The organism is Sphingomonas sp. SORGH_AS_0438 (assembly GCF_031453475.1).
In the GTDB taxonomy this organism is placed as follows: Bacteria; Pseudomonadota; Alphaproteobacteria; order Sphingomonadales; family Sphingomonadaceae; genus Sphingomonas.
The window spans coordinates 3,288,654-3,342,748 of the sequence record NZ_JAVIZS010000001.1; the positions used below are offsets into that span (position 1 = coordinate 3,288,654).

The 54,095-nt window shown below is 68.2% G+C and carries 61 protein-coding genes and 1 tRNA gene (2 of these 62 cut by a window edge); 27 read left to right on the forward strand and 35 right to left on the reverse strand.

The genetic code is table 11. The features are described 5' to 3' along the window. A protein-coding gene (locus tag QE452_RS15450; protein WP_125994812.1) for an ABC transporter ATP-binding protein crosses the window boundary here: on the forward strand, nt 1-175 show its 3' portion. 500 nt of this gene lie to the left of the window's left edge; 175 of the gene's 675 nt are visible here — the last part of the coding sequence; its start codon lies beyond the left edge, outside the window; it ends in the stop codon at nt 173-175. Then, the gene (locus tag QE452_RS15455) at nt 172-2,670 is read left to right on the forward strand and encodes an FtsX-like permease family protein (protein ID WP_309659364.1); all 2,499 of its coding nucleotides are present in this window, start codon (nt 172-174) and stop codon (nt 2,668-2,670) included. The genes QE452_RS15450 and QE452_RS15455 overlap by 4 nt, the downstream gene beginning before the upstream one ends. Here QE452_RS15455 and QE452_RS15460 read toward each other — a convergent pair. The 7 genes from QE452_RS15460 to QE452_RS15490 all read right to left on the reverse strand — a co-directional run bounded on the left by QE452_RS15460 (nt 2,665) and on the right by QE452_RS15490 (nt 8,530). Then, nucleotides 2,665-3,333, reverse strand: a complete 669-nt coding sequence (locus tag QE452_RS15460) for a GAF domain-containing protein (protein ID WP_309659363.1) — start codon at nt 3,331-3,333, stop codon at nt 2,665-2,667. The two genes, QE452_RS15455 and QE452_RS15460, sit on opposite strands and share 6 nt — an antisense overlap. A 61-nt stretch (nt 3,334-3,394) precedes the next feature. Beyond that, complete coding sequence (locus QE452_RS15465) at nt 3,395-3,937, reverse strand: GNAT family N-acetyltransferase (RefSeq protein WP_309659362.1); 543 nt, start codon at nt 3,935-3,937, stop codon at nt 3,395-3,397. A gap of 7 nt (nt 3,938-3,944) precedes the next feature. Beyond that, nucleotides 3,945-4,910 (reverse strand): phytoene/squalene synthase family protein, encoded by a 966-nt coding sequence (locus tag QE452_RS15470; protein WP_405052807.1) that lies wholly within the window; start codon nt 4,908-4,910, stop codon nt 3,945-3,947. 5 nt (nt 4,911-4,915) lie between these two features. Continuing rightward, complete coding sequence (locus QE452_RS15475) at nt 4,916-5,497, reverse strand: TIGR00730 family Rossman fold protein (RefSeq protein WP_309659360.1); 582 nt, start codon at nt 5,495-5,497, stop codon at nt 4,916-4,918. Between the two features lie 42 nt (nt 5,498-5,539). Next, nucleotides 5,540-7,012 carry a phytoene desaturase gene (locus tag QE452_RS15480; RefSeq protein ID WP_309659359.1) on the reverse strand — a complete coding sequence of 491 codons (1,473 nt, stop codon included), beginning with the start codon at nt 7,010-7,012 and terminating at the stop codon, nt 5,540-5,542. Further along, on the reverse strand, nt 7,009-8,178 hold the full coding sequence (crtY, locus tag QE452_RS15485) for a lycopene beta-cyclase CrtY (RefSeq protein ID WP_309659358.1): 1,170 nt from the start codon (nt 8,176-8,178) through the stop codon (nt 7,009-7,011). The genes QE452_RS15480 and crtY overlap by 4 nt, the downstream gene beginning before the upstream one ends. A 121-nt stretch (nt 8,179-8,299) precedes the next feature. Then, nucleotides 8,300-8,530 carry a hypothetical protein gene (locus QE452_RS15490; RefSeq protein ID WP_309659357.1) on the reverse strand — a complete coding sequence of 77 codons (231 nt, stop codon included), beginning with the start codon at nt 8,528-8,530 and terminating at the stop codon, nt 8,300-8,302. Nucleotides 8,531-8,650: 120 nt separating this feature from the next. Here QE452_RS15490 and QE452_RS15495 point away from each other — a divergent pair, with 120 nt between their 5' ends. Then, nucleotides 8,651-10,465 carry an ABC transporter ATP-binding protein/permease gene (locus QE452_RS15495; RefSeq protein ID WP_309659356.1) on the forward strand — a complete coding sequence of 605 codons (1,815 nt, stop codon included), beginning with the start codon at nt 8,651-8,653 and terminating at the stop codon, nt 10,463-10,465. Nucleotides 10,466-10,529: 64 nt separating this feature from the next. Continuing rightward, on the forward strand, nt 10,530-12,029 hold the full coding sequence (gene zwf / locus QE452_RS15500; RefSeq protein WP_309659355.1) for a glucose-6-phosphate dehydrogenase: 1,500 nt from the start codon (nt 10,530-10,532) through the stop codon (nt 12,027-12,029). Between the two features lie 117 nt (nt 12,030-12,146). Here zwf and QE452_RS15505 read toward each other — a convergent pair whose 3' ends face one another. Genes QE452_RS15505 through QE452_RS15520 form a run of 4 tightly spaced genes read right to left on the reverse strand, consistent with a single transcriptional unit; the run spans nt 12,147 to nt 15,260 of the window. Further along, a complete protein-coding gene (locus QE452_RS15505) occupies nt 12,147-12,326 on the reverse strand; it encodes a Trm112 family protein (protein ID WP_309659354.1) in 180 nt (59 codons plus the stop codon). A 21-nt stretch (nt 12,327-12,347) separates the two neighbouring features. Then, entirely contained in the window at nt 12,348-12,959 is a 612-nt protein-coding gene (locus QE452_RS15510; protein WP_309659353.1) for an LON peptidase substrate-binding domain-containing protein, read from the reverse strand. Continuing rightward, nucleotides 12,956-13,849, reverse strand: a complete 894-nt coding sequence (locus QE452_RS15515) for a tetratricopeptide repeat protein (RefSeq protein WP_309659429.1) — start codon at nt 13,847-13,849, stop codon at nt 12,956-12,958. The genes QE452_RS15510 and QE452_RS15515 overlap by 4 nt, the downstream gene beginning before the upstream one ends. A 31-nt stretch (nt 13,850-13,880) precedes the next feature. Beyond that, nucleotides 13,881-15,260 carry a DNA polymerase Y family protein gene (locus QE452_RS15520; RefSeq protein WP_309659352.1) on the reverse strand — a complete coding sequence of 460 codons (1,380 nt, stop codon included), beginning with the start codon at nt 15,258-15,260 and terminating at the stop codon, nt 13,881-13,883. Between the two features lie 211 nt (nt 15,261-15,471). Here QE452_RS15520 and QE452_RS15525 point away from each other — a divergent pair. Then, nucleotides 15,472-15,546, forward strand: a tRNA-Gly gene (locus QE452_RS15525). A gap of 242 nt (nt 15,547-15,788) precedes the next feature. Here the strand turns inward: QE452_RS15525 and QE452_RS15530 are convergent. Beyond that, on the reverse strand, nt 15,789-16,505 hold the full coding sequence (locus QE452_RS15530; protein ID WP_309659351.1) for a S24 family peptidase: 717 nt from the start codon (nt 16,503-16,505) through the stop codon (nt 15,789-15,791). 142 nt (nt 16,506-16,647) lie between these two features. Here QE452_RS15530 and QE452_RS15535 point away from each other — a divergent pair, with 142 nt between their 5' ends. From QE452_RS15535 to QE452_RS15550, 4 genes are all read left to right on the forward strand, one after another. After that, nucleotides 16,648-16,890 carry a hypothetical protein gene (locus QE452_RS15535; RefSeq protein WP_309659350.1) on the forward strand — a complete coding sequence of 81 codons (243 nt, stop codon included), beginning with the start codon at nt 16,648-16,650 and terminating at the stop codon, nt 16,888-16,890. A 42-nt stretch (nt 16,891-16,932) separates the two neighbouring features. Then, nucleotides 16,933-17,223: a hypothetical protein gene (locus QE452_RS15540; protein ID WP_309659349.1), complete on the forward strand. Its 291-nt coding sequence runs from the start codon at nt 16,933-16,935 to the stop codon at nt 17,221-17,223. A 152-nt stretch (nt 17,224-17,375) separates the two neighbouring features. Continuing rightward, a complete protein-coding gene (locus tag QE452_RS15545) occupies nt 17,376-18,119 on the forward strand; it encodes a lysozyme (protein ID WP_309659348.1) in 744 nt (247 codons plus the stop codon). Nucleotides 18,120-18,352: 233 nt separating this feature from the next. Further along, nucleotides 18,353-18,544 (forward strand): hypothetical protein, encoded by a 192-nt coding sequence (locus QE452_RS15550; protein WP_309659347.1) that lies wholly within the window; start codon nt 18,353-18,355, stop codon nt 18,542-18,544. An 18-nt stretch (nt 18,545-18,562) separates the two neighbouring features. On the opposite strand, the gene QE452_RS15555 is transcribed toward QE452_RS15550, so the two are convergent. Continuing rightward, nucleotides 18,563-18,937 carry a winged helix DNA-binding protein gene (locus QE452_RS15555; RefSeq protein WP_309659346.1) on the reverse strand — a complete coding sequence of 125 codons (375 nt, stop codon included), beginning with the start codon at nt 18,935-18,937 and terminating at the stop codon, nt 18,563-18,565. 289 nt (nt 18,938-19,226) lie between these two features. Between QE452_RS15555 and QE452_RS15560 the strand changes: the two genes are divergently transcribed. Next, complete coding sequence (locus tag QE452_RS15560; protein ID WP_309659345.1) at nt 19,227-19,646, forward strand: HIRAN domain-containing protein; 420 nt, start codon at nt 19,227-19,229, stop codon at nt 19,644-19,646. Between the two features lie 50 nt (nt 19,647-19,696). Beyond that, entirely contained in the window at nt 19,697-21,019 is a 1,323-nt protein-coding gene (locus QE452_RS15565; RefSeq protein ID WP_309659344.1) for an Hsp70 family protein, read from the forward strand. 147 nt (nt 21,020-21,166) lie between these two features. On the opposite strand, the gene QE452_RS15570 is transcribed toward QE452_RS15565, so the two are convergent. Then, complete coding sequence (locus QE452_RS15570) at nt 21,167-21,712, reverse strand: response regulator transcription factor (RefSeq protein WP_125994792.1); 546 nt, start codon at nt 21,710-21,712, stop codon at nt 21,167-21,169. Then, nucleotides 21,709-23,010 carry an ATP-binding protein gene (locus QE452_RS15575; protein WP_309659343.1) on the reverse strand — a complete coding sequence of 434 codons (1,302 nt, stop codon included), beginning with the start codon at nt 23,008-23,010 and terminating at the stop codon, nt 21,709-21,711. Before QE452_RS15575 ends, QE452_RS15570 begins: the two co-directional genes overlap by 4 nt. 123 nt (nt 23,011-23,133) lie before the next feature. Between QE452_RS15575 and QE452_RS15580 the strand changes: the two genes are divergently transcribed. Next, nucleotides 23,134-23,898 carry a DNA alkylation repair protein gene (locus QE452_RS15580; protein ID WP_309659342.1) on the forward strand — a complete coding sequence of 255 codons (765 nt, stop codon included), beginning with the start codon at nt 23,134-23,136 and terminating at the stop codon, nt 23,896-23,898. On the opposite strand, the gene QE452_RS15585 is transcribed toward QE452_RS15580, so the two are convergent. The 6 genes from QE452_RS15585 to cyoA are packed head-to-tail and all read right to left on the reverse strand — an operon-like array spanning nt 23,888 to nt 29,289. Beyond that, nucleotides 23,888-24,382: a c-type cytochrome gene (locus QE452_RS15585; protein ID WP_309659341.1), complete on the reverse strand. Its 495-nt coding sequence runs from the start codon at nt 24,380-24,382 to the stop codon at nt 23,888-23,890. The two genes, QE452_RS15580 and QE452_RS15585, sit on opposite strands and share 11 nt — an antisense overlap. Continuing rightward, entirely contained in the window at nt 24,379-25,065 is a 687-nt protein-coding gene (locus QE452_RS15590) for an SURF1 family protein (RefSeq protein WP_309659340.1), read from the reverse strand. Before QE452_RS15590 ends, QE452_RS15585 begins: the two co-directional genes overlap by 4 nt. Further along, the gene (gene cyoD, locus QE452_RS15595; protein WP_309659339.1) at nt 25,062-25,511 is read right to left on the reverse strand and encodes a cytochrome o ubiquinol oxidase subunit IV; all 450 of its coding nucleotides are present in this window, start codon (nt 25,509-25,511) and stop codon (nt 25,062-25,064) included. The genes QE452_RS15590 and cyoD overlap by 4 nt, the downstream gene beginning before the upstream one ends. After that, a complete protein-coding gene (gene cyoC / locus QE452_RS15600; RefSeq protein WP_125994787.1) occupies nt 25,508-26,137 on the reverse strand; it encodes a cytochrome o ubiquinol oxidase subunit III in 630 nt (209 codons plus the stop codon). The genes cyoD and cyoC overlap by 4 nt, the downstream gene beginning before the upstream one ends. A 3-nt stretch (nt 26,138-26,140) precedes the next feature. Continuing rightward, nucleotides 26,141-28,138: a cytochrome o ubiquinol oxidase subunit I gene (gene cyoB / locus QE452_RS15605; protein WP_125994786.1), complete on the reverse strand. Its 1,998-nt coding sequence runs from the start codon at nt 28,136-28,138 to the stop codon at nt 26,141-26,143. 8 nt (nt 28,139-28,146) lie between these two features. After that, nucleotides 28,147-29,289: a ubiquinol oxidase subunit II gene (gene cyoA / locus QE452_RS15610; protein WP_309659338.1), complete on the reverse strand. Its 1,143-nt coding sequence runs from the start codon at nt 29,287-29,289 to the stop codon at nt 28,147-28,149. Nucleotides 29,290-29,405: 116 nt separating this feature from the next. Between cyoA and QE452_RS15615 the strand changes: the two genes are divergently transcribed. After that, entirely contained in the window at nt 29,406-30,746 is a 1,341-nt protein-coding gene (locus tag QE452_RS15615) for an MFS transporter (protein ID WP_125994784.1), read from the forward strand. 121 nt (nt 30,747-30,867) lie between these two features. Here QE452_RS15615 and QE452_RS15620 read toward each other — a convergent pair whose 3' ends face one another. From QE452_RS15620 to QE452_RS15660, 9 genes are all read right to left on the reverse strand, one after another. Then, nucleotides 30,868-31,602 (reverse strand): Crp/Fnr family transcriptional regulator, encoded by a 735-nt coding sequence (locus tag QE452_RS15620; RefSeq protein WP_125994783.1) that lies wholly within the window; start codon nt 31,600-31,602, stop codon nt 30,868-30,870. Further along, entirely contained in the window at nt 31,599-31,976 is a 378-nt protein-coding gene (locus tag QE452_RS15625; RefSeq protein WP_405052773.1) for a response regulator, read from the reverse strand. The genes QE452_RS15620 and QE452_RS15625 overlap by 4 nt, the downstream gene beginning before the upstream one ends. Then, entirely contained in the window at nt 31,967-34,219 is a 2,253-nt protein-coding gene (locus QE452_RS15630; protein WP_309730352.1) for a GAF domain-containing protein, read from the reverse strand. The genes QE452_RS15625 and QE452_RS15630 overlap by 10 nt, the downstream gene beginning before the upstream one ends. A gap of 330 nt (nt 34,220-34,549) precedes the next feature. Beyond that, nucleotides 34,550-35,446 (reverse strand): ParB/RepB/Spo0J family partition protein, encoded by an 897-nt coding sequence (locus QE452_RS15635; protein WP_309659336.1) that lies wholly within the window; start codon nt 35,444-35,446, stop codon nt 34,550-34,552. Beyond that, nucleotides 35,443-36,222 (reverse strand): ParA family protein, encoded by a 780-nt coding sequence (locus tag QE452_RS15640; protein ID WP_125994780.1) that lies wholly within the window; start codon nt 36,220-36,222, stop codon nt 35,443-35,445. The genes QE452_RS15635 and QE452_RS15640 overlap by 4 nt, the downstream gene beginning before the upstream one ends. Continuing rightward, a complete protein-coding gene (rsmG, locus tag QE452_RS15645) occupies nt 36,219-36,827 on the reverse strand; it encodes a 16S rRNA (guanine(527)-N(7))-methyltransferase RsmG (RefSeq protein WP_309659335.1) in 609 nt (202 codons plus the stop codon). The genes QE452_RS15640 and rsmG overlap by 4 nt, the downstream gene beginning before the upstream one ends. Continuing rightward, a complete protein-coding gene (gene mnmG / locus QE452_RS15650; RefSeq protein WP_309659334.1) occupies nt 36,824-38,659 on the reverse strand; it encodes a tRNA uridine-5-carboxymethylaminomethyl(34) synthesis enzyme MnmG in 1,836 nt (611 codons plus the stop codon). Before mnmG ends, rsmG begins: the two co-directional genes overlap by 4 nt. Nucleotides 38,660-38,710: 51 nt before the next feature. Then, nucleotides 38,711-39,982 (reverse strand): tRNA uridine-5-carboxymethylaminomethyl(34) synthesis GTPase MnmE, encoded by a 1,272-nt coding sequence (gene mnmE, locus QE452_RS15655; RefSeq protein WP_309659333.1) that lies wholly within the window; start codon nt 39,980-39,982, stop codon nt 38,711-38,713. Then, complete coding sequence (locus tag QE452_RS15660; protein ID WP_125994776.1) at nt 39,979-40,212, reverse strand: DUF6489 family protein; 234 nt, start codon at nt 40,210-40,212, stop codon at nt 39,979-39,981. The genes mnmE and QE452_RS15660 overlap by 4 nt, the downstream gene beginning before the upstream one ends. 83 nt (nt 40,213-40,295) lie before the next feature. On the opposite strand from QE452_RS15660, the gene QE452_RS15665 reads away from it, so the two are divergent. Beyond that, nucleotides 40,296-40,994, forward strand: coding sequence for a dienelactone hydrolase family protein (locus tag QE452_RS15665; protein WP_125994775.1), 699 nt, complete (start codon nt 40,296-40,298; stop codon nt 40,992-40,994). A 101-nt stretch (nt 40,995-41,095) separates the two neighbouring features. Here QE452_RS15665 and QE452_RS15670 read toward each other — a convergent pair whose 3' ends face one another. The 4 genes from QE452_RS15670 to hemE form a co-directional block, all read right to left on the reverse strand. Next, a complete protein-coding gene (locus QE452_RS15670; RefSeq protein WP_405052774.1) occupies nt 41,096-41,827 on the reverse strand; it encodes a YjbE family putative metal transport protein in 732 nt (243 codons plus the stop codon). A gap of 259 nt (nt 41,828-42,086) precedes the next feature. Beyond that, nucleotides 42,087-43,343, reverse strand: coding sequence for a transcription termination factor Rho (gene rho / locus QE452_RS15675; RefSeq protein WP_125994773.1), 1,257 nt, complete (start codon nt 43,341-43,343; stop codon nt 42,087-42,089). 220 nt (nt 43,344-43,563) lie between these two features. Beyond that, nucleotides 43,564-44,022 carry a CopD family protein gene (locus QE452_RS15680; RefSeq protein WP_309659332.1) on the reverse strand — a complete coding sequence of 153 codons (459 nt, stop codon included), beginning with the start codon at nt 44,020-44,022 and terminating at the stop codon, nt 43,564-43,566. Beyond that, nucleotides 44,019-45,038 carry a uroporphyrinogen decarboxylase gene (gene hemE, locus QE452_RS15685; protein ID WP_309730355.1) on the reverse strand — a complete coding sequence of 340 codons (1,020 nt, stop codon included), beginning with the start codon at nt 45,036-45,038 and terminating at the stop codon, nt 44,019-44,021. Before hemE ends, QE452_RS15680 begins: the two co-directional genes overlap by 4 nt. 336 nt (nt 45,039-45,374) lie before the next feature. Here hemE and QE452_RS15690 point away from each other — a divergent pair, with 336 nt between their 5' ends. The 11 genes from QE452_RS15690 (at nt 45,375) to QE452_RS15740 (ending at nt 52,245) form a co-directional block, all read left to right on the forward strand. Next, a complete protein-coding gene (locus tag QE452_RS15690) occupies nt 45,375-46,190 on the forward strand; it encodes a pyruvate, water dikinase regulatory protein (protein ID WP_309659425.1) in 816 nt (271 codons plus the stop codon). Between the two features lie 50 nt (nt 46,191-46,240). Beyond that, nucleotides 46,241-46,789, forward strand: a complete 549-nt coding sequence (locus QE452_RS15695) for a Maf family protein (protein ID WP_309659424.1) — start codon at nt 46,241-46,243, stop codon at nt 46,787-46,789. Beyond that, complete coding sequence (locus tag QE452_RS15700; protein WP_309659331.1) at nt 46,786-47,592, forward strand: shikimate dehydrogenase; 807 nt, start codon at nt 46,786-46,788, stop codon at nt 47,590-47,592. The genes QE452_RS15695 and QE452_RS15700 overlap by 4 nt, the downstream gene beginning before the upstream one ends. Nucleotides 47,593-47,597: 5 nt before the next feature. Further along, on the forward strand, nt 47,598-48,191 hold the full coding sequence (coaE, locus tag QE452_RS15705) for a dephospho-CoA kinase (protein ID WP_309659330.1): 594 nt from the start codon (nt 47,598-47,600) through the stop codon (nt 48,189-48,191). 8 nt (nt 48,192-48,199) lie between these two features. Further along, a complete protein-coding gene (gene dnaQ, locus QE452_RS15710) occupies nt 48,200-48,895 on the forward strand; it encodes a DNA polymerase III subunit epsilon (RefSeq protein ID WP_309659329.1) in 696 nt (231 codons plus the stop codon). A 59-nt stretch (nt 48,896-48,954) separates the two neighbouring features. Then, a complete protein-coding gene (gene hpf / locus QE452_RS15715; RefSeq protein WP_125994767.1) occupies nt 48,955-49,572 on the forward strand; it encodes a ribosome hibernation-promoting factor, HPF/YfiA family in 618 nt (205 codons plus the stop codon). A 59-nt stretch (nt 49,573-49,631) separates the two neighbouring features. Then, a complete protein-coding gene (locus QE452_RS15720) occupies nt 49,632-50,099 on the forward strand; it encodes a PTS sugar transporter subunit IIA (protein WP_309659328.1) in 468 nt (155 codons plus the stop codon). Between the two features lie 10 nt (nt 50,100-50,109). Beyond that, nucleotides 50,110-50,559 carry a PaaI family thioesterase gene (locus tag QE452_RS15725; RefSeq protein WP_309659423.1) on the forward strand — a complete coding sequence of 150 codons (450 nt, stop codon included), beginning with the start codon at nt 50,110-50,112 and terminating at the stop codon, nt 50,557-50,559. Beyond that, nucleotides 50,556-50,885 (forward strand): DUF1491 family protein, encoded by a 330-nt coding sequence (locus tag QE452_RS15730; protein WP_309659327.1) that lies wholly within the window; start codon nt 50,556-50,558, stop codon nt 50,883-50,885. The genes QE452_RS15725 and QE452_RS15730 overlap by 4 nt, the downstream gene beginning before the upstream one ends. 155 nt (nt 50,886-51,040) lie before the next feature. Then, nucleotides 51,041-51,694: a cell wall hydrolase gene (locus tag QE452_RS15735; protein ID WP_309659326.1), complete on the forward strand. Its 654-nt coding sequence runs from the start codon at nt 51,041-51,043 to the stop codon at nt 51,692-51,694. 56 nt (nt 51,695-51,750) lie between these two features. Further along, nucleotides 51,751-52,245, forward strand: a complete 495-nt coding sequence (locus QE452_RS15740) for an MmcB family DNA repair protein (RefSeq protein ID WP_309659325.1) — start codon at nt 51,751-51,753, stop codon at nt 52,243-52,245. A 164-nt stretch (nt 52,246-52,409) separates the two neighbouring features. Here the strand turns inward: QE452_RS15740 and QE452_RS15745 are convergent, their stop codons facing one another. Continuing rightward, a complete protein-coding gene (locus tag QE452_RS15745) occupies nt 52,410-53,024 on the reverse strand; it encodes an ankyrin repeat domain-containing protein (protein WP_309659324.1) in 615 nt (204 codons plus the stop codon). Between the two features lie 86 nt (nt 53,025-53,110). Here QE452_RS15745 and QE452_RS15750 point away from each other — a divergent pair, with 86 nt between their 5' ends. Together QE452_RS15750 and QE452_RS15755 are read left to right on the forward strand one after the other, a co-directional pair. After that, nucleotides 53,111-53,713, forward strand: a complete 603-nt coding sequence (locus QE452_RS15750; RefSeq protein WP_309659323.1) for an SCO family protein — start codon at nt 53,111-53,113, stop codon at nt 53,711-53,713. Beyond that, nucleotides 53,710-54,095, forward strand: partial view of a YcgN family cysteine cluster protein gene (locus QE452_RS15755; RefSeq protein ID WP_309659322.1) — the 5' portion only. It continues 49 nt past the right edge of the window; the window shows 386 of its 435 coding nt (coding positions 1-386); it begins with the start codon at nt 53,710-53,712; the stop codon falls past the right edge of the window. Before QE452_RS15750 ends, QE452_RS15755 begins: the two co-directional genes overlap by 4 nt.

The window sequence follows — 54,095 nt, forward strand, 5'->3', positions numbered from 1 at the left end:
CGCCGACGAGCCGACCGGCAATCTGGACGGCGCGACCGGACGGCGGATCATCGACCTGCTGTTCGAGCGCCAGCGGGCGAGCGGCGCCAGCCTGGTCATCATCACCCATGACCCGGCGCTGGGCCAGCGCTGCGACCGGACGCTGGAAATGGTCGACGGGCGGCTGGTCGCATGAGCACATGGCCGCTGGCCTGGCGGCTGGCCCGTCGCGAATTGTCGGCGCGGTTCCGGGGGTTGCGGCTGCTGCTGGTCTGCCTGGTGCTGGGCGTCGGCGCGCTGGCGGCGATCGGCAGCCTCTCCGCCGCCATCGCCGACGAACTGGGTGCGCGCGGGCGCGAGCTGCTGGGCGGCGATGTCGAACTCTCGGTCTCGCAACGCACCGCCGACCCGGCGGAACGCGCGGCGATGCAGGCGATGGGCACCGTGTCGGAGACGATCCGGATGCAGTCGATGGCGGTCGCCGCCGCCGATCGCACCGCACCCGTCCAGTTGAAGGCGGTGGACGCGGCCTATCCGCTCTATGGCCGGCTGACGCTGGCGGACGGGCGGAGCGTGCGTGCGCCCGGCCCCGACACCGCCTGGATCGCGCCGGCGCTGGCCGACCGGCTGCGGATCGGGCGCGGCGCGACGCTGCAGCTGGGCAGCGCGTCGTTCCGCGTCGGTGGCGTGCTGGCCGAGGAGCCGGACCGGCTGAGCGAGGGCTTCACGCTCGGACCGGTGGTGATGGTGTCGCGTGCCGGGCTGGACCGTACCGGACTGGTGCAGCCGGGCAGCCTCTACGACACGCGCTACCGGGTCGCGCTGGCCGGGCGCGACCCCGCCGCCGCGCTCCGGGCCTTTGAGCGCCGCTTCCCCGCCGCCGGCTGGGAGACGCGCACCCGCGACCGCGCCTCGCCGGGAGCCAGCCGCTTCGTGCTGCGGATGGGCGAGTTCCTGACCCTGGTCGGGCTGGCGGCGCTGGTGATCGCCGGGATCGGTGTCGGCAACGGCGTCTCCTCCTATCTCGACCAGCGCCGCCAGAGCATCGCCATGCTCAAGGTGCTGGGCGCGACCAGCCGCCTGGTGACGCGCATCTACCTGCTCCAGATTCTGGCGGTGTCGGTCGTCGGCATCGCCCTGGGTCTGGTGATCGGCTGGCTGGCGGTGCCGCTGATCGGGCATCTGGCCGGTGCGGTGCTGCCGGTCGCGCCGGGCTGGGCGGTGCAGCCGCTGCCCCTGGTGCTGGCCGCCGCCTATGGCCTGCTGATCGCGCTGGCCTTTTGCGCGCCCGCCCTGGTCGCGGCGGGCCGGGTACCGGCCGCGACCTTGCTGCGCGGCGTGACGGGCGCGGGCCGGGCGATCCCGCGCCGGGCCGCCGGCTGGATGGCGCTGGCCGGGGCGGCGATCGTCGCGCTGGCCCTGTCGACCAGCGAGCGGCCGGGCTTCGCCGCCGGCTTCCTGGGTGCGGCGGCGGGTACGCTGCTGCTGCTGACCGGTATCGGCTGGGCAATCCGGGCGCTGGCCGCCCGGCTGCCGCGCCCGCGCCAGCCCCTGTTGCGGCTGGCGCTAGGCGGGTTGCACCGGCCGGGCGCGCGCACCGTCGCGCTGGTCGTGGCGCTCGGCCTGGGGCTGACCCTGTTCGTGCTGCTGGCGACGATCCGCACCAGCCTGGACGGCAATATCCGCCGCACCATCCCCGATCGCGCCCCCGCCCTGTTCGCGCTCGACGTGCCGCCCGAGCAGGAGGCGCTGTTCCGCGCCACCGTCCGCCATGCCGCGCCCGGCGCGACCATCGCCACCGTGCCGCTGATGCGCGGCACCATCACCGGCTATGGCCGGACGCGCGTCGCCGATCTGAAGACGATTCCCGAGGCGGCCTGGGCGCTGCGCGGCGAGCGCGGCCTGACCTTCGCTGCCGCCCTGCCGCCCGGCAGCGAACTGACCGCCGGGCGCTGGTGGAATGCGGCGGAGGGGCGGCGGCCGCTGGTGTCGGTCGACGAACGCCTGGCCAAGGCGCTGGACCTGCATATCGGCGATCCCCTGACCATCTCGGTGCTGGGGCTGGAGCGTACCGCCAGGATCGCCTCGTTCCGGCGGATCGCCTGGGACACGCTGGGCTTCAACTTCGTGTTGGTCTTCTCGCCCGGCGCGCTGGCCGATGTGCCGCACAATCTGGCGGCGACGATCGACATGCCCCGCGCCCGCGTCCCCGCCGTCACCGCCGCGCTGCTGCCGCGCTTCCCCTCCACCTCGGTGATCGAGGTGGGCGGCGTGCTGGCGCAGGTGCAGACCGTGGTGCGCCAGATGGCGACCGCGATCGCGGCCGCCGCCGGGGTGGCAGTGCTCGCCGGCATCGCCGTGCTGGTCGGCGCGATCGCGGCGGCGCGAGCCAGCCGCACCTATGACGCGACGATCCTGAAGGTGCTGGGCGCGACGCGCGGTCAGGTGCTGGCGGTGCAGGCCGCCGAATATGCGATGCTCGCCGCGATCATGAGCCTGGTGGCGCTGGCGCTGGGTACGGCCGGCGGCTGGTATGTCGTGACCCGGCTGTTCGACTTCGCCTGGCTGCCCGACTGGCCCACGGTCGCGGCGACGCTGGCCATCGGAGCGGGGGCGACGGTGGCGATCGGCCTGGCCGGCAGCCTGCCGGTGTTGCGCGCGCGGCCGGCGGCGGCGTTGCGAGCGCTATAGCAGCGCGCGGCGCGTCTCGACCGTGACGATCGCCTGTTCCAGATGGGCGAGCGCCGCCGACGCTTCCACCCGGTCGAGCGCCGCCGAGGCGCGCGCCATCAGGCTCAGCGCCTGGTCCAGCCAGACGCGCTCGTCCACCGTCGCCGGGTCGGCGGGCAGCGTCGCGTCGCGGTGCATGTCGCGCGCCAGTTCGAAGGCGGCGACGGTGCGGCGCGCCAGCCGCTCCAGCAGGTCGCGCTCCTCCGCATCCAGTCCCTCGCGCCGCTCGGTATCGATGACGCACAGCGTGCCGAGCCGCGCGCCGTTCTTCATCGTCAGCGGCACGCCCGCATAGAAGCGGATGCCCCCCTCGCGCGCGACGGCGGGGAAATGGGCGAAGCGGGCGTCGGCGCTGGCATCCGGCACCTCGAACAGCGCATCGCTGCGGATCGCGTGCGCGCAGATCGACTGGTCGATCGGGTCCTCGCGATGGTCGACCCCCTGCGCCGCCTTGAACCATTGCCGCCGGTCGTCGATCAGCGTGATCAGCGCGATCGGGGCGTCCGCCCCGGAGGCCGCCTGGCGGACGATGGCGTCGAACATGGGTTCGCGCGGTGTGTCGAGGAGCCGGTAATCCTCCAGCGTCGCCAGCCGCTCGGCTTCGATCTTCCAGTCCGCTTCCATATTGGCTCGCCCCCAATCGGTCGGTCTTAGCCCCGAATGCGGCGAAACGCCATGATACCGATCAGCCGGCGGTGATCCGCTCGAAGCACAGGATCGCCCGGTCGTGATACCGGGCCTCGCCATGGCGGACATAGCCCAGCACCGTCGCCAGCCGGATCGAGGCGGCGTTGCCCGGATCGATGATGCACTGCGTCCGCGCCATTCCCTGGGCATCGGCCCAGCCGAGCACCGCCGTCATCGCCTCGCGCGCATAGCCCCGGCCATGCCGCTCGGGCGACAGCGTCCACCCCGTCTCCGTCGCGGTCAGCGGCGGGTCGATCGCGCGCTTCGCCTCGATCAGCCCGACCTCGCCCAGCGGCGGCCCGTCCACCGTCTCGCGCACCACCCAGGAGCCGTAGCCGAACGCCGTCCACGTCCCGATCGATCGCAACAGGCGAATCCACACCTCCTCGCGCGGGCGGGGCTGGCCACCGATCCCGGCATAGACGCGGGGGTCGCCCCACATCGCGGCCAGTCCGTCCAGATCGGCCGGACGATGGCCGGTCAGCACCAGCCGGTCGGTGCGGAGCAAGGGGGCGTGGGAGTTGGGCGACGGGTTGCGCATCGGTCGGTCAGCGCGGCCGGGTCCAGAGCGTCGGGTCGCGCGGCACGTCCGCATAGAGGCGCGTGCGCCGCTTCGCCCGGCTCCAGGATCGGGCGATGAAGCCGATCTTCTCCCATTTCGACGTGCCGACCCGCCGGTCCCAGGCCGCCCCGCCGGCGGCCGCGACCTTGCGGGCGATCGCGCCGTAGATGTCCGCCGCCGACAGCACCGCCCAGGCCGATCGAGTCGACAGGGCCGGGGTGCCGCCGCGCGCGCTCGCCTCGAACAGAGCGGCCCGGGTGGCGAGCCGGGTCGCCAGCGCCGCGACGGCGGCCCGGTTCGCCGGGTCGGATAGCGTGCCGGGCGCGATACCGGCCGCGTCCAGCCAGTCCTGCGGCAGGTAGCAGCGGCCGGCGCGGTCGTCCTCCGCCAGGTCGCGCGCGATATTGGCGAGCTGGAACGCCAGCCCCAGGTCGCAGGCCCGGTCGAGCGTCGCGTCGTCCGCCGGGTCGACGCCCATCACCACCGCCATCATGCAGCCGACGACGCCCGCGACATGATAGCAATAGCGATAGAGATCCTCCTCGCTCCGCGGCCGCCACTCCTCGGCATCGAGCGCGAAGCCCGCGACCAGCGCGCGCGGCCAGGCGGGCGGCATCGCCGTCTCCGCCGCGACGACGCGCAGCGCATCGAACGCCGGATCGCCCACCACCTCGCCCGCCAGCGCCGCCTCGGTCTTGGCGGTCAGTTCGGCGAGGCGGGCGGGCGCGTCGGCGACGCGGGTCATGCCATGGCCATGGTCCTGCCCGTCGGCGATATCGTCGCAGGCGCGGCACCAGGCATAGAGCAGCCAGGCCCGCTCGCGCGTGGCGGGATCGAACAGGCGCGACGCGGCGGCGAAGCTCTTCGATCCGCGCGCGATCGACAGCCGCGCCGCCTCGACCAGCGCCTCGCGGTCTTGTGTGCGATCCTGGCCGCGCTCCGGGGGCGGCAGGCCGGTCACAGGTCGGCGGCGTTCATCCGCACGATCGGCTGGGTCGGGCGATGCGCGGCCATCCGCTCCAGCAGCACGTCCAGCGTATCGGCGACGATCAGCAGATCGCGATGCTGCGGGCGCAGGAAGCCTACCTCGCCCATCCGGTCCCAGAACTGGATCAGCGGATCGTAATAGCCGGCGGTGTTAAGCAGCCCGACCGGATCGGCATGATAGCCGAGCTGTGCCCAGGACAGTGCCTCCCACAGTTCGTCCATCGTGCCGGTGCCGCCGGGGATGGTGACGAAGCCGTCGGCCAGGTCGGTGAACGCCTTCTTGCGCTCGTGCATCCCGGGGACGACGTGCAGTTCGGTCAGGTCGCGGTGCGCGACCTCGGCATCGACCAGCGCCTGGGGGATGATGCCGATCACCTCGCCCCCCGCCGCCAGCGCCGCATCGGCCACCGCCCCCATCAGGCCGAGCCGGCCGCCGCCATAGACGACGCCGATGCCGCGTTCGGCGAGCGTCCGGCCGACATCGCGCGCGGCCTCCAGGTACAAGGGATCGGCGGGGGTGGCGGAGCCGCAATAGATGGCGAGGCGTTTCATGCGCTTCGCGCTAGGATATGCGCGCGCGGCCGACAAGCCGGCTCATCCCTCCAGCATCAGCCGCGCCGTCGCCTTGGCGCTGCCGACCACGCCCGGAATCCCCGCGCCCGGATGCGTGCCCGCCCCCACGAAGTACAGGTTGGGGATGGCGTCGTCGCGGTTGTGGACGCGGAAATAGGCGCTCTGCGTCAGCACCGGCTCCAGGCTGAAGGCGCTGCCGAGATGCGCGTTCAGGTCCGTCTCGAAATCGGACGGGGCATAGGAGAATTTGGTGACGATCCGCTCATGGATGTCGGGGATCAGCCGCCGGCCGACCTCGTCCAGGATGCGCTTTTCCAGGATCGGGCCGACCTCCGCCCAGTCGACCGGGAACTTGCCCCGATGCGGCACGGGGGCCAGCGCATAGAAGGTCGAATGCCCCTCCGGCGCCAGCGCCGGGTCGGTGACGGTCGGGTGGTGGAGATAGAGCGAGAAATCCTCGCTCAGCACGCCATGGTCGTAGATGTCGGACAACAGGCCCTTATAGCGCGGGCCGAACAGGATCATGTGGTGCGGGATGCCCGGCCAGCTGCCCTTGATCCCGAAATGCACCACGAACAGCGAGGGCGAATAGCTTTTCCGCTCCAGCCGCGCGCGCGTCCGCTGCGCCGATCGCGAGGTGGACAGCAGGTCGCGATAGGTATGCATGATGTCGCTGTTCGCGGCGACCGCATCCACGTCCATCCGCCAGCCCGATTGGGTGGCCACGCCGGTCGCGCGGTCGCCCAGCGTCTCGATCGCGGTGACCGGGTCGCCCAGGCGCATTGTGCCGCCCAGCCGCTCGAAATGCGCGACCATGCCGGCGACCAGCCGGTTGGTGCCGCCGCGCGCGAACCAGACGCCGCCGTCCCGCTCCAGCTTGTGGATCAGCGCGTAGATGGCGCTGGTCGTCATCGGATTGCCGCCGACCAGCAGCGTGTGGAAGCTCAGCGCCTCGCGCAGCTTCTCCGACTTCACGAAGCCCGACACGATCGAATAGACCGAGCGCCAGGCCTGGTACTTGGCCAATGCCGGCGCCGCCTTGATCATCGACGCGAAGTCGAGGAACGCGACATGGCCCAGCTTCTCATACCCCTCGCGGAACACGCCGGCCGAATATTCCAGGAACTTCTGATAGCCGGCCCAGTCGCCGGGGTGCAGCCGCTCGATCTGCGACCGCAGCAGCGTGTCGTCATTGGTATAGTCGAAATTGGTGCCGTCGGCCCAGTTCAGCCGGTAGAAGGGCGAGACCGGGTCCAGCTGCACGTCGTTGGCCATGCTGTGGCCGGTCAGCTGCCACAGCTCCTCCAGACAGGCCGGGTCGGTGATGACCGTCGGCCCGCCATCGAAGGTGAAGCCGTCGCGCTCCCAGTAATAGGCGCGGCCGCCCGGCTTGTCGCGCGACTCGATGATCGTGGTCTGGATGCCGGCGCTTTGCAGGCGGATGGCAAGCGCCAGTCCGCCGAAACCGGCGCCGATGACGGCGACGTTCTTCATGCGCGTCCTCCGCCGGCCAGCGCGCGGATCGCGCGACCGATCGGCACCGGCGGTTTGCCGACCAGCACCCGGGCCTTGTCGCTCATCGTGGAATGTCCTGCATAAAAGCGGCCGATCAGCCGCGGGTCGAGCCGATAGAAGCGTTCCAGGACGCGGTAGCGTTCCTCCGGTTCCGCAGCGCGGAACAACATACGATCCAGCAAGCGATAAAAGTTCCGCCCGTCCCAGCTGGTCCGCGCCAGGTCATGGGTCAGGGCGTGGAGGCCGAGGCCGGAGAAATCGGTCTGCGCGGCGATCGCGGTGGCGGTGCGCACCGCGTCGGGCAGCGAATAGCCGGTGGTCGGGTGGAACAGCCCGGCGCGCATCCCGACCTTGGCGACGCGGGCGCCGCCCGCCTTCCAATAGGTCTCGAAATCGCCGCCCATCGCCACCGGCAGCACGCCGCGTTCCTGATGGCCGGCATCCTCCACCCCCTGCCAGTCGCGCTGCGTGGCATAGGCGTCGATCCGCCGGGCGACCGAGCGGACGTTCAGCGTCGGCGATTCGCTGTAATAGGTATCCTCGACGAATACCCGCTCGGCATCGAAGGGCAGGCAGTAGAGGAAGCGATAGCCGTCGATCTGCGACACGGTGGCGTCCATCACCATCGGCCGCGCCACGTCATGGCCACCGGGCACGCGCAGCAGCCGGCCGACGAACTTCTGCCAGCCGAGATCGAGCGCCGACACATCGCCCGCGCCGCGCGCGTCGATCACGCCCTTGGCCTCGATCCGGTCGCCATCGGCGAAGACCACCGCCGTGGTCGAGGTCGCCAGCACCTTGCGGTCGAACAGCAGCGCGCGCTCGGGCAGCGCCTTGCGCACCACCTGGTCCAGCCGGGCGCTCTCGATCGAATAATAGGTGGCGGCGATGGTGCGGCGATGCGCGGGGAAGGCGACATCATAGTCGCGCCAGGCATGGCCGATCAGCGGCGTCAGCAGCCAGCGATCGGCATCGGCGATATCGCTGCCGAAAAAGGACCAGACATGGTCGCCGCCAATGCGGTGGTCGGAATCGATCAGTCGGACGTCGAGCGCGGGATGTCGGGCAGCCAGGGCGAGCGCAAGCAGCGACCCGGCAAGCCCGGCCCCGGCGATCGCGACATCGCAGCGAATGGTGGCGGCCATATCCTCCGCCTAGCGCAAGGACGTGGCGCGTGGGAAACCTAAAATCGCATGGCGTGGTCATGCGTCGTCATGGGCAGGCGTCACAAACGGGAACGAAGGCATCGCGACGCCCCGGCCGGTATCAGCCCCGCCGGGCCTTCGCCGCCCCATCCGCGAAACGCACGCCCTCGGCGCGGCAGTCCGCACCGATCACCGGGAAGGGCACATCGCTGTTGCGCGCCAGTTGCTGCACGAGATCGGCCTTGCATTGCGCCATGGTCTCGTACCGGGCGGGAGCGATCCGCGCCTCGCGACAATCGACATTGCCGTCTCCGCAACCCAGGATGGCAACCACGAAATAGAGCGGTGTCATAGGCGTCTCCAGACGAAAGGCAAAACGTCGACGCGCGACGGGATGTTCCGTGGTCACGACCGGTCGATGGGGGACGCAGACGGTTGAACTCCGGCCCCGTCGCGCCGACATCAGCGACTCATGCCCCCATCCGCCCCCACCGCCGGTCCCGAACGGCCGCTATTCCCGACGCTTCGCCGGTTCCTCCCCTATCTCTGGCCCGCCGGCGAACCGGGGCTGCGCCTGCGCATCGTCGCGGCGATGCTGCTCGTGCTGGTGTCGAAGCTCGTGCAGGTGTTCGGTGCCGCCTATACGCTGAAGTTCGCGGTCGACCGCATGGCCTCGGGCGACCGGAGCCTGGCGACGCTCGTGGTGCTGCTGGTCGTCGCCTATGCGGCCTCGCGCTTCGCCACGACCTTGTTCGACAATATGCGCAACGCCGTGTTCGAGCGGGTCGGGCAGGATGCGACGCGCCGGCTGGCGGCCGATGTGTTCCGCCACCTGCACGGCCTGTCGCTGCGCTTCCATTTGGAACGGCGCACCGGCGCGGTCACCAAGGTGGTCGAGCGCGGCACCAAGAGCATCGACACGATGCTCTATTTCCTGCTGTTCAATATCGCGCCGACCGTGCTGGAACTGGCGCTGGTGCTCGGCATCTTCGGGCGCAGCTTCGGCGCGCCGCTGGTCGTCGCGACGATCGCGATGGTCGTGGCCTATATCTGGTTCACGCGGCTGGTCACCGACTGGCGCAACGCGCTGCGCACGCGGATGAACGATCTCGACACCGGCGCGGTCGCCCATGCGGTCGATTCGCTGCTGAATTTCGAGACGGTCAAATATTTCAACGCCGAGGAGCGCGAGGCGCGGCGCTACGAACAGGCGGTCGACGCCTATGCCCGCGCCGCTACCCAGTCGGAAAACTCGCTGGCCTGGCTGAACGTCGGCCAGGCGGCGATTACCAACCTGATGCTCGGCGGCGGCATGGCCTATGTCGCCTGGGGATGGAGCCGGGGGCAGTTTTCCGCCGGCGACGTGGTGTTCGTGTCGACGCTGCTCGCCCAGCTGTTCCGGCCGCTCGACCTGCTCGGCATGGTCTATCGCACCATCCGCCAGGGGGTGATCGACATGGGCGCGATGTTCGACCTGATCGACACGCCCGCCGACGTCACCGACCTGCCCGGCGCGCCGGCCCTGGCGGTGACGCGCGGCCATGTACGGTTCGAGGGGGTGCGCTTCGGCTATGATCCCGAGCGCACCATCCTGGACGGTCTCGACCTCGACGTGCCGGCCGGCACGACGCTGGCGGTGGTGGGGTCGTCCGGCGCGGGCAAGTCGACGCTCGCGCGGCTGCTCTATCGCTTCTACGATGTCGGGGAAGGGCGGATCACGATCGACGGGCAGGACATCGCCCGGGTCACGCAAGGGTCGCTGCGCGCCGCGATCGGCATCGTGCCGCAGGACACGGTGCTGTTCAACGACACGATCGGCTACAACATCGCCTATGGCCGCGAGGGCGCGGGCGACGCCGAAGTGGAGCAGGCGGCGCGCGGCGCGGCGATCGCCGCCTTCATCGAGCGCCAGCCCGATGGCTATGCCACCCGCGTCGGCGAGCGCGGGCTGAAACTGTCCGGCGGCGAGAAGCAGCGCGTGGCGATCGCCCGCACCCTGCTCAAGAACCCGCCGATCCTGATCCTGGACGAGGCGACCAGCGCGCTCGACAGCCGGACCGAGGCCGACATCCTGGCGACGCTGGAGGCGGTGGAGCGTGGTCGCACCACCATCGTCATCGCGCACCGCCTGTCGACGATCGTGTCGGCGGACCGGATCGTCGTGCTGGACGCCGGCCGGGTGGCGGAACAGGGCAGCCATGCCGAGCTGCTGCGCCGCGGCGGCCTCTATGCGGAGATGTGGTCGCGCCAGGCGGCGGAGCGCGACGCAGCGCTGGCGGCGGCCTGATAAAGCCGGGCACCGTTACGGCTCCGGTTCGTTGTCGCGGGCGAAATGCAGCAAAGAGGTGATCGTGGCCGAACGCGACATGCACGTACCCCCCGCGCCGCCGGTGACGCTGGTGATCTTCGGCGCGACCGGCGACCTGACCCGGCGATTGCTGATGCCGGCGCTGATCAACATGACCCGGCTGGGGCTGGCGGACGACCAGCTCCACATCCTGGGCGTCGGGCTGGACGACATGGACGCGGAAGGGCTGCGCCATGCGCTCGAATCCTTCCAGGCCCCCAGCGGTGGCGAGGGCGCGACCGAGAAGGGCGAGGCGTGGAGCCGCCTGCGGCCGCGAATCGACTATCTGAAGGGCGATTTCACCGCCGATGCCGTCTACCAGACCCTTGCCGAGCGGCTGGGCCCGGACCGCAACGCCGCCTTCTACCTGGCGGTGCCGCCGCGCTTCTTCGGCGATATCGTCGACAAGCTGGCGGAGCACGGCCTGATGGCGGAAAGCGACCGGCGCTTCCGCCGCGTCGCGATCGAAAAGCCGTTCGGCCACGACTTGGACAGCGCCCGCGCGCTCAACGCCCGCATCCTGAAGCAGGTGGCCGAGCGGCAGGTCTATCGGATCGACCATTTCCTGGGCAAGGAGACGGTGCAGAACATCCTGACGTTGCGCTTCGCCAACACGATGATCGAGCGGCTGTGGAACAGCGACGCGATCGACCATGTCCAGATCACCGCCGCCGAGACGGTGGATGTCGGCACGCGCGGCGGCTTCTACGACCCGACCGGCGCGCTGCGCGACATGGTGCCCAACCATCTGTTCCAGCTGCTCGCGATGGTGGCGATGGAGCCGCCCAATAGCTTCGACGCGGAGGCGATCCGCGACGAGAAGGGCAAGGCGTTGCGGGCGGTGCGCGTCTATGACGCCGACGAGGCGCGGGCCAATGGCGTGCGCGGGCAATATGCGGACGGCGTGGTCGCCGGCCATCCGGTCGCCGCCTATCGCGGTGCCGAGGGCGTCGCGCCGGACAGCCGGACCGAGACCTTCGTCGCGCTGAAGCTGATGGTCGATACCTGGCGCTGGGCGGGCGTGCCCTTCTACCTGCGCACCGGCAAGGCGATGGCGGTGCGCGATACCGAGGTGGTGGTGGTGTTCAAGCCAGTGCCGCTGATGCAGTTCGCCGCCGCGCGCGGGGCCAAGCTGCCGTCCAACCAGCTGGTGATCCAGATCCAGCCGGACGAGGGGATGAGCATGGAGATGGTCATCAAGCGCCCCGGCCTGGAGGTGGCGACCGCGCCGGTCAGCCTGGACTTCCATTATGCCGACCGTTTTCGCATCGCCGCGCTGACCGGTTACGAGACATTGCTCTACGACCTGTTCACCGGCGACCAGACGCTGTTCCAGCGCGCCGATGCGATCGAGGCGGGATGGGCGGCGGTGCAGCCCTTCCTCGACCTATGGGCCAAGGGCGAGCCGGAATCCTATGCGGCGGGTGGCACCGGGCCGGATTCGTCCGACGCGTTGATGCGCCGGGACGGACGGGCATGGCATGCGCTGGCGACGAAACAGTGATCCGGTGCGCGTAACGGCGCGGGGAGGCCGGGATGTCGTGTCCGGGGTGAGCGTCCTGCCTGCCCTATGACCGGCAGGGACATCGGTCCCCGCGCCGTTCGCGCCTTCGCGCGCGCCTCACCCGGCCGGATCGAGCCGTCGCGCTTCCTCAACCAGCATCACCGGCACGCCGTCGCGGATCGGATAGGCCAGCCCCGCCGCAGCCGATACCAGTTCCTGCGCGTCCGCGTCATAGACCAGCGGCTGGCGCGTCGCCGGGCAGACCAGCCGTTCCAGCAGCCAGGGATCGATCGTCATACGTTGTTCCCCCCTCGTCGCTCACTGAAGCGTCACCCGGTCCTCGCCGCCATAGCGGCCGAAGAACTGCATCAACTGGATGATCAGTTCGGCGCGCTGCTCGATCCCCTCCGCCTCCAGCAGCGCCTGCTTGGCGGCGACGTCGAAGGGCGCGATCTGGGCGATGCCGTTGACCAGGCTGGCATCGTCCAGCCGCGCCACCGCATCCCAATCCACCTGATAGCCCGCCGCCTCGGCATAGCGCTTCGACTCGACCTCCAGGCTGGCGCGGCGGCCGATCGACAGGTCGTCCGGCTCGGGCGGGGCGATCAGCTCCGCCTCCACCTGGCGGAAGGCGGTCGACACGGTCAGCTCGCGCCGCACCCGGAACAGCGACAGGCCCTCCAGCACCAGATTGTACCGCCCATCGTCCAGCGCCTCCACCTCGGCGATCTTGCCGACGCAGCCGACCGCGTACAGGTCAGGCGTCTCCCCCTCGCCGCTCGGCTGGATCATGCCGATCCGCCGGTCGCGCGCCATCGCATCCGACACCAGCGCCCGGTAGCGCGGCTCGAAGATATGGAGCGGCAGATGCATCTCCGGAAAGAGCAGCGCCCCCGCCAGCGGGAAGATCGACAGGCGAACGCCCGTCATCCGAACAGGATCGCGGACAGGCGGCGGCGCTGTTGCGACACCCAGGGGTCCATCAGGCCGACCACCTCGAACAGCTTGAGCAGCTGCTGGCGCGCCGCGCCGTCATTCCACTCGCGATCGGCCGCGACGATGAAGAGCAGGTTGTCGGCCGCGCCGTTGCGGTCGCCCGCCGCCATCTGCGCATTGGCCAGCGCGAACCGCTTCTCATGATCGTCCGGGTTGTTCTGCACCTCGGTCGCCAGGCCGGCGAAATCCTCGACCGGCTGCGCGGTCTGCGCCAGGGCCAGCGCGGCACGGGCCCGCTCGATCCCAGCATCCTTCAGGTCGGCGGGCAGCGCATCGATCGCCGCCTGCGCCTCGTCGGTCAGCCCGGCGGCGAGCAGCGCGCGGATATGGCCGGACAGCACCGCCGGATTGTCGGGCGCCAAGTCGACCAGCTGCTGGAAGATCGACAGCGCGCGCTCCGCATCGCCCTCGGCCAGCGCCTCCTCGCCCATCGCGACCAGCGGCTCCAGCTCGGCGGCGGCGTCGCCCGCCTCGGACTGGATCGGCAGCTGGCGGAGCAGCTGGTCGAGCGTGGTGCGCAACGCGCTTTCGGTGCGGGCGCTGGTCAGGTCGGCGACCAGCTGGCCTTGGAACATCGCATAGACGGTCGGGATCGAGCGGATTTGGAATTGCGCGGCGATGAACTGGTTCTTGTCGGTATCGACCTTGGCCAGCACCACGCCCTTGTCGGCATAATCGGCCGCCACCTTCTCCAGCACCGGGGCCAGCGCCTTGCAGGGTCCACACCATTCCGCCCAGAAATCGATGATCACGAGCTTCGTCATCGACGGCTCGACCACGTCGGTGCGGAATGCGGTCACCGCTTCCTTGTCGGCAGGCGTCATTCCCAGGCTGGCCAAATCACTGCTCCCACTGTCACTGGCCCGCTATCTGGGGCGGCGCGCGCCGTAATGGAAGGCCCGTCCCGCGAACAGGTCCCCGCAGGCGGACCGGCCATGCACAGGCCATCGCGCCGCCGCGCCCGCGCGACGGATGGACCGGCGTCGACCGCGCCGCCTCCTCGCCACCCCCCGGGTCGGAGGGCCGTGATGGCCCGAAGAGCGGGATCGGCGCGGCGGGCGGTTCGGATGCGGCGACGACGCCCGCTGCCGCATCGGCGGCAAACAGGCCCAGTTGCGACTGCGCCGCCAACGGCTTGCGCGACGACCGACGCACCGGCGCGGCCCGTTCGGGTCGAACCGCCGCCCCGCCCTCCAGCGCCAGCCGCCCCGTGCCGATCGGCGCGGCGCGCACCACGCATACCCGGACCAGATCGCAGCCGCCCGCCGCCGCCAGCTGGTCCCCCAGCGTCCCCCATCGCGCGGCCATTTCCCGCAGCACCGGGGCGACGGCCTGGGACGGTTCGGGCAGGTCCACCCGCATGGCCAAGCGGCGGCCATCGCGGGTGAACAGCGCCGCCTCCCAGCACCATCCGCCCTCGCCATCCGCGATCAGCGCCTCGACCAGCTGGGCCAGCGCCGATTCGACCGCCGCCAGCACCGGCTTGGCCTGCACGATCGGCTGGTCCGGCGTCCGCTCGACCTGCCGGCCGGACGGCGGCGGCAGGGGCGGCAGCGGAACCCGCCGGTCGGTCAGCCCCCGCACGGCCTCCTGTACCGAGCGGCCGAATTGCGCCGCCTCGGGCCGCGTCGCCACGTCGCCCACGGTGCGCAGCCCCGCCGCGAGCAGGGCCTCCGTCTCCTCCGCCTCCAATTCCAGCGCCGCGACCGGCAACCGCCGTACCGCGCCCGCCTCGTCGGGCGCCGGTCCCCCGGCGAAGCGCGCCAATGCCCGCGCCACCGCCGGGGTGCCGCCGGCAGCGTGACGCACCACCATCCCCCGCCGCGCCATCCGCGCCTCGATATCGGCGACGAGCGCGGCGTCCGTCTCCGGCGCGCCGGATAGGTCGAGCGTCAGTCCGTCAGCGGGATCGAGCCGCACCTGCGGCGTATAGCGGGTGAAGCCGTCCGCCAGCCGCTCCAGCCAGTCGCAATCGCCATGGGGATCGGCGACCACCGTAATGAGTCCGGGCGCCGCCGCCCGCGCCGCCGCCGCCAGGTCCCCGACCGCCAGCCCCGCCCGCCGCGCCGCCGGATCGACCATCGACACCCGTTCCGTGCCGCCGATTGTCTCGGTCAATGCGACCGGCGCGTCGGCCTGATCGGTAAATAGATGCGGCCGCGTCTCCCGCAGTCGCTCGAAGGGCAGCATCGGAAAGACCAGCGCCAGGAAGCGCCGCGCCGACCCGCCGCTCACCGGCCGCGCTCCGCCCAGGGCCGGGAAGCGGCGAGCGATGGCCCGGCTGGAGCTACCGGCAGGACGGGTGAGTCGCGCATGGACGTTCTTCTATTGTTCTGAACACCATCCGCCAAGCTGCAACTTTTTTGAAATTAACGCTTGCGCGATTCCGGACCCACCGCTAGGAGCGCCGCACACCCACCGACCACCCGGTCGGACGGACGCCAGAGCGGGCGTAGCTCAGGGGTAGAGCACAACCTTGCCAAGGTTGGGGTCGAGGGTTCGAATCCCTTCGCCCGCTCCAGTTTTCCATAAAATCGTGCAGCAAGAGCGGTCCTTCGGGGCCGCTTTTTGCGTTTCGGTTGACCCGAAGACGTGGTGTAGCACATGCCGACATTGTGTCGGCGATGACGGCCGGGAAGGCGATCCGGCTATCGTCCTTCGCCCGGCAGCCCCCCTCCTCGCCAGCATCGGCCCCTCATACGACCGATCATCGGCCATGATCGAAGCGAACGCCGCCGCTCCGGCCGGCGACTCCCTACGCGGTCAGAAGGTCACCAGCTCGTCCCAGGGGATGATGCGGTGCAGATGCGCGACCGCCGAGCGCGGCACGCGGAAGGTGCAGGCCGGGTTGAACTGCTCGAACTCGTAATAGGAGGCGCTCTGGCGGACCAGCCGCTTGGCGATGACGGTGAAGATTCGCTCGCCATCGCCGTCCGGGCGGCGCATCTGCGCGACCACATAGTCGCCGGTGCTGGGCGGGCGATTGGGGTCGACATAGCCCAGTTCCCCCGGCTCGTAGCGCGGCGCCATGGAGACGCCGCGGAAATACAGGGCATAGATGTCGCGCTTGTGATCGAGCGTCAGCGGACGCCGGGCATAGTCGATCACATCGTCCATCTGCATCTCCATCGCCTCGACCTGGACCGGCTCGTCCGAGTCGGGAAGCCGGATGTCCGAACAGAGCGCCGTCCCCACGATCGGCACGTCGCGCGGCCGGTCCGGCCCGCGGAGCGCGAGGAAGGGTCGGCGATCGGGCCGCTCCTGCTCGGCGGCGCGCTGGCCCGCTTCGAACTCGGCGAAGGTCACGCCGATCGCGGCCAGCAGCTTCTCGACGGTATCATGCTGCGCCGCGCCGCGACGGCGGATGTCGCTCAGCACGTTGCGGTTGAGATTGGCGCGGACGGTCCAGGCATTGGCCGACAGGCCGACCGGCTTGATGGCCATCAGCCGGTCGTAGAGCGTCAGGGGATCAGCAGGCATGATGTCAGCACTAGCTTGCATCACTTAAGCCGTCACCGCCAAAATGAACCGATTTTCGCTTTTTGATGTCAGCGTTTGCTGATATACGGTCGTACCTTGCTGACAGCCGGCCATAAGCCGACCTTGCCGAAGGAGCGACAGGATGACCCCGATCATGGATGCGGAGGTGGCGATGGCCGCTTCCGCCGACGCAGTCGATTGCACCGGGGACGATCCGTCCTGGGTCGAGGCGGTCGGCACCAATCATGCCGATCGCTGCATGGCGACGGAGGGGTGCCGGAACCTGCTCCGCGCCCAGCTCGAAACCGGTGCGCACTGGATCCGCGATCCCGATCAGCTCGCCGCCGCGCGCGCCAGCGTGGGGCTGTCGCACGATCCAGTATAGAACAAAACAAGTACGAATATCCGGCTGTGAAGGAGTGAGATCATGGCAACCGCCCTACCGTCGAGTGCGCCCGGCGCGGCCCCGCCGCCGCCGCGCATGGCCACCAAGGATCTGCTGACGCTGATCTGCACGATCATCGCGGCCGCCGCCGTGCTGGCCGGCGCGATCCGGGGCGACGGCCAGCGTGAACAGCGGCTGCAACAGGTCGAGACCCAGGTCCGCCAGCTGGAACAGCGCGAGGATCGCCGCCAGGACCTGCTCAACGCCATCGACGTCCGCACCGCGCGGATCGAGGCGACCTTGCAGATGATGACCAGGGGCGCGGGCAAATGAGCCAGATCCCGGCACTGCTGGTCGTGGCGTGCCTCGCCCTGCACGCCCAGCCCGCCCTGCGCCTGGTCGTCGCCGCGCTGCGCCGCCGGCGACGGACCATCCGACCGGACTAAGGCCCGCCCCGGCTCCGGGGCCCCAGCGGAGATGCATAGATGACTCGTATCGACTGGCGCGACGCCTCGCGCTGGTGGTCCGTGCGCCTGTCGGCGTTCGGCTCACTTCTTTATGCCGCGATGCTGCTGATGCCGGAGCGGCTGCTCGACCTGTGGGCGATGATGCCGGTCGAGCTTCGCGCGCTGCTGCCGGCGCGGGCTGGCGACTGGCTGGGCATGATCCTGTTCGCGCTAGTCATCGTCGCGCGCCTGCTGCCCCAGCCGGTACGCGACCATCGACCGCGGCCGGCGGAGCGCGGCGCGCTGTCCGCCAAGGCGGTCGGCGGCACGGCCGTGATCGCGGCCGCCCTGACCCTGGCGATCGCCGGCCTGCGTGTGGATGAGGGCAAGCGGAACACCGGCTATGCCGATATCGCCGGCGTCGCGACGATCTGCTTCGGCCATACCGGGCCGGACGTGCGCCCCGGACAGTATCGCACCGATGCCGAATGCGAGTCGCTGTTGCGGCGGGACGCCCAGGCACATCTGGCTGGCGCGCTCGCCTGTTCGCCCGAACTGGCGGAGCGGCCGAACCAGCTCGCCGCCGTGACGCGGCTGACCTTCAACATCGGCGTCGCCGGCTATTGCCGCTCCAGCATCGCCCGGCATTTCGCCGCCGGGCGCTGGCGGCAGGGCTGCGACCGGTTCCTCGCCTTCCGCTTCGCCGGCGGCCGACCGGTGCGCGGACTGCTGCTGCGCCGCCAGCGCGAGCGGACATTGTGCCTCGCCGGCCTGCCCGCCTGATCGCCCCTTTCCCGCGATCGCAAGGATTTCACGATGCGTCCCTTTGCCAGCATCCAGACCGGCAACGACAGCGGCGCGGTGCGGACGCCGATTTACCTATCCGGGGGCGATGGTCGTCACCGAATATCGCGTGATCAGATGCGGGTCGGTCGACCGGCGGAACCGGTCGCGCGTTGCGGCATTGTTCCCATTGGCGACCGGCCATGACTCGGTCGCGCGCAAAGAGGACATCCATGAGCCGAGTGAAGCTGACCCTGTTCGGGGCCAACAATCGTATCGCCGCCGACGACCGCAGCCCGCTGCCCGCGATCGAGCTCGGCAACAACATCAAGCCCGATACGCTGGAGCGTCTGTCCGGCCTCACCCCGGTCGAGCGCGCGCTGTTCCAGTCGCTGTCGCACAACAACGACGCCATTGCCGTCTGACCGGCTCGGAGGCCGCCCTCAGCGCTGGCCCTCGATCAATCGCAGATAGGCGATCATCTCTCGTCGCCCGACCGGCGAGAGTTTCACGAACATGCGGCGGGCGTCGCTGGGATCGGGTACCCGCATCACCAGATCGCGCTCCTCAAGCAGGTTGATGTATCGCAGGGCTGTCGACGCGGCGACGCCGGACGCCATGCAGGCGGCGGTGGTCGATACCGATCGCTCCTCCGACTCCGAGACCAGCAGATCGAGCAGAAGATCCCAGGCCGGATCGGCGAACAGGTCGCGAAACGCCCGAAAATGTCGATCCCGCCACCGACGCTCATGCCACAGCCGCAAGGCCAGCATGGCGATATCGCTCGGAATAGCCGGGACTTTGTCCCGCCGGCTCATCGAAGAGCCCGAAGATCAGGGCGGATCGACATCAAATACCCTCATTCCACCGCATCGACATGCCGAAAGACGATGCTGCTTCGTCAGCTTGTCCCGCAGCCCGATGCGTCAGATCTTGTATCCATTCCGTCGCAAAATGGATATAGTTTTGCAGCCTGTCGGGTTGATGATCTGCAAATTATCGGGAAATATTGCGGAGACGCGATGGGATGACTGGCTTTCTGCTTCAAAACATAGGCTTGCCGCGACATATATCCGTTATGGACCATCTTGGGAGGACGTGGCTTCGGTGGAGGAACTGACTCTCGCGGTGGTCGGACTGGACTATCCCAATGCTGATCGCGGCAGTCGCCGGTTCGAGGCGCTGCTCTGCCATCCGGGCGACCCGGTGTCGCTGCGTCCGGAACCCCGCAACCCCCATGATCCCCATGCCGTCGCGGTCTTGAGCGAGCGCGGCGTCCAGATCGGCTATCTGACCGCCGAACGTGCGCCTTGGATCGGCGGCCGCCTGCGTCAGGGGGTACCCGTCGTCGCAGTATTCCAGGGCATGGCGGGCGCCGTCGCCTATATTCGGCTGCGCTTCGGCGGCGAGGCCCCGCAGCGGCTGCCGCCGATCACGCAGACCGGCGATCCGACTCCGGTCGTCGCGCCGGAGGCCGACGACAGCGGTTTCCACCCCGATCCCGACGGGCCCGAATGGGGCGCATGAGCGGCTTTGCCGGCTTGCGCGGACCATCGTCCCTGTAGCACCAGCGAGCGATGACCGACCCCGCCCCACCCGCCGTGCTCGGCTTCGATTTCGGCACCACCAATTCGGTCGCCGCCATCGCGCGCGGCGGCGAGTCGGCCTTGGTGCCGATCGCCGGCCCGGATGGCGCGTCCCCGGTGTTCCGTTCCGCCCTGTGTTTCTGGCAGGAGGAATCGGCGCGCGGCGGACTGGAATCGGCGGCAGGACCATGGGCGATCGCCGAATATCTCGACTTTCCCGAGGGAAGCCGCTTCCTCCAGTCGTTCAAGTCGGTCGCCGCCGCGCCGAGCTTCGAACATGCCACGGTGTTCGAGCGGCGCTTCCGCTTCGAGGGCCTGGGCGCGCGCTTCCTCGACCATATGATCGCGCGGGCGAACGGCGCGTTCGACCAGCCGCTGGCGCGGATCGTGGTCGGGCGGCCGGTCGAATGGGTCGGCCACCGGCCGGACGAGGCGCTGGCGCGCAGCCGCTACGATGCGATGTTCGCGAAATTGACGGCGGCCGGAGCGGGCGTCGACCTCCATTATGTCTACGAACCGCTCGGCGCCGCGTTCAGCTATGCCTCCACGATCGACCGGCCGGCGACCGTGCTGGTCGCGGATTTCGGCGGCGGCACCAGCGACTTCTCCGTGGTGCGGATCGAGGCGCCGGGCGCGGCGCGGCGCTGCGTGCCGCTGGGCCATGCCGGTGTCGGCATCGCCGGCGACCGCTTCGACTATCGCCTGGTCGATCATCTGGTCATGCCGCTGCTCGGCAAGGGCGGCCGCTACCGCTCGTTCGACAAGGTGCTGGAGATTCCGGCCGGCTATTTCAGGGATTTCGGCGACTGGTCGCGACTCGCGCTGATGCGCAACCGCCGCACGCTCGCCGATCTGGAGAAGCTGCGCCGTGCCGCGCTCGATCCAGAAGCGATCGCGCGGATGATCGCGGTGATCGAGCAGGAACAGGGCTATCGCCTGTACGACGCGGTCGGGCAGGTGAAGCGCGACCTGTCGGCCTCCGAGCAGGCGCGGTTCGTCTTCGACGGCGGCGGCCTGCGGATCGAGGCGGAGGTGCATCGCCGCGACTTCGAGAATTGGATCGCCCCCGACATCGCCCGGATCGAACAGGCGGTCGATCGCGCGCTCGCGGCGGCCGGCACCGATCCCGCCGCGATCGACCGCGTCTTCCTGACCGGCGGCACCTCGCTGACGCCGCGCATCCACCGCCTGTTCGTCGAACGCTTCGGCGAGGAGCGGCTGGCGACCGGCGATGCCCTCACCTCCATCGCCCATGGCCTGGCGCTGATCGGCGAGTCGCCCGACATCGCCACCTGGGCCACGACGCCGGGATGACGATTGCAGTCGCTGCATTCCCTATTCGTCAACTTGCACTTAACATAGGCTGCGCTGTCGCCCATAGGGAGCAGGCCTTTCAGGCATCCTCTCCTAAAAACTTATCAGGCCGGTCTCGTACCGGCCTTTTTTTTCGCCCGGCGTGGTTCAGCCCATGTGCCGCTTGTCGAGCTTGCGGGCCAGGGTGCGGCGATGCATCCCCAGCCGTCGGGCGGCCTCGGAGATGTTGAACTCGCTATCCGCCAGCGTCTGGTGGATATGCTCCCATTCCAACGTCTTGATGCTGGTCGGGGCGGCCGCCAGATCGACCTCCGCATCGCCATCCACCTTGGCGAAGGCGGCTTCGATATCGTCGGTATTGGCAGGCTTGGTCAGGTAGTTGGTCGCGCCCAGCTTGATCGCCTCGACCGCCGTGGCGATGCTGGCGAAGCCGGTCAGCACGACGATCCGCATCGCCATGTCGACCCGGTGCAGCGCCTCGATGCACGACAGGCCCGACGCGCCCGCCAGCCGCAGGTCGACCACCGCGAAGCCGGGGCGGAACGTCCCCGCCACCGATTCGAGCTGGTCCGGCCCGCTCAGCACCTGCACCGCATAGCCGCGCCGCTCGAACGATCGGGCCAGGGTGCGCGCGAAGACGGCGTCATCCTCCACGATCAGCAGTCGGCGCTGCTCCGTTCCGGTCTCGCTCATGCCGTCTCTCCCTCCGCCGCCAGCGCCGCCAGCGGCACGCGCATCGTGATCCGCGCGCCCTGCCCCGGCAGGTTCATGGCGCGCAGCGTCCCGCCCAGCGTCCGCAGCACATTGTTCGACAGGAACAGCCCCAGCCCCGATCCGGGCCGCGCCTTGCTGCTTTGATAGGGTTTGCCGACATGCGCCAGGATATGGTCAGGAAAGCCATGGCCGTCGTCCTCGATGCGCAGCACCAGGTCCGCGCCCTCGCGATCGACGGTCAGCGCGATGCGGCTGGCCCCCGCCTCGACGGCATTGTCCAGCGTGTTGGTCAGCGCCTGGCCCAGCGCGCGATCGGCGATGATCGCCCAATCGGCGACCTGGCCGTAATCGACCGTGACCAGATCGGGATGGATTCGGCTCCACGCCAGCAGCAGCATGTCGACGAAGCGACGCAAGGTGGTGCGCGCCGGGGCCTCGCCGGTCACCTCGCCGGCGGCGAACAGCACGCCGCTGACGATATCCTTGCAGCGCATCACCTCGGCGCGCATGTCCGCCACCTCGGCGGCGAGGTGCGGCGAGCGGGCGATGGCGGGCTCGTTCTTCCAGTCGCTGAGGATCACCGCCAGCGAAGCGAGCGGCGTGCCCAGTTCATGCGCCGCACCGCTGGCGAGCAGGCCGATGCGGACGATATGCTCCTCCTCCGCCGCCCGCTGGCGCAGCTCCGCCAGATGCGAGTCCCGTTCGCGCAGGTTGCGGGTGACGCGGGTGACGAACAGCACGATCAGCACCGCGGTCAGCGTGAAGTTGAACCAGCTGCCCAGCACATAGGCGGGCGATGGCGAATGCGCGATCAGCGCCGGCAGGGGCAGCGGCCGGTGAGTCACCGCCAGCCCGGCGAACAATCCGCTGGTCAGCGCCACCATCGCCCAGCTCGACCAGGTCTCCAGCAGGATCGCGCCCAGCACGACCTGGAGCAGGAACAGCGAGGCGAAGGGATTGGTCGCGCCGCCGCTCAGGAACAGCTGGATCGTCAGGCAGGTGACGTCGACGATCAGGCTGGCGACCAGGTGCAGGTTGGTGATCGGCCAGCGCTTGGGTATCGCCAGGGTCAGCAGGTTGAGCACCACCAGCAGCCCCAGCGCCGCCAGCATCGGGGCCAGCGGCAGGCGGATGTCGAGCCCGTAATGTACGCCGAGGATCGTCGCGAGCTGCCCGCCGACCGCCAGCCAGCGCAACTGCACCAGCAGGCGCAGGTTGCGCCGGCCCGCTTCGGTGACCGTCGGCGGCTCCGCTCCGCTGGGCTGGGTGGTCAGCATGGGGGGACTGTAGGACTTTCGGGCGCGGAAGGAAGGCGTCGTGACACGCCCCCCACTTGTCCCGCCCGCACGGCCCGACGATACGGCCGATATGGATCAGCGACCGCCCTGCCGACAGACCGGATGACCGCCGGACCACGCACCATCGCCGGCATCGATCCAGCCCGCCGGGCGCTGCTCGACGCCGGTAGGGTCGAGTCAACGACGCTGACCGAGGGGTTGGCCATCGACTTCGCCACGCTGATGCACAGTGCCCTGCCCGATCTCGGCGAAGCCGCATGCGCGACCCTGCGCCAGGCGGCGGGCATGGGTATCGTGAAGCGCATGGCGTTGGCCGCACGGCTGATCCTCGATCGCCATGGTCCCGACCATGTGGCGGCGCTGTACGATCATCCCTCGGACACGGTGCGCGGCTGGGCCTGCTTCGCCATCGGTGCCGTACCCGGCCTGTCGCTGGACGCGCGGTTGGCGCGCATCCGCCCGCTCGCCGACGATCCCCATTTCGGCGTGCGCGAATGGGCGTGGATCGCCGTACGGCCAGCCATCGCCGACGAACTCGATGTGGCGATTTCGGCCTTGGCCCGCTGGACGGCCGATCCCTCCGCGCGAATCCGCCGCTTCGCCAGCGAGGCGACGCGGCCGCGCGGCGTCTGGTGCGCGCATCTCCGTCCGCTTCGCGATCGCCCCGAACTTGGCCTGCCGATCCTGGAGCCGTTGCGCGCGGACCGTGCCCGCTATGTGCAGGATTCGGTCGGCAACTGGTTGAACGATGCGGGCAAAGACCGGCCGGACTGGGTGCGATCCCTTTGTGCCCGCTGGTCGGCGAACGGTCCGACGCCGGAGACGGCCCGGATCGTCAGGCGTGGGCTACGCTCGCTCAGCGCTTGACCGGGCAGCCGTTCGCCGGGCCGTCGACCGGATCGAGACCGCAGAGGAAGGCGATCACGTCCGCCCGGTCGAGCGGGTCGCGGAGCCCCGGATCGGGCATGGACGTGCCTGGCACCACCGCCTGCGGCCCCGCCAGCCAGCGGTCCAGCCGCGCCGCCGTCCACTGGCCCGACGCGGTGCGGAGCGCATAGCTGTAGGAGAAGCTGGGGCTCACCCGCCCCAATGGCCGGCCGACGACGCCGTGGAGATTGGGTCCGTTGCGATCGGGCGCACCGGCGCGGGCGGCATGGCAGGAGGCGCAGCGGTGGAACAGGCGTTCGCCGCTCGCCGGGTCGCTGACCCGCAACCAGTCGGCCGGGCGGGGATTCGCGCCAGCCGCGGCGATGCGTCGCTCGCGGTCCGCGTCACCGCGGCTACAGGCACTCACCAGCCCGAGCCCCAGCAGCGCGAGCGCCCCGGCCGTCCCCAGACCGGCCCGCCTCATCCCCGGCGCAGTGCGCGCCAGCCCATGAACGCGACCAGCGCGGCAAGGCCGAACCAGGTCAGCGCATAGGACAGGTGGTTGTTGGGGAAGCGCACCACGGTCAGCCCGCCCTGCGGCCATTGGCCCGGCGGCGCGATGCGGTCGGCATCGATAAAATAGGGGGCAACGGTGCCGAGCCCGCGCTTCGCGGCGATCGCGGCGACGTCGCGCGAATACCAGCGGTCGCTGGCGGGGACGTTGTTGCGCAGAAAGCCGCCCTCGGGCTCGGTCAACCGCAACAGGCCGACGACCTGGGTCGTGCCGGCTGGCGGCGGCGCGGGCCTGGCGCCCGTTGGCACGAAGCCGCGATTGACCAGCAGCGTGTAGCCGGCATCACTTCGAAAAGGGGTCAAAACCCAGAAACCGGGGCCATAGTCGGTCACCGCCTGGGTCAGCGTATCCGCGCCGACCCGGTAGCGGCCGGTGACGCGGAGGCGGCGATAGGCGTCGGCCGGGGCGACCCTGCGCCATTCGGCCGGCCCCGGGGCCGGCACCGGCTTGGCCGCCAGCCGCGCACTCGTCTGGGCGATCAGCGCCCGTTTCCAGGCCAGCCGCTCGACCTGCCACACGCCCAGCCCGACCAGCAGCAGGACCGCCGCGACGATCGCGACGACCAGCCCCGGCCGGGCGCGGGCGCTACTCACATTCCGCCGCCGCCGACATCCCCGGACGCGGACATGGCGCCGGACATGGCCCCCGTGCCGGGCATCATGTTCTGGTTCATATGGTACATGACCCACAGCGAACCGGTCAGCGCGATCACCACGACGATCAGCGTGAAGATCAGCGCCATCAGCGTCCAGCCATTCTCCGACTTGGAGTTCATGTGCAGGAAATAGACCATGTGGACGACGATCTGCACCAGCGCGAACGCCATGACGATGCCGGCGGTGACCCGCGTATCGGCAAAGGCGTCGGTCATCACCAGCGCGAAGGGGATCGCGGTCAGCACCACCGACAGCAGGAAACCGGTCATGTAGCTCTTGCGGCTGCCATGCGCATGGCCATCGCCATGGTCGTGACCGTGGTGGTCTCCGTGATGGCCATGGGCGTCATGGCCGTGCGTGGAGATATGGGGTTCGGCGCTCATCGCAGCACTCCGAGCAGGTAGACGAAGGTGAAGACGCCGATCCAGATGACGTCCAGGAAGTGCCAGAACAGCGACAGGCACTGCAGGCGGCGCTTGTTGTCGGGGATCAGCCCCTTGCGGCCGACCTGCACCATCAGCGTCACCAGCCAGATGATGCCGAAGGTGACGTGCAGGCCGTGCGTGCCGACAAGCGTGAAGAAGGCCGACAGGAAGGCCGAGCGCCACGGACCCGCGCCCTCATGGATGAGGTTCGAGAATTCGTAGAGCTCGATGCCCAGGAAGGCGAGGCCGAACAGGCCGGTGACCGCCAGCCAGGCCTGGGTCGCGCCCTTGCGGTTCTCGTCCATCGCGATCATCGCGAAGCCGTAGGTGATCGACGAGAAGAGCAGCATCGCGGTGTTGACCGCGACCAGCGGCAGCTCGAACAGCTCGCGCTGGTCGGGGCCGCCGGCATAGCTGCCGCCATAGACGCCATACGCCGCGAACAGCATGGCGAAGATCAGGCAGTCGCTCATCAGGTAGAGCCAGAAGCCCAGCATGGTGCTGCCGCCCGCCTCGTGGTGATGCTCGTCCGTCTCGTAGAAGATCGGCGCCTCGGCGCCGGGCGGGATGGTTGCGCTGCTCATGCCTTACGCTCCCGCCGCCAGCGCCTTGGTGCGCGCATTCTCGGTCTCGATCACTTCTTCCACCGGGATGTAATAGTCGCGGTCATAGTTGAACGTGTGGCCGATCGCGACCGCCAGCAGTCCGACGAAGCTCAGCGCCGCCAGCCACCAGATGTACCAGATCATCGCCAGGCCGAACACGGTCGCGCAACCCGCCAGGATGACGCCCGCGCCGGTGTAGCGCGGCATGTGGATGGCCCGGAAGCCCTCGGTCGGACGCTCGGCCCCCCGCGCCTTCATGTCGTACCAGGCGTCCAGGTCGTGGACGACGGGCGTGAAGGCGAAGTTATAGTCGGGCGGCGGCGACGAGGTCGCCCATTCCAGCGTCCGGCCACCCCAGGGATCGCCGGTCGTGTCGCGCAGCGCCTCGCGGTTGCGGAAGCTGACCCAGAACTGCACCAGCATGGCGCCGATCCCGGCCGCGATCATCAGCGCGCCAAGCGCGGCGATGATGAACCAGATCTGGAGCGATGGATCGTCGAAGTGGCGCAGGCGACGCGTCACGCCCATCAGGCCGAGCACGTAGAGCGGCATGAAGGCGACGTAGAAGCCCAGCGTCCAGCACCAGAAGCTGACCGTGCCCCAGAACTTGTCCAGCTTGAAGCCGAACGCCTTGGGGAACCAGTAGTTGATCGCCGCGAAGGTGCCGAACACGACGCCGCCGATGATCACGTTATGGAAGTGCGCGATCAGGAACAGCGAGTTGTGCAGCACGAAGTCCGCCGGCGGCACCGCCAGCAGCACGCCCGTCATGCCGCCGATCACGAAGGTGATCATGAACGCGATCGTCCACATCATCGGCAGCTCGAAGCGGATCCGCCCCTTGTACATGGTGAACAGCCAGTTGAAGATCTTCGCGCCCGTCGGGATCGAGATGATCATCGTGGTGATGCCGAAGAACGAGTTGACGCTCGCGCCCGACCCCATGGTGAAGAAGTGGTGCAGCCAGACCAGATAGGCCAGGATGGTGATGACCAGGATGGCGTAGACCATCGAGGTATAGCCGAAGATGCGCTTGGACGAGAAGGTCGAGGTGATTTCCGAGAACACGCCGAACAGCGGCAGGATCAGGATGTACACCTCCGGGTGGCCCCAGATCCAGATCATGTTCACGTACATCATCGGGTTGCCCCCGCCGGTGTTCGTGAAGAAGTTGGTGCCGATGTAGCGGTCGAGCGACAGCATCGCCAGCACCGCGGTCAGGATCGGGAAGGCGGCGACGATCAGGGTGTTGGTCGCCAGCGCGGTCCACACGAAGACCGGCATCTTCATCAGGGTCATGCCCGGCGCGCGCATCTTGATGATGGTCGCGAGCAGGTTGACGCCCGACAGCAGCGTGCCGACGCCGGCGATCTGGAGCGCCCAGATATAATAGTCGACGCCCACGTCCGGCGAATAATCCAGCCCGGACAGCGGCGCCATCGCTAGCCAGCCGGTGCGGGCGAACTCGCCGACGAACAGGCTGGCCATGACGATCACCGCGCCCGACACCGTCATCCAGAAGCTGAAATTGTTCAGGAACGGGAAGCTGACGTCGCGCGCGCCGATCTGGAGCGGCACGACATAGTTCATCAGTCCGGTGACGAAGGGCATCGCCACGAAGAAGATCATGATGACGCCGTGCGCCGTGAACACCTGGTCGTAATGGTGCGCGGGCAGGAAGCCCTCGTTCGCGCCGAAGGCCATGGCCTGCTGCGCACGCATCATCAGCGCGTCGGCGAAGCCGCGCAGCAGCATGATGATCCCCAGGATCATGTACATGATGCCGATGCGCTTATGGTCGACGGTGGTGAACCACTCCTTCCAGAGATAGCCCCACAGCTTGAAATAGGTCAGCGCCCCCAGCACCACCGCGCCGCCAAAGGCGACCGCGGCGAAGGTGCCGACCAGGATCGGCTCGTGGATGGGGAAACTGTCGAGCGTCAGCCGCCCGAAGATCGTCTTGAGCAAGGTTTCGGACATGATGTCTCTCAGGCCCCCGCAGCGGCGGAGGAACGGCCGGGGACGCCCGGCAGCGTGGAATGGTCGATCGCGGAGAAGCTGCGATTTTTCTCACCGCCGCGATCCTGCGACCCGGCCGGCGTCTCGATCGGCGCACCGCGATTCTCGCCGCCCTTCTTGTCCTCGGGCGCCTTGAACAGCGCGCCGTCGGGCTTGTCGACGGGCGGACGGTTGCTGACCGGGGCATGGGCGCCGCGGTGCATGTCCTTGGCCATGGCATCCTGCATGCAGGGGGTGCCCGGCTTCACGCACATGCCCAGGATCTTGTCCCACAGGCCCGGCTGCACCGCGTTGAAGCCCATCGCCGGCACGCGCTCGCTGGGCTTCTCCAGCTCCAGATACCGGTCGGTGGACAGGCGATCCGGCTGGCGGCGGATCGATTCGACCCATTCGCCGAACTGCGCCTCGGTCACCGAACGGGTCGGGAAGTTCATGTAGGAGAAGCCGGCGCCGCTATAATTGGCGGACTTGCCCTCGAACGTGCCGGTCTTGTTCAGCACCGCGTGGAGCTGCGTTTCCATGCCCGGCATGGTGTAGATCATGCCGGCCATGGCGGGGACGTAGAAGGTGTTCATCACCGACGAGGAGGTCATCTTGAACTGGACCGGCCGGTTGACCGGCACCACCAGCTGGTTGACCGTGGCGATGCCCTGTTCCGGATAGAGGAACAGCCACTTCCAATCCATCGACACGACCTCGACCACCAGCGGCTTGGTCGCGGGCGTCACCGGCTCGCCCGGCGCGACGCGGGTCAGCGGGCGATAGGGATCGAGCGTGTGCGTCGCCAGCCAGGTCAGCGCGCCGAGCGCGATGACGATCAGCAGCGGCATCGCCCAGATCACCAGCTCCAGGCCGGTCGAATGGTCCCAGTCGGGTCGATATTCGGCCTCCGTGTTGCTGGCGCGGTATTTCCACGCGAACAGCACGGTGAGCGCGATCACCGGGATGATGATGATCAGCATCAGCCCGGTCGACCACAGGATCAGGTCGGCCTGTTGACGCGCGACATCGCCGGCGGGGTTCATGACCACCATGTCGCAGCCGCCCAACAGGGCGGGTGCGGCCAGCGCAGCAGCCCGGAGGCCGCGGGAGCAAGAGAGGGATCGGGACATATTGGTGTGGCGGCTACTCCCGATTGTGCATCTGCGAAATAGGACAATTTGTCCTATCCCGCATTGCGGCATGGCTCGCTAAGCCTCTCTCCAAATATTTGGAGTAGCTTCAGGCCATGGCTGAGACCGCCGCCTCTTCCACGCCCACATCGCAGGGCATCGAGCGCGATGCCCGTGCGATGTACGCGGAAGGCCATCATGACGTGCACCCCGGCGAGATCGCGATCGGCGTGATCATCGGGCGCACGTCCGAATTCTTCGACTTCTTCGTCTATGCCATCGCCTCGGTGCTGGTGTTCCCGCAGATCGTCTTCCCCTTCGTCGACCGGGTGACGGGCACGCTCCTGTCCTTCACGCTCTTCCCCCTCGCCTTCCTGGCGCGGCCGCTGGGGACGCAGATCTTCATGGCGATCGACCGTCGCCATGGCCGCGGCACCAAGCTGACGATCGCCCTGTTCCTGCTCGGCACCTCGACCGTGTCGCTCGCCTTCCTGCCCGGCTACGAGCAGGTCGGCATGGCCTCGGCCATCCTGCTCGGCCTGTTCCGCGTTGGCCAGGGCATCGCGCTCGGCGGGGCCTGGGACGGTCTCGCCTCGCTGCTCGCGCTCAACGCGCCGGAGGGCAAGCGCGGCTGGTATGCGATGGTGCCGCAGCTCGGCGCACCGCTCGGCCTGATCGTGGCGAGCGGACTGTTCGCCTTCTTCTCCGGGCTGCTGTCGCCGGGCGACTTCCTGTCCTGGGGCTGGCGCTATCCCTTCTTCGTGGCGTTCGCGCTCAACGTGGTGGCGCTGTTCGCCCGCCTGCGCATCGTCGTGACGCCGGAATATACCGAGCTGTTCGACACCCGCGAGCTGACCGCCTCGCCGGTCGGCGCGACGATCCGCGCGCAGTGGCGCAACATCGTGATCGGCGCCTTCGCACCGCTCGCCAGCTTCGCGCTGTTCCACATGGTCACGGTGTTCCCGCTGTCCTGGGTCATGCTGTTCACCGACCAGAGCATCACCCGCTTCCTGCTGATCGAGATGATCGGCGCGGTGTTCGGCGTCGGCGCGATTGTCGTGTCGGGCATGTTGGCGGACCGGATCGGTCGCCGCTCGCTGCTCGGCTATACCGCCGTCGCGATCGCCGCGTTCAGCGGTTTCGCGCCGCAGCTGCTCAATGGCGGCGACGTGGGCGAGCTGGCCTTCATGATCGGTGGCTTCATCCTGCTCGGCCTGTCCTTCGGCCAGTCGTCGGGCGCGGTGACCAACAATTTCCCGAAGCGCGCCCGATACACCGGCGCGGCGCTCACCTCGGACCTGGCCTGGCTGTTCGGCGCCGGCTTCGCCCCGCTGGCGGCGCTGGTGCTGGCGCAGAATTTCGGCCTGCTGGCCGCCGGTGGCTATCTGCTGTCGGGCGCGATCGGCACGCTGGCGGCGCTGTACCTGAACAAGGAACTCGGCAAGCGGATGGGGTGATCCCCTCCCGTGCCGGTGCGGACGGTCCGTACCGGTACGCCGAATCATGGAAAAAGGGCCAGCGCGACGATCGTGTCGCGCTGGCCCTTTTTCTATCCGGACAGGCTGTTCGGCGAAGCGATCAGCGCGCCGTGCCGAAGGGAATGGCCGACACCCGTACCGGCTGCCGGTTGATCTTGCGCGCCAGCGCCACCGGATCGGTCAGCGTCAGCCGGCCCGTCTTCCAGGTCAAATCGCCTTCGCGGCGGAAGAGCTGGATCATGCGATTGACGTGGACCGAGGTCAGGCCCAGCGCATCGGCGATCATTTCCTGCGTCAGTGGCAGCGCGAAGCTGTTGCCGCTTTCCAGCCCCGCCATCCGCAGGCGTTCGAGCAGTTCGAGGAACAGGTCGCCGATCCGTTCCTGCGCATTGAGCCGGCCGAGCCGGGTGATGTTGGCGAGCAGATAGGCTTCGTCCAATGCCCGGCTGAGCGCATAGGCCTCGGCCAACGCCGGCGACTTGTCGCGGAGTGGCGCCGAACAGATCTCGACCGGCGTCAGCGCGATCACCGTCGCCGTCGCCACGGGCCGCGACTGTTGCCCGAGCCCGACGACATCGCCCGGCAACAGGAAGCTGAGGAACTGGCGACGACCATCGGCCAGGAATCGCACGCGCGCCGCCCAGCCGCTGAGGATGAGCAGCGGCTCGACGATCTCATGGCCCTCGCCGATCAACTCGCGGCGCGGCTTGATCGGGCGCGCGGTCGTCAAGGCGTCGGTCAGCGCGAAGGTCGCGTCGTCGTCGAGCGGCACCAGCGTGTTCAGCCGGCGTACCGCCGCGCCAGGATCGCGAAAAGCTCTGATTGCACGTATCACAATGCCACCTCCGGGCAGATAAGATCGCGCAAGCTGTTCAGCACGATCTCCATGGTAAAGGGCTTGGCCAGGCGCGGTCGGTCGCGATATCCATCCGGCAGGGTGGTCCCGTCATAGCCCGTCAGAAACGTATAAGGCACGCCTTGCTCGTCCAGCTTGTCCGCGATCGGGAACGAGGTCACACCCTCCAGATTCACATCGATCAACGCGGCATCGATCGGATCGTTGCTCACCGCGGCCAAACCTTGAGGCACGGTGTTGAACGGTCCAACGACGACCGCCCCCTCGCGGAGCAGGGCGCGTTTCAGGTCCGAGGCGATGTAATATTCGTCCTCGATCACGAGGATGCGCTTGCCATTCAGCATCACGACCACCCCCCTTCTCCATAGCGCACGGCATCGTCATCGACGGGCGACAGAGGAACTGCGATCGTGCAGCGTACGCCGCCACGTTCGAACAGCAACTCCGTATCAGCCCTTAGTCGATAGGGTAGCGCTTCCTCGATCAATTCTCGCCCGAAACCATAGCGGCTGGGTCGCAGATCGATCGCCGGAATGCCGGATTCTGTCCAGCTCAGTAGCAGCTTCTTGCCTCCCCTATGATCCGCATCAACCTGCCAAGTGATAGCAAGCTTGCCGGACTTCACTTTTAACGCACCAAATTTGATCGCGTTTACAGTCAGTTCATGAAATGTTAAAGCCAAATTCTCGGCAATGTCCAGTGGCATCCCCACGTCGGGGCCCTCGATCCGGACAGATGGCCCGTCGGAAACGCCGACGCTGAGCAATTCCTCCCGCACAAGATTCTGAAGATCGACCAACTGTTCCGGGTGGTGCGAGATACCGGCATGGGTCCGGGCCAGTGCGTCCAGTCGACCACGGAAATGATCGTTGATGTCATCTATGTCATAACCCGACTCGATCGTCCGCTCGAACACCGACCGGGTCACCGTCAGCAGGTTACGAACCCGGTGCTGCAACTCGGCGAGCAGGAACCCCTGTCGGTCCTTCAATGTCCGTAATTCATGGATGTCGATCGCCGAGCCATACCAGCCGGTGACCTGTCCATTCTTGTCGCGGGCCGGGACCGAACGCGCCAGGAACCAGCGATAGCTGCCATCGCGCATCCGGTAGCGGACCTGTCGCTCGATGGGCGTATGGAAGTCGTCCGCGCGCTTGACGATATCCAGTTCCATCGGCCGGTCTTCCGGATGGACGGACCGAATCCAGCCGCCATTCTGCCCGTCCGAATAGGATTGGCCGGTCAGCCGCTCCCACTGGCGATTATCGACGAAGTTGATTCCGTCGCTATCGGCATGCCACAACAGACTTGGCAGCAATTCGGTGGTGCGGCGAAAGCGATCGCTCGTTTCCTGCAAGGTGGCTTCGGCCCGGGCGCGAGCGACCGCCAATTTGCAACGCTCGCCGACCTCCTCCAGGAACTTGACCTCGGCACAGCTCCAATGCCGCTTGGAGCCGGTGCCGATGAACAGGCAGCCGACGACCCGGTCCCGGCTGAGGAGCGGCACGGCGCATAATGCACCGATCCCGATCGAGCCGAGATAGTCCCGGGCCGGATCGGTGCCGCAATCGTCCAGCGCGATCGTCTGCCCTTTTCGGATCGGGTCGAGCAACTGGTCGGGACAATGGCTCGCCGGAATCGCCAGTCGACGCGCTTCGCTCGGACGATCCGGATCGATCGCCTCGACCTCCAGCGTCTCCTTGTCCGCATTGAAGTAGATGAAACCGCACCGTTCCACGTCCAGCCATTTGACCAGTTTCCGGATCGTGTGTTGCTGGATGGCCAGCGGATCGGCCATGCCGCGCCATTGCTGACTGAGCCGCCGCAGACGCTGGTCATCGCGATGCTGGTTTTCGATCCGCTGCAAGACCTGCCGGATATGAACGAACTCCCCCGCCATCCAGCCGAGCAGATCGAGCAGACGCAGCGTGAAACTGTCCAGCGACCGTGCTTCACGAAAATGGACGGTCAGCACACCCAGGAAGTGACGCTCCGGACCGATCAGCGGGATCGACACCATCGCCGCGACCCCTGCATCCTGCATCATCGTCCGAACGACTTCGGGCAGGTTGGATCGCGCGACATCCGTCAGGACAACGCGCTGGCGCTTCGTCCTCAGACGGTCGAGCACCGGGCTTGGGATTCTGAGATCATGCTCGCAATAGGTGCGCGTATAGTCACTCTCGCCGGTGAAACCCTGAAGCGCGACCAGGCTGATCCACCGGTCATCGGCGTCGACCAGGTGGACACCGCCCCGATCAGTGTCCGCAAAGGAGGTGGCGAGATACAGCACCTCGCTCATCGCTTCGTTCACATCCTTCGCTTCACGCAAGCGAAGATGGAGATCATGCAACAGGGTGAGCGCCGATCGGTCATCGATCCGGCGATCGATCGGTAGCGTCACCGGGTCGTCGCTCGACAGACCGTTCCGGTCCATCGGCTGCAACCGGATCACGAAACCAGCGATCTGCCCCAAGTCATCTTCGACCGGGCGGATCGTCACCTGGGTCAATGCCCGGCTGAAACTCGGCGGCAGGGTCAGCGCCGGTTGCGGTCCCCAGGCATCGGCGGCGCGATCCAAGGCCTGTTGGAACATCGGCCAGCAGGTCGACCAAGCCTCTGCCGCCCTGGACCCGAGGTCCATCGCGACCCCCGCCGCCGCGAGATGATCGGCGAAGCCGTCATTCCAAACCTGTCGGCAGTTGGGGCCCCACCACAGCGCCATCGGCTCGGGCGCGGTCAGGATCAGCCGCAACACCGATTGCAGCGATCGCGGCCATCCGGCGAGCGGGCCCATATCGGTCTGACACCAGGAATGACGGCGAATCGCCTGCGCCATCTCACCGTCACCACCGAGCCAACAGGGTGGCGTGTCCGATCCGATATCGACTAGATCATCACCCCAAGCCGTGATGCTGCACACTGGTCAGATCCCTTCCCCGGTCAGGCGCTGGCAGAGCATGTCCAGCTGATCGAGCGTCGAATAGCTCAGGGTCAGCGTGCCGCCCTTGGGCCCGTGCGCGATCTGGACCGAAACGCCGAGCAGATCGGCCAGTTGCGTCTGCAGCGCGATGATGTCCGCGTCGGGCAAAGCCGGTGCGGTCTTTTCCGATGGTTCGGACTTGCGCGGCTTCTTGTCGCGGGTGAGCTTCTCGGTATCCCGGACCGACAGGCCGCGCACCACCACCTGCTCCGCCAGCCGCTCGACATCGGGGGCGCCGAGCAAGGCGCGGGCATGGCCCATCGTCAGCGTACCGTCGACGACCCTGGCTTGTACTTGGTCGGGCAGTTCGAGCAGTCGCAACAGATTGGCGACGTGGCTGCGCGACTTGTGAACGATCTTCGCCAGCGCATCCTGGGTATGACCATATTCGCCGGCCAGCCGCTGATAGGCCTGCGCCTCTTCGATGGCGTTCAGGTCCTGGCGCTGGATATTCTCGACAAGGGCGATCTCCATTGTTTCGAGATCGTCGAAATCGCGCACCACCACCGGCACTTCGTGCAGCCGAGCGCGCTGCGCCGCGCGCCACCGCCGCTCGCCGGCGACGATCTGGAACTGATGCCCGTGCGGCCGGACCACGATCGGCTGGATGACGCCGCGCGCCGCGATCGATGCGGCGAGCTCTTCCAGCAACGCATCGTCGAAGCGACGGCGTGGCTGTTGCGGATGCGGGGCCAAGGCGCTGATCGGCAGTGTCCGGATGCCGTTGTTCTTTTCGGACGCATCGTCCGAGACCGGCACCTCGCGGGCCATCTCACCCAGCAGGGCGTCGAGACCCCGGCCGAGGCCGGCGCGGGATCGGCGGGGGGACGCCTCGCTCATGCCGCGGCCGCCTTGCTCGGCAAGCGCACGATGATCTCGCGCGCCAGGGCGATATAGGCCTCCGAACCGGAACAGCGATGATCGTAGATGAGCGCCGGCAAGCCATGGCTCGGCGCTTCGGAAAGACGGACGTTACGCGGAATCACAGTATCGAACACCACCTTGCCCAACACGGCGCGCACATCGGCGGAGACCTGTTCGGTCAGCCGGTTGCGCCGATCATACATGGTGAGCGCTACACCCAGAATCGACAATCCCGGGTTAAAGCGCTGACGAATGCGCTCGACGGTCGTCAGCAATTGCGACAGCCCCTCCAGCGCAAAGAACTCGCATTGCAGCGGAACGAACAAGGTGTCCGACGCGACCATCGCGTTCATCGTCAACAGACCCAGCGAGGGCGGGCAGTCGATCAGCACGATGTCCCAGGGGGTCGTGCTGCGCCGCAAGGCTTCGTCCAGACGATGGGTCCGCGCATCCATCTCGACCAGTTCGATCTCGGCGCCCGAGAGATCGACGGTCGCGGGAACCAGATCGAGCCTCGGCACCTTCGTCGTCATGACGGCCTTGTCGAGCGTCATATTGCCGATCAGCACATCGTAGCTGGAATTGACCCGTTGGGAATGTCCCACCCCCAGACCGGTCGAGGCATTTCCCTGCGGATCGAGATCGATCAGCAGCACATGCTGCCCCGTCGCCGACAGGGCGGTGGCAAGGTTGATCGCACTGGTGGTCTTGCCCACCCCACCCTTCTGGTTGGCGACTGCAACAACGATCATCGCTTGGCTCCATCGGCTATCACGATCGACGAGTCCGCTGCGGTCAGGGATTGTTCCACGTGGAACGTCAGCCCATATCGCCGGTCGAGGCCGCGCAGTTCTTTCGGATCGACGGCGCCGCGAGGCAGCAACCATCGTGTCTCCGCTGTGGCGCAAGCCGCGGCCGACTGCAAAAGCTTTTCGATCGACGCCACCGCCCGGGCCGTAATGATGTGGGACGGTCGGGCGATCTGCTCCACCTTGGCGCACGCAATTTCGACATGGTCGAGCCTGAGCGCATCGGCACAGGCTTGCAGGAAATCGACCCGCCGCCGGCGCGGCTCGACCAGCAGGAAGCGGGCGTCGATCGCCATGGCCAGCACCAGTCCCGGGAAGCCGGCCCCCGTGCCGATATCGAGCCACTGCTCCGCCGGCGCTCCCGCGAGCAATCCGAGTTGCAGCGAGTCGACCAGATGCCGGCTCCACACGATCTCTAGCGTAGAGGGAGCGATCAGATTCTGGCGCTGCATTTCCTCCGCCAGCATCGTGACGAAGCGGGTCAGGCGGTCGACCGCCGGCGATCCGAAATGCGTATCGACCCAGGCCCGGGCATCATCTTCGGTCATGCGGCATACCGTTTGGCGTGAAGGAGAACGGCGGACAGCGCGGCCGGGGTGATCCCCCGTATCCGGGCGGCCGCGGCGAGTGAGATCGGCCGGCTGGCATCGAGCCGTGCGACCATTTCGTTGGAGAGACCGGCGATGGCGGCATAGTCGATATCAGCCGGCAAGGGGATGGCTTCCTCCGACCGGAGCGTCGCCACCTCCTGCGCCTGCCGTTCGAGATAGGGCGCGTAGCGGGCATCCTCCGCCACCTCCCGGATCACGGCCGGGTCGATACCGGCCAGGGCCTCGGGCTCGATCCGCTCGAGATCGATGCCGTCGAAGCGCAGCCATTCCCAGATGCTGCGGCGCGCGCCATCCTGGCTGACCCGTCCGCCCATGGCCTGGATATCGCTCGCGGTCAGCGACCGGTCGAGCCGCTGGCGCAGCGTCGCCCGTTGATCGTTGGTTCGCGCCTGATGGACCAGCCGCTCTGCCGATACGCAACCCGCCTGCTGCGCCACCGTCGCCAATCGGGTTTCGGCATTGTCGGCCCGCAGCGAGAGCCGGAACTCGGCGCGGGCGGTCAGCATCCGATATGGCTCGGTGACACCTTGCAGCACGAGGTCGTCGATCATCACGCCGATATAGCTCGACGCCCGGTCGAGAATGACGGGCGCGAGATCGCACGCATGGGCCGCCGCGTTGAGACCGGCGACCAGTCCCTGCCCCGCCGCCTCTTCATAGCCGGTCGTGCCGTTGATCTGGCCGGCGCAGAACAGGCCCTCGACCGACCGCACCGCCAGCGTCGGCGTCAGGGCGCGCGGGTCGATATGGTCATATTCGACGGCATAGCCCGGCACGGTGATGCGGGCATGTTCGAGACCGGCAATGGTGGCGATCATCGCATGCTGCGCCTCGGTCGACAGGCTGGTCGACAGGCCGTTGGGGTAGACGGTCGGGTCATCCAGACCCTCCGGTTCCAGGAAGATCTGGTGGCCGTCGCGGTCGCCGAAGCGATGGATCTTGTCCTCGATCGACGGGCAATAGCGTGGCCCCTGCCCCTCGATCGCCCCGGAATAGAGCGGCGACGAGTCGAGATGATCGCGGATCACCGCATGGGTCGCGCTGATCGTCCGGGTGATCGCGCAGGAAATTTGCGGCAGTTGCCGGCCGGGGGTGAGCGCCGACATCGTCCAGCCGAGGTCGTCGGACGGCTGCTCCGCCAGTCGCGCCCAGTCGATGGTGCGGCCATCGAGACGGGGGGGCGTGCCAGTCTTGAGCCGCGCCATCGGCAAGGCTAGGTCGCGGAAATGGTCGGCGAGCAACCCCGCGCTCCGCTCTTCGATCCGGCCGCCGGCATGCCGTTCGTCGCCGCGGAAGATGCGCCCCCCCAGGAAGGTGCCCGTCGCGATGACCAGCGCACGGGTGGCGATCCGCTCGCCGGTGGCCAGCGTCACGCCCTGCACCGCGCCCCCGGTCAAATCCAGACCGACCACTTCGCCGGCGAGGAAGGTTACCCCGCTCTCCGCCATCATCGCCTTCACCGCCGCCTGGTAGCGACGTCGGTCCGCTTGGATTCTCGGCCCCTGCACGGCCGCGCCCTTGCTGGCATTGAGCAGCCGATGGTGGATCGCAGCGGCATCGGCGGCCCGCGCCATCACCCCGTCAAAGGCGTCGACCTCGCGGACGATATGCCCCTTCCCCAATCCGCCGATCGAGGGGTTGCAGGACATGACGCCGATATTGTCGGTCGAGAAGCTGATCAGGGCGGTGGCGGCCCCACGACGGGCTGCGGCCGATGCGGCTTCGATCCCCGCATGGCCGGCACCGAGAACGATGACGTCGAACATCATTCGCCTGTAGCGATTATCCTTCGTCACGCCAAAGCTGTTCCACGTGGAACATCATTTTCCCAAGCAGAAACGTCGGAACAGCTGATCGAGCATGACCTCGGTCGCATCCACTCCGGTGATCGCCGCGAGCTTGGATCGTGCCAAACGCAGGTGTTCACCGATCAACAGGGGGTCGGCCGGCGCCTCGCAAAGGGCGGTCGCGGCGGCCCGGCAGAGCTCTCGATGCCGGGCCCGAAGCGGCAGCGCGTCGACCGGCGGCAGCAAGGTCGCGGCCCGTTCCTCCATGGCATTCCATAGCGCCATGATCGTCGCCGCATCGTCGCGACGGACGCCGAGCCGGCCGGCCGGCACTGCTTCCCGCCCGGTCAGGTCCGCCCGCGCATGGACATGCAGGGCAGCATCATGCGGGGACGGTTCGTCACTGACCCAAAGCACAATGTCCGCTTCTGCCACCGCAGCGCGTGCGCGGTCGACGCCGATCGCCTCGACCACGTCCTCCGTCTCGGTCAGGCCCGCCGTGTCGATCAGCAGATAGGCCCGGCCATGGCGGACGACCGGGGCTTCGATCCGGTCGCGCGTCGTGCCCGCGATCGGCGAAACGATCGCCGCATCCCGCCCGACCAGCAGATTGAGCAGGGTAGACTTGCCGGCATTGGGCGGGCCGGCAATGACCACCCGCAACCCGTCGCGCACGCGCTCGACCGGCGGGGCGGACGCCGCCTGATCGATCGTCGTCGCCAGCACCGCCATGGCCGACCGGATCGCTCCGGCATCGTTGGCGCCGGCATCCTCCTCATCGGCATAGTCGAGCATCACCTCGATCCGCGCCGACAGCATCGCCACCTCGGTCAGCCAACCCCGTACCGCCCGACTGATCGCCCCCTCCAGCGATCGCAGCGCGAGGGCGCGTTGCTGCTCGGTTTCCGCCTCCAGCAGGTCCGCCAGTCCCTCCGCTTCGCTGAGGTCGATGCGGCCATTGGCCAGCGCGCGTCGGGTGAACTCCCCCGGTTGCGCCAGTCGGCATCCGGGCACGGTGGCCAGCGCCGCCAGCACTGCAGCGACGACGGCACGACCACCATGGCAATGCAGCTCCACCAAATCCTCGCCGGTCGCGGTGGCGGGACCATCAAAGGCGATGACCAGCGCCCGGTCGAGCAAGCCACCGTCCCGCCCCCGGAGCGCACGCAAGGTCGCGCGGCGGAGCGTCTTCGGCATGGCGCCGAGCGCATGTGCGGCGTCGAAGGCGGAGGGGCCGCTGATCCGCACCACGGCGATCCCCGCCGGCGGTTGGCCCGACGACAGGGCGAAGATCGTGTCGATCATCCGGCCGACTTGCCCGTGCTCTCGATCATCCGTCGCCAGAAGGCCATGCCCGCCTCCCCCATCGGCGCCCAGTTGCGCATCATCGTCTCCATCGCCTCGGGGCGGAACTGCCCCTCCATCGCTTCGCGCAGCATCGCCAGATACTGGTCGTGCACCGGCGTCAGGTCGGGCAGGCCCATGGCGCGGCGCGCCTCTTCCGGCGTGCAGTCGATCTCGACCGTGATCTTCATGAGCGCTTCTCCTTGAGCCACCCTGGCTCCACCACCATAATCATGCGCGGAGCTTGCCCCATCCCGCAAGCAGAGGACCCCGCATGACCAGCATCAGCATAACGCCGCTCGACGGCACCGGTCGCTTCGACGCCTACCGCGCCGCGCCCACCGGAACCCCGCGCGCCGCCATCATCGTCATCCAGGAAATCTTCGGCGTGAATGCCGGCATCCGTCGCAAGTGCGATGCGCTGGCCGAGGCCGGCTATCTGGCGATCGCGCCCGACCTGTTCTGGCGGATGCAGCCGGGCATCGAGCTCGACCCGGACGTGCCCGAGCAGATGCAGGCGGCGCTCGACTGGATGGGCAAATTCGACCAGGACCAGGGCATCCGCGACATCGAAGCGACGATCCGCGTCGCCCGATCCGAACTGGGCGAGGCCGGCAAGGTCGGCGTGGTCGGCTATTGCCTGGGCGGACGCCTCGCCTTCATGGCGGCCGCGCGGACCGACAGCCAGGCGAGCGTCGGTTATTATGCGGTCGGCGTGGACGGGCTGCTCGGCGAGGCGGCGGCGATCGCGCATCCGGTGCTGTTGCACGTGCCGCAGGAGGATCACTTCGTCGACAAGGCCAGCCAGGCGCGGATGCACGAGGGGCTGGACGATCACCCCAAGGTGACGCTGATCGACTATCCCGGCGAGGATCACGGCTTCGCCACCGAGTTCGGGCAGCGCCGCTCGGACGAGTCCGCCAAGCGCGCCGATGCCGCGACCATGGCCTTTTTCGCCGACCATCTCGGCTGACGGCCAAAGGGTGGAGCCGGTGGTTCCACCCCCGACAATGAAACGGCCCGCCCTCCCCTATGGGACGGCGGGCCGTATGACTTTCGGGTGGTGACGGGCGATCAGCCGAACAGGCTGACCAACCCCAGCGTGTCGTCGGTGCCGACCCAGCCTTCATAGATCATGCGCACCGCGACGAAGAGGATCACCGCCAGGCCGATATAGGCGATCCAGCGGTAGCGATCGATGATCCGCGCGATGAAGTTCGCCGCCAGTCCCATCAGCGCCACCGACAGGATCAGCCCGACGACCAGGATGCCGGGATGCTCGCGCGCCGCGCCGGCGACGGCCAGGACATTGTCCAGGCTCATCGACACGTCGGCGACCGCGACCGCCCAGGCCGCCGCCGCGAAGCTGCGCGCGGATTTCACGCCGGACACCTCGTCCCCGGCCGCGCCGTCCGCATGATCGCCCCCGTTGCGGATCTCGCGCCAGAACTTCCAGCTCACCCAGAGCAGCAGCAGGCCGCCCGCGAAGATCAGCCCGACCACACCCATCAGCCAGGTGACGATCAGCGCGAACAGGATGCGCAGCACCAGTGCCGCGCCGATGCCGATCAGGATGACCTTGCGCCGGTCCGCCGCCGGCAGCCCCGCCGCCAGCGCGCCGACGACGATGGCATTGTCGCCCGCCAGCACCAGGTCGATCATCAGCACCGATCCGAAGGCGGCGAGCGCGGCAGGTTCGGTGATGTTGGAGAAGTCGGCGAGGATGTGCTGCCAGATTTCGGCCGGCGATCCCGGCCCGGCAGCTGCGGCACTGGCAGCCCCGGCAAGTAGAGTGAGGATGGACAAGGGTCGGCTCCCGGATGATGTCACCGCAACTCGTGGCCGCGGCGCTTGTATCCCCGTCCTACGCAGAAGCCGCCCACATACAAGAACGGCGCGGGGACCCGCCCCGCGCCGCGATACCGATGCCGTCATTGCGAGCCCGGCGAAGTCATCCGAAGTCCGGCGCGTCCCGCCCTGGATAGCGGTGCTTCGCTCGCAAGGACGAACCGACGGAAACCGGCGGCGCGCCACCTGCGTGACACGCGCCGCCCGGCTCCTGCCCTTACTGGTTCATGCTATCGAAGAAATCCTCGTTGGTCTTGGAGTTCTTCATCTTGTCGAGCAGGAACTCCATCGAGTCGATCGTGCCCATCTGCATGAGGATGCGGCGCAGCACCCACATCTTGGACAGCTTGTCCTTCTGGACCAGCAGCTCCTCCTTGCGGGTGCCCGACTTGCCCACGTCGAGCGCGGGGAAGATGCGCTTGTCCGCCACCTTGCGGTCGAGCACGATCTCGGAGTTGCCGGTGCCCTTGAACTCCTCGAAGATCACCTCGTCCATGCGGCTGCCCGTGTCGATCAGCGCGGTGGCGATGATCGAGAGCGAGCCGCCCTCCTCGATGTTGCGCGCCGCGCCGAAGAAGCGCTTCGGCCGCTGGAGCGCATTGGCGTCGACACCGCCGGTCAGCACCTTGCCCGACGACGGCACCACCGTGTTGTAGGCGCGGCCCAGGCGGGTGATCGAGTCGAGCAGGATCACCACGTCCTTCTTGTGCTCGACCAGCCGCTTCGCCTTCTCGATCACCATCTCGGCGACCTGGACGTGACGCTGCGCCGGCTCGTCGAAGGTGGAGGAGACGACCTCGCCCTTCACCGAACGCTGCATGTCGGTGACTTCCTCGGGGCGCTCGTCGATCAGCAGCACCAGCAGGAACACCTCGGGGTGATTGTCGGTGATCGCCTTGGCGATGTTCTGGAGCATCACCGTCTTGCCGACGCGCGGCGGCGCGACGATCAGCGTGCGCTGGCCCTTGCCCTGCGGCGACACGATGTCGATGACGCGCGCCGACTTGTCCTTCTGCGTCGGATCGGCCGGATCGAGCGTCAGCTTCTCTTCCGGGTAGAGCGGCGTGAGGTTGTCGAAGTTGACGCGGTGGCGGACCGCATCGGGATCGTCGAAATTGACCGAGATGAGGCGCGTGATCGCGAAATAGCGCTCGCCGTCCTTGGGCGCGCGGATCTCGCCCTCGACCGTATCGCCGGTGCGCAGGCCCCATTTGCGGACCTGGTTGGGTGAGACATAGATGTCGTCCGGCCCGGCGAGATAATTCGCCTCGGGCGAGCGCAGGAAGCCGAAGCCGTCCTGCAACACTTCGATCGTGCCCAGGCCCATGATCTGGTCGCCCTGCTCCGCCTGCTCCTTCAGGATGGCGAACAGCAGGTCCTGCTTGCGCAGGGTCGAGGCTCCCTCGACGCCGAGTTCCTCGGCCAATTGCACCAGCTCAGCCGGCGTCTTCTTCTTGAGATCTTTGAGATGCATGGAAAATTTCCAAATGCGACAGGTAGTTGGGGAGAAGCTCGGTCAGCGGCAGGACGCGGCGACATGAAGCTGGAGGGAGGAACGCGGAACGGCAGGACACCGCTCTACGCGCTGCAAGGACGTAAGCGGGCCGATGCCCCCCGTCAAGCGGGGTTTCGCGATGCGGATTCGCCCACCGACCCTGTGGATAAGTCGGTGGGCGAATGCGGGGATAAGCGGATCAGGGTCGGACGATCACCAGCACGACGATCAGCGACACGGCGAGCGCGGGCACCTCGTTCAACATCCGAAGGTGCCGGCCGGTGAGCGTCGGCTTTCCCGCCGCCAGCTTGCGCGCATAGCCGACCATCCAGCCGTGATAGCCCGAGAGCAGCAGCACCAGCGCCAGCTTGGCATGCAGCCAGCCCAGCCCCGGTACCCCGTCCGCCAGCCCCAGGTTGAGCGCCAGCGACAGCCCCAGCACCCAGGTGACGATCAGCGCGGGGGTCAGGATGATGTGGCGGATCTTGCCCTCGCGCTCGACCCATTGCGCCGCCTCCTCGGTACGGCCGGCGGCCAGCGCCTCCTGATGATAGACCAGATAGCGCGGCAGCATGAACAGCCCCGCCATCCAGAAGATCACGAAGATGATATGCGCCGCCTTCACCCAGTCATAGGCCGCGCCCAGCCATCCGGTCATCCCATCCTCCTGACACGAGCGATCAGTCGCTCGACATGAGCCACCGGCGTGTCGGGCAGGATGCCGTGGCCCAGATTGAACACATGCGGGCGATCCGCCAGCGCGGCGAGGATATCGTCCACCGCGCGGTCCAGTTCCACCCCTCCCGCGATCAGCGCGAGCGGGTCGAGATTGCCCTGGACCGGCATCCCCTCCGGCAGATTGGCATGCGCCCAGACCGGATCGACCGTCTCGTCCAAGCCCAGCGCGTCGACGCCGGTTTCGCGGGCATAGGCGGGCAATTTGCCGCCCGCCCCCTTGGGAAAGCCGATGACGACCAGGCCCGGCCGCAGCGTCTTCAGCCGCGCGACGATCGCGGCATTGGGGGCGATGACCCAGCGTTCGAACTGCGCCGGCGACAGGCTGCCCGCCCAACTGTCGAACAGCTGCACCGCCTCCACTCCGGCATCGGCCTGCGCCACCAGATAGGTCACGGTGCAGTCCATGATGGCATCGATGATCGCGGCGAAGGCCTGCGGGTCGTTATAGGCGAAGCGCCGGGTCTCGCCCTGGTCCTTCGATCCGGCGCCCGCGACCATATAGGTCGCCACGGTCCAGGGCGACCCTGCAAAGCCCAGGAAGGTCGTGTCGGCGGGCAGGGCGGCCGCGACCGCCTGCACGGTGGCATAGACCGGCTCCAGCCGCTCGGGGACGCGCTCCAGCGCCGACAGCGCGTGGTCGACCAGCGGCGGGGTCAGGCGTGGCCCCTCCCCCGCCCCGAACGTCAGCGCCTGGCCCAGCGCCCAGGGAACCATCAGGATGTCGGAGAAGAGGATCGCGCCGTCGAATCCGAACCGGCGGATCGGCTGGAGCGTGACTTCCGCCGCCGCGACGGGATCGGTCGCCAGCGCCAGGAAGCCGCCTTTCTCCGCCCGGAGTGCGCGATATTCCGGCAGATACCGGCCCGCCTGGCGCATGAGCCAGAGGGGCGGGATGGCATGACGCTCGCCGCGGAGCGTGGACAAGAGGCGTTTCACGGGTCGGTCCGGCCCTTCTATCTAAGAAGAATAAGAGTCTTAGGGATGATGAAGTCGTAGGCGCGTTGGCAGCGGGGATTAAGCGGCCATCCCCGAAATGCCAACAGATTGACCGATCCTGATTCGTCGATTCCCTCGCGATTCGATTCGATGTTCCACGTTATCCACAGGCTGTGGAATGAATCCGGAGGGTGTGGATGGCGCTGTGGATAAAAACGGAGTCGTCCACCGGTCGCGACGCGCTTCCCCGGTCGGACGGGTTGCGCTACCGCTTACCCCCATGTTGTCCACAGATCGGTCCCGCCGCCGCACCAACCTCCGGGAGGCGCGCGCATGATGACGCGGCTCCACCTCCACCTCCTGTCGGATTCGACCGGCGAGACGCTGGAAAACATCGCCAAGGCGGCGCTGGCGCAATATGACGATGTCGAAACGGTGCGACATTTCTGGCCGATGGTCCGCACCGAGGCGCATCTGGAGCGCATCCTCCAGGAGATCGCGCAGAATCCGGGGCTGGTCGTGTTCACCCTGGTCAATCCGTCCACCCGCCGCATCCTGGAGTCGCGTTGCGCCGCGCTCGGCCTGCCGGCGGTCGCGCCGCTCGACCCGGTCAACGACGCGCTGTCGGCGATGCTGGGGCAACAGGCCAAGGCGCGCCCCGGCCGCCAGCACGTGCTGGACGCCGCCTATTTCGCGCGCGTCGATGCGATCCAGTGGACCATCGCGCATGACGACGGCATCGCCTGGGAAGAATGGGAGGAAGCGGATATCGTGCTGGCGGGGGTCAGCCGCTCGTCCAAGACGCCGACCTCCATCTATCTCGCCAATCGCGGCTACAAGACCGCCAATATCCCGATCGTGGTCGAAAGCCCGCCGCCGGCCGCGCTCTATTCGCTGCGCAACCCGTTGGTCGTCGGCCTGACCACCAGCGCCGACCGGTTGATCCAGATCCGCCGCAACCGGCTGTTGTCGCTCAACCAGATGCCCGACACCGCCTATGTCGAGGAGGAATCGGTGCTCAAGGAGATCGCCTTCGCCCGCCGGCTGTTCGCCGATAATGGCTGGCCGGTGATCGACGTCACCCGCCGCTCGATCGAGGAGACCGCCGCCGCGGTCGTCTCGCTCGTCAACCAGCGCAAGGCCGATTCATGAGCGACGCCCCCACCCTGATCCTGGCATCGCAGAGCGCTTCGCGCCGCGCGATGCTGACCGATGCGGGCGTGCCCTTCACGCCGATGGCGGCGATGGTCGACGAGGAGTCGGCGAAACAGGCGCTCGCCGACCTGTCGCCGCGCGACCTGGCCGATGCGCTCGCCGAACTGAAGGCGGTGAAGATCGCGACCCAGGTACCCGGCGCCCTGGTGCTGGGATCGGATTCGCTGGTGGCGCTCGCCGACGGCACCCGGCTCGACAAGCCGGTCGACCGCGACGACGCCGCGCGCCACCTGCGCGCCATGTCGGGGGGCATCCACGACCTGTGGAGCGCGGCGGTAATCGCGGAGAATGGCCGCGCGGTCTGGCGGCAGGTCGATCGCGCCCGCCTCCATGTCCGGCCGCTCAGCGACGCGTTCATCGACCGCTATCTGGACGCCGAATGGCCGGCGATCGCCGGTTGCGTCGGCTGTTTCCGGGTCGAGGGCCCCGGCGTCCAGCTGTTCAACCGGGTCGAGGGCAGCCATTTCACCATATTGGGCATGCCGCTGCTGCCGGTGCTGGCCTATCTGCGCGAACGAAAGGTGATGCCGGCATGATCTACGCCGAGGTGATCGGGGACCCGATCGGGCACAGCAAGTCGCCGATGATCCACCGCCACTGGCTGGGCCAGCTCGGCCTGGACGCGGATTATCGCGCCACCCGGGTCGCGCCCGACGATCTGGGCGCCTTCCTGCGCGACCGGGCGGACGATCCCGAGTGGCGCGGCTGCAACGTCACCGTGCCGCATAAGGTCGCCGCGCTCGACCATGTCGCCGATCCGGGCGGGGTGCGCCAGTCGATCGGCGCGATCAACACCGTCTTCCGTACCGAGGACGGCACGCTGGCTGGCACCAATACCGATGCCGCCGGCTTCTGGTCGCCGATCGCCGAACTCGACCTGGCAGGCCAGCCGGTGACGGTGATCGGCGCGGGCGGCGCGGCGCGCGCGATCCTCTGGGCGCTGTCGCGCGTCGGGGTCGGGCCGGTGACGGTGATGAACCGCAACGTGCTGAAGGCAGCGGCGCTGCTCAGCCAGTTCGGCCTGAAGGGCCAGGCGCTGCCGCTCGGGCCGGCCGTGCCCCCCGCCGCGCTGACGGTCAACGCCTCCAGCCTGGGCATGACCGGCCAGCCGCCGCTGGTGCTCGACTTGTCGGCGCTGCCCGAGGACGCGATCGTCTACGACATCGTCTATGCGCCGCTGGAGACGGACCTACTCGCCGCCGCGCGGGCGCGTGGGCTGGAGACGGTCGACGGACTGGACATGCTGGTGGCGCAGGCGGCGGTGGCGTTCGAGATCCTGTTCGGCCAGGCCCCGCCCCGCGACCGGGACGAGGATCTGCGCGCCGCCCTGACTGCCTGATCCCCATGCGGACGCTGGGCCTGACCGGATCGATCGGCATGGGCAAGTCGACGGTCGCGGCGATGTTCGTCGACGCGGGCGTGCCGGTGTTCGACGCCGATGCGACCGTCCACCGCCTGCAGGGGCCGGGCGGACGGCTGGTGCCGGCGATCGAATCGGCCTTTCCCGGCACGACGGGCGCGCAGGGCGTCGACCGTCCTGCCCTGTCGGCGGCGGTGATGGGCGATTCGGCGGCGTTCGGGCGGCTGGAGGCGATCGTCCACCCCGCCGTGGCGGAGGAACGCGCCGCCTTTCTCGCCGATCATGCCGGCACGCCGCTGGTCGTGTTCGACATCCCGCTGCTGTTCGAGACCGGCGGCGATGCGCGGGTCGACCGCGTCGCGGTCGTCTCCGCGCCGGAAGAAATCCAGCGCCAGCGGGTACTTGCCCGGCCGGGCATGACCGAGGCCAAGTTCGCGGCGATCCTGGCGCGGCAGATGCCCGATGCCGAGAAGCGCGCCCGCGCCGACTATCTCATCCCGACCGGCGGCGGACTGGACGAAACCCGCGACCATGTCCGGCGGGTGATCGCTTGCATGGCGTCTCGCGAAGGCCGATAACCTCCGGGATGCGAGAGATCGTCTTCGACACGGAAACGACCGGGTTCAAATTCTCCGAGGGCGACCGGCTGGTCGAGATCGGCTGCGTCGAACTGGTTAATCGCGTGGAAACCGGCCGGACCTTCCACGCCTATTACAATCCCGAGCGCGCCATGCCGGCCGAGGCGCAGGCGGTGCACGGCCTGTCCGACGCCTTCCTGTCCGACAAGCCGGTGTTCGCGGCCGGAGTGGCCGATTTCCTCGACTTCATCGGCGACGCGCCGCTGATCGCGCATAATGCCAGCTTCGATTTCGGCTTCATCAATGGCGAGCTGGGCCAGTGCGGCTTTCCGCCGGTCTGCCACCGGACGCGGATGATCGATACGCTGGCGATCTCGCGCCAGAAGCATCCGGGCGCCAAGCATACGCTGGACGCGCTCTGCTCGCGCTACGGCATCGACCGGTCGCACCGCGTGCTGCACGGCGCCTTGCTCGACGCGCAGCTGCTGGCGCAGGTCTATGTCGAGCTGATGGGCGGGCGGCAGATCGGCCTGGGGCTGAGCCTGGAGCCGCAAGCCGCCGATTCCGGCCCGGCCTTGACCGCCGCCCCCCGCCGCCAGCGACCGGCGCGCGTTTTCGCGGCGAGCGAGGGAGAGATTGCCGCCCATGCCGCGTTCATGAAGGGGATCAGCGATCCGATTTGGGGGACCGTGGCGTCCGGTTGACGCCGTTCCGGCAAGGCCAACAGGACCGCCGGCCTAGACGAAACATAGGAGTTGCGAGAATGGATATCCGGATTTCAGGTCATCAGGTCGAAACGGGCGATGCGCTGAAGGCCCATGTCGCCGACCGACTCCAGGGTATCGCCAGCAAATATTTCGAACGGGCCATCTCCGCGGAGGTCACGTTCGGCAAGGGTCCGCACGACGTCGGATTCAAATGCGATATCGTCGCGCACATCATGCGCGGCCTGATCCTCAAGGGCCGGCACGAGGCGCAGGATGCGCATCGCGCCTTCGACGCGGCGGCCGAGAAGATCGAGAAGCAGCTGCGCCGCTACATGCGCCGCCTGAAGGATCGCAACGCCGCCCAGGCGATCGAGATCGAGCAGGCCAATGGCTATGACAACGCCAATTACACGCTCTTCGCCGAGACGGTGGAGGATGACGAGGCGGGCGATGCGCCGCTGATCGTCGCCGAGACGCGCGTCGACGTGCCGGATGCCAGCGTGTCGGATGCGGTGATGATGCTCGACCTGCGCAACACCGCCGCGCTGCTGTTCAAGAATTCGGGCACCGGCGCGTTCAACATGGTCTATCGCCGCGGCGACGGCACGATCGGCTGGGTCGAGCCCCAGGCCGACCAGCTCCAGGCGACGCCGGCCCAGCCCCAGGCGGCCTGACCCCTTGCCACCCCCGCGTCGTTCGTTAAGGCGGCGCGGGGCTTTTCCAGAGTGGCACAATGACTGACTTAAGCGATGTGGTCCGCCCGGAGGCCGTGCAGACCGGGTGGAACGTCGCCAACAAGAAGATTCTGTTCCAGCAGATCGGGCAACTCGCCGCTACCCAGGGGATCGGCGACGCGCGCCCGGTCGCGGAGCGTCTGGCCGATCGCGAGCGGCTGGGTTCGACCGGCTTTGGCGGCGGGGTCGCCATTCCCCATGCCAAGCTGGAGGGATTGACCGCACCGACCGGCCTGTTCGTGCGGCTGGCCCAGCCGATCGAGTTCCAGGCGGTGGACGACCTGCCGGTCGACCTGGTCTTCGCCCTGTTGTCGCCGGTCGATGCCGGGCAGGAGCATCTGAAGGCGCTGGCGCGGATTTCGCGCCGGCTGCGCGATCGGCCCTTTGTCGACAAGCTGCGCGGCGCGGGGTCGCCCGATGCACTCTACGCGCTGTTCACCACGCCGGACCCGCGCCGTGCCGCCTGAGGTCGCGGGCATGGCGGCGGGCGAGGCCGCGCATTTCCGCGCGCTGGAGTCGCTCTACGCCCATGCGCCGATCAATCGCTTCTTCGAATCCACCCTGGAGATCGCGGAGGCGGGCGTCGCGCGAATCCGCTTCACGCTCGACGAGCGGCATTTCCACGCCGGCGGCGCGGCGCATGGCACCAGCTATTTCAAGATGCTGGACGATGCCGCCTTCTACGCCTGCAACAGCCTGGTCAGCGATCGTTTCCTGCTGACCACCGCGTTCAACCTGTTGCTGACCAAGCCGCTCAAAGCCGGTCCCGTGGTCGCGGAGGGCCGCTGGGTCAGCGGCAAGCGCCGGGTCTTCGTCGGCGAGGCGCGGCTGATCGATGCCGAGGGCGAGGAGGCGGCGCGCGGCACCGGCACCTTCATGCGTTCGCGCATCGCGCTCGCCGGCCTGCCCGGCTATGCGGCGTCGTGACCGACGATCGGCTGCCCACGCACCTGCTGGTCGGCGCGATGCTGCGCCGGGCGAACGACCAGGGCGGCATGGGCATGGTGCTGGCCAAGGGCGATGCGCAGGGCGGCGGCATCCTGATCGTCGCGGTCGAGCCGGGCGGGCAGGAAGCGCTGTTCGAAAGAGCATTCGATCTCGATGGTAAATCCATTTTAAGAAATGTGACACCCAACGACGATCCGACCGGCTATTGGCGGCGGCGGCGCGAGCGGGACCGCGACCTGTGGGTGATCGAACTCACCGTCGCAGGGGGCGAACGGTTCATCGCCGAAACGATCGCGTCGAATTGACTCGGAACCGTAACACGGCGACAGGGCCATCGTTCTAATACGCGTTGTGCCGCGTCTGGGTGCGATCCAGGTCGGTGACGCAGTCGGGGGGTAGCCCGGACGATCGCTGCATAAGCGATCGGGTCCGTGAACCAACCGCATGTCGAATTGATTGAATGTCGTTTTTGTCTCGGGTCGTGACTGCCGCGACCTTTGCTCTTTCCCTGGCCGGGGCTCTTGCCAGCTCACCCGGTTGGGCCACCGGTACGGACCAGGGCCTGGTCACGACTCCGGCGCTCCAGACGTTGAACACGCTGGCCCCCCAGATGGTTCCTGCGGTCGAGCCCGTCGCTCCCGCCCCCACCGTCACCCCCGCCTCGGTTCCGATGGTCCAGCCGGTCCCGACCGAGGAACCCGAATTCGAGACGCTCGACGCCGCGGTCGCCGCCCAGGCCAGCGAAGCCAAGGACGAGGCGACCCGCTGCCTCGCCGGCGCGATCTATTTCGAGGCCAAGGGCGAGCCGCTCGCCGGCCAGCTCGCCGTCGCCGAGGTCATCCTGAACCGCGCCAAGTCGGGCCGTTATCCCCCCGATGTGTGCAGCGTCATCACCCAGCGCGGCCAATTCTCCTTCGTGCGTGGCGGCAAGATCCCCGAGATCGACACCGACCGTCGCTCCTACCGCACCGCCGTGGCGGTCGCCCGCGTCGCGCTGAACGACATGTGGGACAGCAACGCGTCGGACGCGATGTTCTTCAACGCCACCCATCGCCGCCCGTCGGGCGGGGCGATCAAGGTCGCGTCGATCGGCAACCACGTCTTCTATCGCTAAGCTTCGTACGGCGTTCGGACTTGCTCCGTTCGCCGGATGTTCCTAAAGTCGACGTCATGCTCGACGTCGCACCCGCCTCGTGCCACGATCCCCTGGATTCGACGCTCTGTGCCGCTGACGTGGCGCGGGGCGTCGTGCGCATGTTGCTGCGGCACGATCTGGTCGCCATGGCGGAGGTGCCGCTCGACGGCGGTCGCCGCGCCGACCTGATGGCGATCGATGCCAAGGGGCGGATCGTCATCGTCGAGATCAAGACCAGCCGCGCCGACCTGCTCGGCGATGGCAAATGGCCTGACTATCTGGATCATTGCGACCGCTATTTCTGGGCGGTGCCGGCCGGTTTCGACACCGGGCCGCTCGACGGCGCGGCCTTCCTGCCGGAACGGACCGGGGTGATCGTCGCCGACCGCTATGACGCGGCGATCGTGCGCGAGGCGCATACCACTCCCCTGCCCGCCCATGTCCGCAAGCGCTGCACCCTGGCCTTCGCCCGCCGCGCGGCGCGACGGCTGACGCATCTGGTCGATCCGGACAGCGCCTCGCTGGGGTGACCCGGAGCGCGATGACGTCAACCTATGATCGTCATTGCGAGCACAGCGAAGCCATCCACGGCCGCGCGTGACGTTCTGGATGGCGTCGCGACTCTCGTCATGACGGCTTGGCTTCAAGCCGCCATGACGATGGTGGTGCCAATCGATGCCGGCCGGTCAGGCCATCAGAATTTCGGGCCCGCCACCGCCGGCCGCGTCTTTTTCGGCGTCTCGGCGAACAGCTTGGCGATAGCGGTGCTGCGCGTGTCCTGATTGGCATAGTCGCGGGCCGACAGGCCGGCCATCATATCGGCTTGGTCGGGATCGGCCTTGGCGGCGAGGAGCAGGCGGACCATGTCGATGCTGCGGCCCTGCACCGCCAGGATCAGCGGCGTGACGCCCGACTGGTTGCCGAGATTGGGATTGGCTTTGGCGGCGGTCAGGATCGGGATCATATCGCGCTGGCCGGTCTGCACCGCCAGCACCAGCGGCGTATTGCCCTGCCCGTCGCGCAGGTTCGGGTCCGCGCCCTTTTGCAGCAGATACCGGAGATAGGTCTCGTCGCCGCGCTTGATGACGATGTGCAGCGCGCCCTCGCCGGTGCTGATGTCGCGCGCGTTGACGATGCTGCTGCCCGGCCGGTCGAGCATGGCGATCACGTCATTGCCCTTGGCTTCGCGGACGGCATTGAGAAACTTGTAGCTTTCCGACTGTTGCTGGGCGCGGGCGGGGGTGGCGACCGGCATGGCGGCACAAGCCAGCGCGGCGAGCGCGACGGAAAGGAGGGAAGGGCGCGTCATGGCAGGATCCTTGGCCGAAACGGGGCGGATGCGACTCCGCTCCCTGCTTGCGCGGGCCGGGTTATCAGATCAAGGGTGGTGGCACCATGAACAGGCGCTCCCTCGCGATACTCGCGTTCGGCCTGGCGCTGGCCGGCTGCCAGTCCCCGGCCTCCTCCACCTCATCCTCCGCCGAAGCGCCGCCGCTGGCCGGCGCGGCGATCGGCGGTCCCTTCGCGCTCACCGATGCCAAGGGGCGTATTGTCACCGACCGCAGCTTCGCCGGGCAATGGCGGATCATGTATTTCGGCTACAGCTTCTGTCCCGATGTCTGCCCCACCGATGCGCAGGCGATCGGCGCGGGACTGCGCCGCTTCGCCGAGCGTGATCCCTACCGGGCCGCACGGGTGGTGCCGATCTTCGTCACCATCGATCCGGCGCGCGACACGCCGGCGGTGCTCGGCCGCTTCGTCGCCGCCTTCCACCCGCGCATGGTCGGGCTGACCGGCAGCGCGGACGCGGTGGTGCGGGCGGAAAAGGCCTTCGCCGTCTATGCCAAGCGCGGCGAGACCACGGCCGGCGGCGGCTATATGATGGATCACAGCCGCCAGGCCTATCTGATGGACCCCGACAACAAGCCCGTGGCGCTGATCCCCGCCGACGAGGGGCCGACCGCCGTCGCCGACGCGCTGGCGCGGTGGGTCAAGTGAGCGGCCGCTTCTGGGAGCGTCCGATCGAGACGCTGGACCGCGCCGAATGGGAGGCCCTGTGCGACGGCTGCGGCAAATGCTGCATCCACAAGCTGGAGGATGAGGAGACGGGGGAGGTGTTGCCGACCAACGTCGCCTGCCGCCTGCTCGACCGGCGTACCGGCTTCTGCTCGGACTATAAGCATCGCCATGCCTATGTGCCCGAATGCGTGCGGCTGACGATGCGCAACGTCCGCTCGATCGACTGGCTGCCCTCGACCTGCGCCTATCGTCTGCGCGCGGCGGGCGAGCCGCTGCCGGACTGGCATTATCTGGTGTCGGGCGACCGCGAGTCGGTCCATGCCGCGCGCCAGTCGGTGCGCGGCTGGACGGTCAGCGAGGA

What these genes read in the sequence shown, in the direction of transcription:
- QE452_RS15455 (WP_309659364.1), top strand. Translation starts at nt 172, where the DNA reads ATGAGCACATGGCCGCTGGCCTGGCGGCTGGCCCGTCGCGAATTGTCG.
- QE452_RS15460 (WP_309659363.1), bottom strand. Translation starts at nt 3,333, where the DNA reads ATGGAAGCGGACTGGAAGATCGAAGCCGAGCGGCTGGCGACGCTGGAG.
- QE452_RS15465 (WP_309659362.1), bottom strand. Translation starts at nt 3,937, where the DNA reads ATGCGCAACCCGTCGCCCAACTCCCACGCCCCCTTGCTCCGCACCGAC.
- QE452_RS15475 (WP_309659360.1), bottom strand. Translation starts at nt 5,497, where the DNA reads ATGAAACGCCTCGCCATCTATTGCGGCTCCGCCACCCCCGCCGATCCC.
- QE452_RS15480 (WP_309659359.1), bottom strand. Translation starts at nt 7,012, where the DNA reads ATGAAGAACGTCGCCGTCATCGGCGCCGGTTTCGGCGGACTGGCGCTT.
- crtY (WP_309659358.1), bottom strand. Translation starts at nt 8,178, where the DNA reads ATGGCCGCCACCATTCGCTGCGATGTCGCGATCGCCGGGGCCGGGCTT.
- QE452_RS15490 (WP_309659357.1), bottom strand. Translation starts at nt 8,530, where the DNA reads ATGACACCGCTCTATTTCGTGGTTGCCATCCTGGGTTGCGGAGACGGC.
- QE452_RS15495 (WP_309659356.1), top strand. Translation starts at nt 8,651, where the DNA reads ATGCCCCCATCCGCCCCCACCGCCGGTCCCGAACGGCCGCTATTCCCG.
- QE452_RS15505 (WP_309659354.1), bottom strand. Translation starts at nt 12,326, where the DNA reads ATGACGATCGATCCCTGGCTGCTGGAACGGCTGGTCTGCCCGGCGACG.
- QE452_RS15510 (WP_309659353.1), bottom strand. Translation starts at nt 12,959, where the DNA reads ATGACGGGCGTTCGCCTGTCGATCTTCCCGCTGGCGGGGGCGCTGCTC.
- QE452_RS15515 (WP_309659429.1), bottom strand. Translation starts at nt 13,849, where the DNA reads ATGACGCCTGCCGACAAGGAAGCGGTGACCGCATTCCGCACCGACGTG.
- QE452_RS15530 (WP_309659351.1), bottom strand. Translation starts at nt 16,505, where the DNA reads ATGCCTGCTGATCCCCTGACGCTCTACGACCGGCTGATGGCCATCAAG.
- QE452_RS15535 (WP_309659350.1), top strand. Translation starts at nt 16,648, where the DNA reads ATGACCCCGATCATGGATGCGGAGGTGGCGATGGCCGCTTCCGCCGAC.
- QE452_RS15540 (WP_309659349.1), top strand. Translation starts at nt 16,933, where the DNA reads ATGGCAACCGCCCTACCGTCGAGTGCGCCCGGCGCGGCCCCGCCGCCG.
- QE452_RS15545 (WP_309659348.1), top strand. Translation starts at nt 17,376, where the DNA reads ATGACTCGTATCGACTGGCGCGACGCCTCGCGCTGGTGGTCCGTGCGC.
- QE452_RS15550 (WP_309659347.1), top strand. Translation starts at nt 18,353, where the DNA reads ATGAGCCGAGTGAAGCTGACCCTGTTCGGGGCCAACAATCGTATCGCC.
- QE452_RS15555 (WP_309659346.1), bottom strand. Translation starts at nt 18,937, where the DNA reads ATGAGCCGGCGGGACAAAGTCCCGGCTATTCCGAGCGATATCGCCATG.
- QE452_RS15565 (WP_309659344.1), top strand. Translation starts at nt 19,697, where the DNA reads ATGACCGACCCCGCCCCACCCGCCGTGCTCGGCTTCGATTTCGGCACC.
- QE452_RS15570 (WP_125994792.1), bottom strand. Translation starts at nt 21,712, where the DNA reads ATGAGCGAGACCGGAACGGAGCAGCGCCGACTGCTGATCGTGGAGGAT.
- QE452_RS15575 (WP_309659343.1), bottom strand. Translation starts at nt 23,010, where the DNA reads ATGCTGACCACCCAGCCCAGCGGAGCGGAGCCGCCGACGGTCACCGAA.
- QE452_RS15580 (WP_309659342.1), top strand. Translation starts at nt 23,134, where the DNA reads ATGACCGCCGGACCACGCACCATCGCCGGCATCGATCCAGCCCGCCGG.
- QE452_RS15585 (WP_309659341.1), bottom strand. Translation starts at nt 24,382, where the DNA reads ATGAGGCGGGCCGGTCTGGGGACGGCCGGGGCGCTCGCGCTGCTGGGG.
- cyoD (WP_309659339.1), bottom strand. Translation starts at nt 25,511, where the DNA reads ATGAGCGCCGAACCCCATATCTCCACGCACGGCCATGACGCCCATGGC.
- cyoC (WP_125994787.1), bottom strand. Translation starts at nt 26,137, where the DNA reads ATGAGCAGCGCAACCATCCCGCCCGGCGCCGAGGCGCCGATCTTCTAC.
- cyoB (WP_125994786.1), bottom strand. Translation starts at nt 28,138, where the DNA reads ATGTCCGAAACCTTGCTCAAGACGATCTTCGGGCGGCTGACGCTCGAC.
- cyoA (WP_309659338.1), bottom strand. Translation starts at nt 29,289, where the DNA reads ATGTCCCGATCCCTCTCTTGCTCCCGCGGCCTCCGGGCTGCTGCGCTG.
- QE452_RS15615 (WP_125994784.1), top strand. Translation starts at nt 29,406, where the DNA reads ATGGCTGAGACCGCCGCCTCTTCCACGCCCACATCGCAGGGCATCGAG.
- QE452_RS15630 (WP_309730352.1), bottom strand. Translation starts at nt 34,219, where the DNA reads ATGTTCCAACAGGCCTTGGATCGCGCCGCCGATGCCTGGGGACCGCAA.
- QE452_RS15635 (WP_309659336.1), bottom strand. Translation starts at nt 35,446, where the DNA reads ATGAGCGAGGCGTCCCCCCGCCGATCCCGCGCCGGCCTCGGCCGGGGT.
- QE452_RS15640 (WP_125994780.1), bottom strand. Translation starts at nt 36,222, where the DNA reads ATGATCGTTGTTGCAGTCGCCAACCAGAAGGGTGGGGTGGGCAAGACC.
- rsmG (WP_309659335.1), bottom strand. Translation starts at nt 36,827, where the DNA reads ATGACCGAAGATGATGCCCGGGCCTGGGTCGATACGCATTTCGGATCG.
- mnmG (WP_309659334.1), bottom strand. Translation starts at nt 38,659, where the DNA reads ATGATGTTCGACGTCATCGTTCTCGGTGCCGGCCATGCGGGGATCGAA.
- mnmE (WP_309659333.1), bottom strand. Translation starts at nt 39,982, where the DNA reads ATGATCGACACGATCTTCGCCCTGTCGTCGGGCCAACCGCCGGCGGGG.
- QE452_RS15660 (WP_125994776.1), bottom strand. Translation starts at nt 40,212, where the DNA reads ATGAAGATCACGGTCGAGATCGACTGCACGCCGGAAGAGGCGCGCCGC.
- QE452_RS15665 (WP_125994775.1), top strand. Translation starts at nt 40,296, where the DNA reads ATGACCAGCATCAGCATAACGCCGCTCGACGGCACCGGTCGCTTCGAC.
- rho (WP_125994773.1), bottom strand. Translation starts at nt 43,343, where the DNA reads ATGCATCTCAAAGATCTCAAGAAGAAGACGCCGGCTGAGCTGGTGCAA.
- QE452_RS15680 (WP_309659332.1), bottom strand. Translation starts at nt 44,022, where the DNA reads ATGACCGGATGGCTGGGCGCGGCCTATGACTGGGTGAAGGCGGCGCAT.
- QE452_RS15690 (WP_309659425.1), top strand. Translation starts at nt 45,375, where the DNA reads ATGACGCGGCTCCACCTCCACCTCCTGTCGGATTCGACCGGCGAGACG.
- QE452_RS15695 (WP_309659424.1), top strand. Translation starts at nt 46,241, where the DNA reads ATGCTGACCGATGCGGGCGTGCCCTTCACGCCGATGGCGGCGATGGTC.
- QE452_RS15700 (WP_309659331.1), top strand. Translation starts at nt 46,786, where the DNA reads ATGATCTACGCCGAGGTGATCGGGGACCCGATCGGGCACAGCAAGTCG.
- coaE (WP_309659330.1), top strand. Translation starts at nt 47,598, where the DNA reads ATGCGGACGCTGGGCCTGACCGGATCGATCGGCATGGGCAAGTCGACG.
- dnaQ (WP_309659329.1), top strand. Translation starts at nt 48,200, where the DNA reads ATGCGAGAGATCGTCTTCGACACGGAAACGACCGGGTTCAAATTCTCC.
- hpf (WP_125994767.1), top strand. Translation starts at nt 48,955, where the DNA reads ATGGATATCCGGATTTCAGGTCATCAGGTCGAAACGGGCGATGCGCTG.
- QE452_RS15720 (WP_309659328.1), top strand. Translation starts at nt 49,632, where the DNA reads ATGACTGACTTAAGCGATGTGGTCCGCCCGGAGGCCGTGCAGACCGGG.
- QE452_RS15725 (WP_309659423.1), top strand. Translation starts at nt 50,110, where the DNA reads ATGGCGGCGGGCGAGGCCGCGCATTTCCGCGCGCTGGAGTCGCTCTAC.
- QE452_RS15735 (WP_309659326.1), top strand. Translation starts at nt 51,041, where the DNA reads ATGTCGTTTTTGTCTCGGGTCGTGACTGCCGCGACCTTTGCTCTTTCC.
- QE452_RS15740 (WP_309659325.1), top strand. Translation starts at nt 51,751, where the DNA reads ATGCTCGACGTCGCACCCGCCTCGTGCCACGATCCCCTGGATTCGACG.
- QE452_RS15745 (WP_309659324.1), bottom strand. Translation starts at nt 53,024, where the DNA reads ATGACGCGCCCTTCCCTCCTTTCCGTCGCGCTCGCCGCGCTGGCTTGT.
- QE452_RS15750 (WP_309659323.1), top strand. Translation starts at nt 53,111, where the DNA reads ATGAACAGGCGCTCCCTCGCGATACTCGCGTTCGGCCTGGCGCTGGCC.